Source organism: Methylobacterium sp. P3_A11 (assembly GCF_056403155.1).
Genome location: NZ_JBFUGA010000055.1, coordinates 1 through 43,961, shown reverse-complemented (window position 1 = coordinate 43,961; position 43,961 = coordinate 1). Strand labels below are relative to the sequence as shown.

Genomic DNA, 43,961 nt, shown 5'->3' with positions numbered 1-43,961 from the left:
GATGGGGGCGCGCCGGACAAGCCGGCCTGAGGCGCGCCTCCCGCCCCATCCTGCGCGATCGGCAGCGGCCGCGGGCCGCGATGCCGACGCCGTCCGGCACGCCTTCCAGCAGCGGGTCGGCACGACCGCGGCGGAACAGCTTCGCCGGCCTGCGGGGGGCCGAGGCAGACGTCGCCCGCATACCGGCGGCCGCGGCCCTGCCCTTGATTCGCCCGGATCACCGCTTACCTCGGCCCCATCGGCTGCGGGCCCCTCTGGCGGGCGCTGCTCAGCGCCCGTGATGTCGGAGCCGATGCTTTCCATTCGGAATCAGCATCAGGTCCCGCACATGATGGACGTTCTCACCATCGCATGGCTCGGCAAGCCATTGTGGATGTGGCTCGGCTTCCACCTCCTGATCGCCTGCCTGCTCGCCTTCGACCTCGGTCTGCTCCACCGCGACAAGGAGCATGAGATCGGCGTCCGGGAGAGCTTGGCGCTCACCGGCTTCTACCTCGCCCTCGGCCTCGCCTTCGGCGGCTGGATCTGGTGGTATCTCGGGCCTCAATCCGGCGAGGAATACGTCACCGGCCTCGTGGTCGAGAAGTCGCTGTCGATGGACAACGTCTTCGTCATCGCCATGATCCTCACGGCGCTGGGCATCCCCCGGGCCGCCCAGCACCGGGTCCTGCTCTGGGGCATCCTGGCGGCCGTCCTGCTGCGGGGCCTGATGATCGGCCTCGGCGCGGCCCTGGTGCACGAGGTGCACTGGGTCCTGTCGCTGTTCGCCGCCTTCCTGATCTATGCCGGCCTGAAGATCCTGCTGTCGGGCGACGAGGAGGAGGGCGACTTCCAGAACAGCGCCGTCGTGCGCTGGTTCAAGACGACCTTCCGGGTCACCCCCGAGTTGCACGGCCAGCGCTTCGCGGTGCGCAAGGCCGATCCGAAGACCGGCCGGGCCGCGCTGTACTTCACCCCACTGGCGCTCGCCCTGGTGCTGGTCAACGGCGCCGACGTGATCTTCGCGGTCGACAGCGTGCCGGCGATCTTCGCGATCACCACCGACACCTTCGTGGTCTACACCTCCAACATCTTCGCGATCCTGGGCCTGCGCGCCCTCTACTTCGCGCTGGCCGCGATGGTCGACCGGTTCGCCTATCTCAAGACCGCGCTCGCCTTCATCCTGATCTTTATCGGCGCCAAGATCGTGGTGGCCGACACGTTCGGCCTCGTGACGGTCCAGCCGTGGGTGTCGCTGGTGGTCACCCTGACGCTCCTGGCGGCGGGCGTCGCCTACAGCCTGTGGCGGACCCGGACCGACGCGCCCGCCCTGGCGGAGCCGGACCCGCACCCGCACGAGGCGCGCGCCCACCGCGCCTGAGGCGGAACCGGCGGCCCGTCAGGCCGCCGGCAGCGCCGCGATCAGGTCGCGCAGGGTGGTGATGGTCGAGGCGTCGGCCACGCCGTCCACCCGCGCCTGGCGGAAATGGCGCTGGAACGCGGCGACCACCGCGTGGGTGCGCGCGTCGAACGAACCGGTCACCGGCAGGTCGTAGCCATACAGCGCGAACATCGCCTGCAGCGCCTCGACGGGCTGGCCCGCATCACCCCGCGCGAAGAAGCGGCCGTCCTGCAGGCGGGCGGGGGGCACGTGGTGGCCGAGTCCCGCCGCCGCGAGGCGGTCCCAGGGGAAGACCTCGCCGGGATCCTCCTTGCGCTCCGGGGCCACGTCGGAATGGGCGAGAACCCGCTCCGGCGGGATCGGCCAGCGGCCGAGGATGTCCCGGGTGAGTGCGATCACCGCGTCGACCTGCGCCTCCGGGTAGGGCGGCAGACCGCCGGCATGACCCGGATGGACGATCTCGATCCCGATCGAACGGGAATTGACGTCCCGCTCCCCCTTCCAGGCGCCGGCACCGGCGTGCCAGGACCTGCGGGTCTCCGGCACCAACTGGACGATGCCGCCATCCTCGAACACGAGGTAGTGCGCCGAGACCTCGCTCAGCGGGTCGCGCAGGCGCGCCAGGGCGGCGGCCCCGCTCTCCATGCCGGTGTAATGGAGGATCAGCATGTCGACAGGCCCCGCGCGGCGGGCGCCGTGGTTCGGCGAGGGCGCGACGCGGCGGGCGAGGGGGCTGTCGGGATCGAGGCTCATCGCAGCCCGCGCTCCTGCGCGATCCGGTCGTAGGCGGCGTTGATCGCGGCGAGCCGCCGCGTGGCGATGGCCACCGCCTCCGTCGGGAGGCCGCGGGCGAGCGCGCGATCCGGATGGTGCTCGGCCACCAGCGCGCGGTGGCGGGCCTTCACGGCGGCGTCGTTCGCCTCCCGGTCGAGCCCGAGGACGCGGTAGGGGTCGTCCGGCAGACGAACGTGCCGGGCGGCGATGCGCTGGAACGCGGCCTCGTCGAAGCCGAAGATGCCCGAGACCGCGCGCAGGTAGCGCTCCTCGGCCTCGTGGAGCGCCCCGTCGGCGCCGGCGATCTGGAACAGGCCGTCGAGCACGTCCTCCAGCAGGGCCGGCTCGTCGCCGAAGGTGGTCGCCAGCTGACGCGCGTAGGCCTCGAAACCGTTCGTGGTCTTCTTGGCGAGGTCGAACAGGCGCTCGACGCCCGGGCGCGCCGCCGGCTCCACCTGCACCACCCGGCCGAAGGCCTCGACCTCGGAGGGCAGCACGACGCCGTCGGACTTGGCCATCTTGGCGGCGAGCGCCACGAGCCCGGTGGTGAACACGACGTCGCGCGGCGTCCGGGCGAAGGGCGCGCCGACCCGGTCCATCAGGAAATGGCCCGCGACACCGCCGATCAGGGCACCGAGGGGACCACCGATCGCCAGGCCCAGGCCGGCGCCGCCGAGCTTGCCCCACACGCCCTGGGATCTGGTCGCCTGATTCATGGGCGGCCCGGTCCCGGTGCGGATCCTCGGCTCGGTGCGGTCATCGGGGACGGCGTCATTCCGGCGCCGGGAGAGCCCCGGCCGAGCGACGAAATAGCCGCTCCGCACGCCGCGAGGAAGGGCCGGGCTGTGCCCGGCCCCTCTCGGCTTTGCTCAGCGGCAGTAGATGTTGCCGTAGGCGTCGCGGTAGGTGCCGTAGGGGCAGCGCGGCGCGGTCGAGGCACCCACGATGGCGCCGCCGGCGCCGCCGATCGCGGCACCCGCCAGGGCGCCCCCCGCACGGCCTGTGGCGGCCGCACCGATCGCGGCACCGGTCAGCGCGCCCAGGCCCGCACCGCCCAGCGCCCGATCCTCCGGGGTGTTGCAGGCGCCGAGCGAGAGGGCGGCGATGGTGGCGAGGGCGGCTGCCGTCAGCTTCTTCATGGTCCCCAGAACTCCCTTGTGCATCCGGTCCGGCCGGTGGCCGTGAACGTGGCGGATCGCGCCGAGCTTAGCAGGAAAGGAATGTCGGCCCTACGGCTAAGGTTCCATCCGCCGCGTCCGGAGTTGCGCCGGGTTCCCGTCTCGCCCTATGCCACCTGGCAGGCGGCGCTCCGGCCGGGGTGCCGCGGCGCCACATCCGAGGGTCCCATGCCGACAGCCACCACGATCGTCCGCCGGGCGGCGGTGCGCGCCGACCGCGTCGCCGACACGGTGATCCTGGACCGCGCGGCCCGGGACGCCGTCTCGGGATCCCTGGTGGCCGAGGGCGGCCTCGGCTTCGACGTGGCGCTCACGAAGGCCGCAGCCCTGGAGGACGGCGACGCCCTGCGCCTCGACGACGGCCGGCTCGTCGCCGTGCGGGCGGCCGCCGAGGCACTCCTGGAGGTGCGCGCCGAGAACCCGGCCCGGCTGCTGCGCCTCGCTTGGCAGCTCGGCGGCAGCCACGTGCCCGCCGAGATCGCCGCGGACACGCTCTACGTCCCGGCGACGCCCGCGGCAGCCGAGCTGGTGCGCGGGCAGGGCTGCGTCGCGACCTCGGTCTCCCGCGCCTTCCGGCCCGAGCGCGCCGCCCACGATCACAGCACCTGCGGCCACGATCACAGCCATGATCACCACGACCACGCGCACCACGACCATGGGCACGGACACGACCACAGCCATCACGACCACGCGCACGGCCATGAGCATCGCCATGGTCACGATCATGACCACGATCATGGTCACGTGCACGGCGCCGGCTGCAGCCACGATCATTAGAGAGGGCGCCAGCCGGCGCGCCCGATCGAAGACCGATCGGGCGCCGCTCCCGTTTCCGGCGGGGTCAGTCCGGACGGCGCCGCCCCGCGACCACCGCACAACTACGTAATCACTTAATATGGAACATGTATAACTCCGTCCTATCGGCCGTAAACCATTCAATTCATCGCAATATAACGATCAATTAAATTATATTCCAATCAAAAACACTCGAATAAATCGCAAGTACGCTTGATAATTTCTGTTGCATCGCGATCACAGACCGAAACGTCAGATCCGGATACCTCGGTTCCGCCATCGAATTCTCGGAACCAACCGACATGAAGAACATCGTGACGTCCGCGGCTGTCCTCGCCGCACTGAGCACTGCCGCCGCGGCCGCGGATCTACCCCGCCGCGCGCTCCCGCCGGCACCGATCGCGCTGCCGGTCTTCACCTGGACGGGCGCCTATTTCGGTATCAACGCCGGCTATATCGGGTCGACCAAGGACGACGTGAACACGGCGGGCGTGATCCGGACGAGAAGCGGACTTCCCCTCGCTGACTATTCGGCCCCCGCGCACCTGCAACGGGACGGTTTCACAGGCGGCGGCCAGGTCGGCTACAATTATCAGTTCACGCCCGGCGCGGGCTTCGTCGTCGGCGTCGAGGCCGATCTGGGCTATACGGGCCTGCGCGGGCGCGAGAACTACAAGAGCATCGTTCTCGGGACCAACAGCTTCCGGCAGTCCAGCGACTACCTCGGGACCGTGCGCGGCCGTGTCGGTTATGCGGTGGACCGCACCCTGTTCTACGCGACGGGCGGTTTTGCCTATGCGGGCGAGACTTACCGCACCAGCCTGTTCCAGACCGGCAACGTGCCGAACTATTACGGCAGCCGTTCGCGCATCGAAACCGGCTACGCGGTCGGTGGCGGCGTGGAGTATGCCCTGCCCACCGATTCCTTCCTGAACGTCCTGCACGCCAACGCGGTGACGGTGAAGGGCGAGGCGCTGTATTACGACCTCGGCAGCCGCACGATCCCGGTCCTGCCGACATTCCGGAACGTCAACGCCTTCGCGTCCCGCTATCCGAACGAGGGCGTCCTCGGCCGCCTGGGCCTGAACTACAAGTTCGGGAGCTACTGAGCGGCACCCCATCGATCCTTCGGCTGAGCATCCCCAGCCCGATCAGACTGGTCGCCCCGTCGAAGGTCGCCCCAGGACTCGCGCCTGGGGCGTTCTGCGTCCGGAGGGAGGCCCCGCTGCAACCGGACGTTCAGGGGCGCTTCGGCACCGGCCGCCGGCAATAGGATCGGGCGTCCTCTGGTGCGAGACCGTCCTGCGTGGCGACGCATTGGTCGAGGGTCAGCCCGATGCTGGTGGCGTAGGGCTCGTTGGGCGACAGGGCTCCGCGCGCGAGACCGGCCAGATAGAGCAGGAACGCGACGGCCGCGAGGATCAGCGTCGCGACCACGGCGCGGTTCAGCAGCATCGCCGACGCCCGCTCATGGGATTCCGACCAGCAGCAGCGCGAGGGCGAGCACGGCGAGCCCCGCGCCGATCAAAGCCAGGGCGGTGTGATCACGTCCGGACCGGCGCATGGGAGAACGACCCGGCCGGGTCATGATCCGCGGCCCGGGGCGAGGCCTTCGGTTCGGCTCACGGCAGCAGGCCACAGAGGCCCGTGGCCAACCCGAAGGTGAGCGAGAGCATCGCCGCACAGAGCAGGGCGCGATCGATCACGCGGGTGGCCCGATCCTCCGGCTGAATGTCGATCATCGCGCGATCTCCCCGGCGCAGAATGGGGGACGCCTGTTGCTGACCTGTGTCGGCTGATCTCGACCGGAAGGCCGTTCGTGCCCGGGTCGGCGATCCAGGCCGGATTTCGACGGGCCGGGCGCGACGTCGGAGCGCCGGAACACCCCCGATGCCCCGCGGTTGGACCGTCATCCCCACCGGAGATGTCGCGTGACCACGGACCCGCTGCACAAGTATCCCCGTCCGCCCTTCCCGGCACAGCCCCAGAGCTTTCCCGGGAAGACCGGCCGCATGGAGCCGGAGCCCGACCACGGCGAGGCCAGCTACAAGGGCTCGGGCAAGCTCACGGGGTTGGCGGCGCTGATCACCGGCGGCGACAGCGGGATCGGCCGCGCCGTCGCCATCGCGTTCGCCCGGGAGGGTGCGGATGTCGCCATCTCCTACCTGCCGGAGGAGCAGGCCGACGCGGAGGCGGTCGGCCAGTGGGTCGAGAAGGCGGGACGCCGCGCGCTGCTCCTGCCGGGCGACCTCAAGGATGCCGCCTACGGGCGCCAGATCGTCGCCCGCACGGTGGAGACGTTCGGGCGCCTCGACGTGCTGGTCAACAACGGCGCGTTCCAGCAGCCGAACCAGGACCTCACGGCGATCGACGACACCGTGTTCGAGGACCATTTCCGCACCAACGTGTTCGGCGCGTTCTACGTGACCAAGGCGGCCCTCGCCCATCTGAAGCCCGGCGCCTCGGTGATCTTCACCTCGTCGGTGAATTCCAAGCACCCGATGCCGTCGCTCATGGCCTACAGCGCCACGAAGGGTGCGCTGAGCAACATGGTGCTGAGCCTCGCCCAGCTGCTCGCCGAGAAGGGCATCCGGGTGAACGGGGTACTGCCGGGGCCGATCTGGACCCCGTTCATCCCCGCGGGGATGCGCGAGGATGCGGTGAAATCCTTCGGCAGCCAGGTGCCGTTCGGCCGCCCGGGCCAGCCCGCGGAACTCGCCTCGGCCTACGTGATGCTGGCCTCGGACGAGAGCAGCTACACATCCGGCGCGCTCGTCACGGTGGCCGGGGCCATGCCGATCCTCTGAACGATCCGGCCGGATGGGGGCGCACCGAGATGCGCGCCCCCGCCGGCCCTGCCACCCCGACCGCGCTCAGGCGGCGCGCATCTCGGCGAGGAAGCGCGTCACCGCGCCCCGCAAGGTCTCGGCGCTGTCACAGATGTCGCCGGCCGCCGCGCCGACCTCGCCGGCCGTGCGGCGCGTATCCTCCGCGGCCGCCGAGGCCGAGACCACGTTCTGGCTCACCGAATCGGTTCCCCGGGACGCCTCGTCGATGTTCTCCGAGATGTGACCCGTGGCAAACCGCTGCTGCTCCACCGCCGCGGCGATCGCGCCGGCGATGGCGTTCATCGTGTCGATCGTCCTGCCGATCGCGTGGACGGCATCGACCGCCTCGGTCGTCTCCCCCTGGATCGCCGCGATCTGCGCCGTGATCTCCTCGGTGGCCCTTGCGGTCTGCCCGGCCAGGCTCTTCACCTCGGCGGCCACCACCGCGAAGCCACGCCCCGACTCGCCGGCCCGCGCCGCCTCGATGGTGGCGTTGAGCGCCAGCAGGTTCGTCTGCTCGGCGATCGCCGAGATGATCCGCACGACCTCCCCGATCTTCTCCGCCGCCCCGGCCAGGCCGCGGATCTGCCGGTCGGTGCGCTCCGCCTCGGTGACCGCCTGTCCGGCGATCTCGGCCGACTTGGCGACCTGGATGCCGATCTCCCCGATCGAGGCCGACAGTTCCTCGGTGGCCGCCGCCACGGTCTGGACGTTGGCCGCCGCCTGCTGCGCGGCGCCGGCCGCCGAGCCGGCCTGCTGCGCCGCCACCGCGGCGGTGTCCGACATGGCCCGGCAGGCCTCGCGCATCCCTGCGGCCGCGCTGTCGACCCGGGTCAGGAGCCGGCTTGCCCCGTCGTCGAAGTCGCGGGTCGCCTCCTCCATCCGGCGGGCGCGCTCCTGTCGGTGCTGCTGCTCGGCGCGCTGCCCGGCCGACAGGGTCTGGGCCTGGATCATGCTGTCCCGGAACACGCCGGCGGCCTCGGCCATCTGGCCGATCTCGTCGCGCCGCCCCCGCCCCGGGATCACGACATCCATCTCGCCGGCCGCGAGCCGGCGCTGGGCCGCCGTGAAGGCGCTCAGGGGCCGGGTGATGCTGCGCGCCAGCAGGACGCCGACAACCCCGATCCCGATCGCGAGCGGGATCAGCCAGAGCAGGATGGTGAGCATCCGCGTCCGGCCCAGGGCCTCGATGTCGTCCACGTACAGCGCGGAGCTGATGACCCACTGCCACGGCTCGTAGGCGAGGGAATAGGCGACCTTCGGAGCGGGCTCGGTCTCGCCGAGGCGTGCCCACCGGTACTCGGTGAAGCCGCCGCCGGCCCGGGCGCGCTGGATCATCGTCCAGACGAAGGTCTTCTTCATGGCCTCGTCGTCGCGGGACCGGGTGCCCTCGATCCTGGGATCGGGATGAACGACGTTGCGGCCGATGTCGCCCGGGGTCGCGCTGTAGACGAAGACATAGTCGCCGCCGTTGTAGCGCATCGCCCGCAGGGCATCGCCGGCGCGCCGCCGCGCCTCTTCGACCGTGAACGCGCCGGCCTCGGCCTGCTGGGCCAGGGTCGTCACGATGTTGTGGGCCGACTGCACCTGGGCGCGGACAGCCTCCTTGCGGCCCTCCATCATCCCGTCGCCGATCAAGGACATCTCCGCGCCCACGATCTCTATAAATGCCAGGAGCATCCCTCCGATCAGCAGAAATACCTTTTTACCGATAGTCATTTCGCCAATTCTCCAAATAACATTATTTGCACTAAAATTATTTATTGGAAAGAATCAGATTTATGCTTCAGATTCTTCGAAAAAATATTTTATCATCGCGGGAGAACATTCCCATGCCATCCGGACATGCGAGACATGCTTCGCCGAGCGCTTCCAGGGCCGGGTGCCTGCGCCGGGGCACCGGCGTTCCGTATCCTCCGGCTGGAAACGTTGCCCTGCGAACACGTCCGACCTTCCGCTCGCCCCTGCATCCTGGAGCGATCAGAGCGTGCGGCTTAACCGTGCCGCGCGAATTCCGCCCGCGAACCAAAGCCTCATGTAAGGGTCACACGAACGCGAAAGTGCTTTGAAACCGCGCGCGTCATGCGGTCCTGCGAATTCTCGGGGAGGGCGATGCGAGGCGAACGGCTCGGCTATATCGATACAATCCGCGGCCTTGCTGCTCTGGCGGTGATCTATTTCCACTTCGCGGAGCATCTGCTGAGAACCGATCAAGTGTCGGGCGCAGTCGAGCGGGGAATATTTATCGTACTAACCCAGTATATGGATCTGGGTAAAGTCGCAGTCATCATATTTTTTTCCGTTTCCGGCTTCGTGATTCCTTATTCGTTCGACGCGCAAAGCCGAACGCCGGTCAGGGATTTTGCGATCAGTCGGTTCTTCCGCCTTTATCCAGCCTACTGGCTTTCGATTCCCTTGGGGATATGCGCCTTCTATGTCCTGCCGGGACGCGCTATTTCGACGACAACGGTGATCGCGAATGTGACGATGCTGCAGCAGTTTTTCGGCATCGATAACATTATCCTGCTGTACTGGACTTTACAGATCGAGCTGGTCTTCTACGCCCTGTGTGTGCTCCTGTTCCGCGCGGGCTCTCTTCAGCGGACGGCCGGCGTCGCGATCTCGGCAGGGGCGATGCTTTTGGCTGCCGTGGCGATGGCCGTGGCGCGCTACCACCTCGGCAAAGCCTTACCGGTCGCACTCCCGTTATCCCTTGCGATCATGTTCTGGGGCGCTGTCTGGCGCGGCTGGCTGATCGAGCAACGGGCCGATGCACGACGTGCCGCCCTGTACCTCCTCGCCCTGATCGCCCTTTCGGTACCGCTCATCTCGGTGCTCGCCTATGGGCGCGATCTCGGTTTTGGTCAGACTTGGTATCGCTACACGGCAACCTATTGGGCCGCTCTGCTCGTCTTCGTCCTGATGACCACGCGATGCAGGATCCATGGGCCTGTCTTCGCTTGGCTCGGTGCGATCAGCTACGGGCTCTACCTGTTCGGTCCCGTCGCGCAGGAGGTGGTGATCGCCGTCACGCGGTCGATGGGGATCGCGTCGCATGGCCATCTCATGATTGCAGCCGCGATGATCGTCGCCATCGCCCTTGCCGCTCCGGTACACCGCTACGTCGAGCGGCCCTGCATGCGCCTCGGTCGCCGCCTGGTGAGAGCCCTCGCGCAGCACAGGGCGAACGCGGAAGCCCTTTCCCTGGATCATCCGCAGCCCGCCTCGGCGCGTTGAGCGAAGAACAGCGAGACCGCGCGCACCTTCGACCCGTTCGGCCCCGCGTCTCACCAGCGCCATTGGGCGGCGGTTCCCGCGAATCGGCCGCCGAGCCCAAGCCGCGATGCGCCTGCCGGAGCACAGGTCGGATACGATGGCGCCGATCAGGGCGGCGCGGCAACAGGGTGGCGAGGGCCTGGCGCGCGGCCGTGGCGCGATTCCAAGGCCGGCCTCGTGACGAGCGACCGCGTGCAGTTGTCGCACAGCCCGCGGGCGCCGATCGGTGCGCTGGACCGGTCCGGCCCGCCGACGGCGGCGATGGACGCCTGCAACGCCCACTGAGGCCGCGGCGTGGGCGGGGCTGGTGGGCCGGGGCGAATGGAGCACGAAGTTCGAGATGCGCACGCCGCGCACCACGACTCAGATCAGCGTATTGCCGGCTACGCACGCACAGGCCGCGCGCCTTCCGGTTTCACGACGGCTTTGCGCAATTTGGTGAGGTCCCGTTTGTTCGGCCGGGCATGGCTCTAACCAAGCGCTGCCGTTCGACGCAGCGCTTTACCGGCATTTGAAAACCTGACCCGTTTTTCGACGGAAAGGACGCCATTGCAGGCATCTGCCGACTCGCGCAGAAGCCTTGTCGGGACTAGGATCGCGGCGCAGCCACAGACACAGACACCAGACTTGGATCATCCGACGATCGATGATGTTTCGATTTTACGCGTTTTTCGATCCAAGAAATTGCATTTTGTCTTTAAATTCATCGCGCGAAATAGGCTTTCTGATCGTTGCGATCGCGATCTCGCGATGCTGATCGGCAATTTGCTCCTGTCCCGTAACAAAGATCGTCGGAATGCCGCGCCCGAGCAGCCAAGCGGCTGCAGAAGGACCCGTACGCCCATCGGCAAGATCGATGTCCACCAGCGCAGCGTCAAATTCCAGACCCGAAAATTCTTCCTTCAGATCGGAAAAACTTTCAAAACCTGCTACGAAAACATATCCCAGATCCTCAAGGAGCTGTTCTATATAAAATATTACAAGAGGATTGTCCTCTAAGCATACTATCCGCATCTGTTTATCCGGATATTTTTCAACGGATGGTCCGCAGTGAACGCTCGATCGGACTACGAGTCGCTGGAGACCCGGGACAAGAGCCCGCGAGCATCACACGCGAGGCCCTCGGGGTTGAAACCGATCGTCGGCTTCTGGCCGAACATTCCCGTCAAAGCCGCTCGCAAGTAGCGGGTTCCATAGCCGACGCGCACGGGGGCCTCGACCGGCGGTCCATCACGCTCGCGCCAACGGATCGAGAATGCGCGCGGTTCTTCATCCGAAACCTGCCATTCGAAACGCACACGGCCTTCGGGGGTGGACAGCGCGCCATACTTGATCGCGTTGGTCGTCAGTTCGTGGAGACAGAGCGCGAGCGTCGTCCCGGCCTCGCGGTGTAGCATGACCGCGGGGCCGGCCGACGAGATGCGATCCTCGCCCGTCAGTCGATAGGGGCCGAAGGTGAGGTCGACGATCTCTTGAACCGCCACGTTTTCCCCGACGGCATGGAAGACGGCGGAATGCACGTTGGCCAGTGCGCCGAGCCGTCCTCTGAAATCCTCTGCAAATCCCTCGAGCGAGGTTGCGCCGCGATGGGTCATCTCGAAGATCGAGACGACGCTGGCGAGGATGTTCTTGACGCGGTGGTTCAACTCGCGACGCAACTCGATTTCGCGCGCGATGTGATCCCTGACGTCGCGTTGCCGAAGTCGGGCCAGCAAGGCGGACTGAACGCCACTGACCAACTCCACGGGACTTACGGGCCGTTGGTAGAAGAGGTGGCGTGCCCGCGGCCAGATCCGGCTCAGTTCGGCGCGCACGCGCATGTGGGGCGAAGCCCGATCGAGCAGCACGATGATCGGTATTTCGGACCAGGCCGGCTGCGAGGCGACATGGCTCGCGACCGCTTCCAGAACGGGTGGCGTCAGTGCCTCATGGGTCGCGACCAAGACTCCCGGCAACGTCGCGAGCCGGCCGGCGAGGTCGTCGATGCCGGTGGAGATCGCGACGCGGATATCGTTCTCCTCCAGTAGACGACCGAGGAAAGACGCGTCCTTGCGGTAGGGTGCCAGGACCAGCACGTGATCCAGCGTGGACAGATCGTCCAAATCCGAAGCGCTCACGCTTCCGGTAGCGGATTGTAGGGCACGACCGTCACCCCGGAACTCTTGATGAAGAGCTCATGGACATCGAGGTCGTGCGGGCCATGCCGCTTCTTAACCACCGTGATGTTGCGCCGCAGCCGGCCGTCATGCTCGGTGATGCGGAGCAGCAGGACGGTATCGCCGAGGAAGCTGACGTCGACATCGATCCCGACGTTCTGGCCCAGGAGGCCATGCTGGGCCACGATCAACATCGTGAGAACACCGGCCCGTGCGAGATATTTCAGAAGCGCCTGGATGTCGCGGACGGCTTTTTCCCGGTGAGGCAGAGAATTGAGATAGCCGGTGAAGCTGTCGATCACCACGACCCGGCTGTTGTCCTCGGTGACGATGCCCTGGACGATCTGTGCGAATTCGCCCGGCGAGATTTCGTTGGGATTGAAATCGCGGATGATCAGCTGACCAGATTCGTAGAACTGGCGCAGATTCATGCCGAGTCCTTCGGAGCGGCGGAAGAAGGTTTCCAAGCGCTCCTCGAACAGGAACAAGGCCACGCTCTCGCCGCGCTTCAACGCGGCTGTCGCGTACAGCGAAGCCATCGTGGACTTGCCGGTCCCGGACTGTCCGATCACGAGGGTTGTCGTTCCCGATTCCTGCCCCCCGCCGAACATCTCGTCGAGCGTGTCGACGCCCGATTTGATCAGTTCCGGGGCGCAGGCTTCGGTGGCCGCTCCCGGTACGATTCGGGGGAACACGACAACCCCCTGACCCTCGCGGATTGCCATGTCATGGTACCCGTCCGCGATCGGCACGCCGCGCATCTTGCTGACTTCGATCCGCCGACGCACGGCGCCGTACTCCTCGAGCGACTTGTCGAACCGGATCACGCCATGCGCGATGCCTTCGACCTCCTCGCCGTTCATCCCCTCACCGTTCTGCGTGTCGAGGAGCAGGGCGACCACGTTGCGCTTGGCCAGAAAAGCCTTGAAGCCGATCAGCTCCCTGCGGAACCGCGGCGTGTCGCCAGTGAGCAGCCTGATCTCCAGCAGCGAGTCGTAGACGAGGCGGCTGGGTTTGTACGCCTCGATCGCTTCTTCGATGGCCTGTCGCGTTTCGTCCAGGCGCAGTTCCGCAGTTTGAAAGATCGTTTGGTCTGAGGCACCACTGACCGCGTCCGAAGCGGACAGTTCCTCGACTCGTATGCCGTCGAGGTCCCAACCGTGCGACACGGCGATCGATCTGAGCTCCGCCGCTGTCTGCGAGAGGCTGACATAGATGCAACGCTCGCCCGCAGCGACGCCGGTCAGCAGAAATTGAAGAGCGGCCGTTGTCTTGCCGGCGCCGGGTGACCCTTGCAGCATGTACAAATTGGACGGCGGCAGTCCGCCGCGCAGAATTTCGTCCAGTCCCTCGATCCCCGTAGGGACGGGCTCTGGTGTTTTGGATTTTACCACTGAGGTCTCCTCGCCGCTGCTCACGAACGGCGCCGGGCCGAATATGGCTGATGTTTCGCTGGCTCGGTCTGAAAACGCAAGTAAACGTGCGAGGGCACCATCAGGAGCGGGCTTCGGAGTCAATCTGGACGGCTGACGCCGTCCGAGAGGGCCAGCACACAGGTCCGTCAAGCCGAAATGCCCGCATGTGCGTCCCGGGTCGTTCCGGCCTCGTTTGCTCTATGGTCCGGCTGTCTGGATCGTTGACCTCCGTGGCGGGTCCGACGCCGAGAGGGCTCGTCTGATCCGATCGGCGCTCGGCGGTCCGTGCCTCGAATCGGCCGGCGCGGGATACGCTTCGAGGCGTAGGCGCAGCATCATCTCGGGCAAGCGGGAGTGCCCCGTCCCTATGACCTGCAAAATGCCCCGCGTCGCGGGCGACGTCCGAAGGTCCGGAACGACGGAGCGTCCGAGCGCCCTTGAATGCCAGGGATGTGTGTACGGCTGCCGGAATGCCGGCGATTCGGACCTGGGTCTTCACCTGAGCGCGGGTACCGGACGCGTCGAAGTCCTTCCCCCGCCTCCGGATCCGGGCCGCGGCCGCCCGCGCGGCGGTCGAAGGTCCGGGCCTCGCGATGGACCGTGCCGTCTCTTTTGACGACGATCCGGGCATGATACCCCGTCGTCCCGTTCTTCCGCGCGCTCGACGATGGTCCCCATCGCGTCCCCCGCGGTGGTTCAGCACGGGGGCGAGCACGTACAGCACAGCTGTGCTGCGCGCAGTCCGAGGCCCGATCGGGCACGCCGGGTCCCGGCGAGGGACAGCACGAGAGCGACAGCAAGTGATTGCCGGACCGGAAAAACTTCAAAATCTCAGTGGATGGCGCTTTTCCGTCGCCCCGATGATGGACTGGACGGATCGTCACTGCCGGGCGTTCCACCGGACCCTCTCGACGCGCGCCCGGCTCTACACCGAGATGGTGACCACCGGCGCGGTCCTGCACGGATCGCGGGAGCGCCTGCTCGGCTTCGCGGAGGTCGAGCACCCGGTGGCGGTCCAGCTCGGCGGCTCGGACCCGGCGGCGCTGGCGCAGGCCGCGCGGATCGCCGCGGATTTCGGCTACGACGAAGTCAATCTCAATGTCGGCTGCCCGTCGGATCGGGTGCAGGAGGGCCGCTTCGGCGCCTGCCTGATGCGCGAGCCGGCCCTGGTCGGCGACTGCGTCGCCGCCATGAAGTCGGCAGTCTCCGTGCCGGTGACGGTGAAGTGCCGGATCGGCGTCGACGACCAAGACCCCGAGGCGGCCCTGGACGCCCTCGCCGATGCCGTGGCGGCGGCGGGCGTCGACGGCCTGATCGTCCACGCCCGCAAGGCCTGGCTCCAGGGTCTCTCACCCAAGGAGAACCGGGACGTGCCGCCCCTCGATTACGGCCGGGCGGCGCGGCTGAAGCAGCGGCTGCCCGGCCTGCCGATCGCGGTCAACGGCGGCCTGCGCGACCTAGACGCCGCGCGGGCGCGGCTCGCCGAGGTCGACGGCGTCATGGTCGGCCGCGCCGCCTACACCGAACCGGCGCTGCTGCTCGGCGTCGATCCCGGGTTGTTCGGCGTGCCGGCGCCGGCGCCCGACGCCTTCGCGGCGGTGGAGGCGTTCGAGCCCTACGTCGCCGCGCTCCTGGCCCGGGGCGAGCGCCTGCACGCGGTCACCCGGCACATGCTCGGGCTGTTCAACGGCCGGCCGGGGGCGCGGGCCTTCCGGCGCCACCTCTCCACCCACGGCATGCGCCCGGAGGCCGACCTCGCGACCCTGCGGGCGGCGGTGGCGCTGGTCTCCCGCGCAGCGCCCGAGGCCCGCGCGGCCTGAGCGCGTCCCACCGCCCCGTCAGGGCCGGCGCAGGATCAGGCGGTCGCCCCGGACCTCGTAGCCCGAGAGCCGCGTCAGGAAGCTCTGGCCGAGGAGGTTCGCGGAGAGCGCCCCGGGCTTGGCCACCATGGCGTTCACCCGCCGCTCGGTGATCGTACCGACGCTGAGCGAGTCGAGCTGGGTCGGCGCCGCGTAGGTGATGCCGTTGGCGGTGGAGACGCGGGCGGTGAAGTCGGCGGGGGCGGGCGTGAGGCCGAGGGCGGCGGCGTTCTCGGCGGTCAGCACGACGCTGCTCGCCCCGGTATCGAACAGGAAGAGCTGCACCCGGCCGTTCACCTCGGCATCGACCCGGAAGTCGCCGTCCGCCCGCCGGGTGATGGTGACGGACCCGTCGCCGCTCGACGTCGCGCTTCCCGGCCGGAGATCGCCGAGCACCCGGGCACCGACCTCCTGGATCCGGTCGCGGTAGCTGTAGCCGATCACCAGGGCGAGGCCGATCAGCGCCCAGGCCAGGAGCGCCTGCAGGTTCGCGCCGAGCCGGGCGGTGAAGGACCGCCAGAACCCGGCCACCACCAGGAGCAGGATCGTGCCGGTCCAGGCCAGGGTGGCCAGCTGGTCGGGTCCGATCACGCCGCCGACGCTGTCGCTGCCGTCGCTGAGGACCAGGGCGAGGACCACCAGTGCGAGGGCGGCGAGGCCGAGATAGATCATGACGGCACGGGTGCTTCCAGGGGCGTGAGGCCGGCCTCCCGCATCCGGGCCTCGAGCCCGGCCATGACCGCGCGGCGCTGCAACTCCGAAAGCGTGCCCCAGGCGGCGATCTCGTCGCGGGTCCGCCCGCAGCCGCAGCACAGGCCGCTCGCGGCGTCGAGCACGCAGACCTTGGTGCAGGGCGAGGAGGGCTTCGGCGCGGGCGGCATCCAAAACCCTTGGCCGGGCGATCGTGGCCGGGTCAAGACGCGGCGCGCATCCTCAATCCGCACCTCCCGCCATCGCCGCCACCAGGGCCAGCAGGGCGGCGATCTCCGAGACCTGCTGGCAGGCGCCGATCACGTCCCCGGTCTGCCCCCCGATCTTGGCGCGCGCCAACCGGGTCACGCCCAAAGCCGCGAGGGCGGCGCACAGGATCATCAGCGCGACGCCGCCGAACGGCAGGCCGAGCGGCACGGCAGCGAGCGCCAGGGCCGCGCCGAGGCCGGACGCGGTGGCGAGGCTCGCCCGATCCGGACGGCCCACCGCGGCGGAGAGGCCGCCCGGCCGCGCCGGCGCCAGCAGCACCATCGGGGCGAGGGCGGCGACCCGCGACAGGGCGGACGCCAGGATCAGGCCGGTCGCGGCCGCGTATCCGGTCCGGTCGAGGAGCGTCGCCAGGGCGCCGATCCGCAGGGCCAGCGCCAGGACCAGGGCCGCGCCCCCGTAGGCGCCGATCCGGCTGTCGCGCATGATCTCCAGGCGGCGCTCCCGGGTGGTGCCGCCGCCGAACCCGTCGGCGACGTCGGCGAGCCCGTCCTCGTGCAGGGCGCCCGTGGCCACCACCAGCACCGCGATGGCGAGCGTCGCGGCCAGGAACGGCCCGAGACCGATCCGCCAGCCGCCGGCCAGGACCAGCGCCGCGGGCAAGGCCAGGATCAGGCCGGCCAGCGGCAGCATTCGGGGCAGGGTGGTGAAGTCGGGGCTGCGGTGCGGGTCCGGCTCGCCGGGCAGTTGCGGCACCGGCAGGCGGGAGTAGAAGCGCAGGCACCCGGCGAGGTCGTAGAGGGCGCCGCGCCCGGGCCAGTCGGCCTCCCCGCCGGTCTGCCTGTCCATCGCGGCCTCTCGCATCCGCCCGCCACCGCGCGCCGGTGGAGCGAGCCCGACCAGTATAGTCGCTCCGATCCGGCCCCGTCTCCCTGTCCGGGAGTGCCCACAGGAAATCATCGCCGCCATGACAGACCCGGTGACAGACCCGATGACCGCTCCCGAACCCGGTCCCTTCGACGACATCCGCAACCTGCTGAAGGCGATGCCCGGCCCTGACGCGGAGGCGAAGGCCGCCGTCGCCGCCCGGGACGCGACCCTGACGAAGCCTGAGGGCTCCCTCGGACGGCTGGAGAGCCTCGTCTCCTGGCTGGCGGCGTGGCAGGGCAAGGCGCCGCCGAGCTTCGACCGGCCGCTGGTCTGCGTCTTCGCCGGCAGCCACGGGGTCACGCGCCGGGGCGTCTCGGCCTTCCCGGACGCGGTCAACCGGCAGATGCTCGACAACTTCGCCGCCGGGGGCGGGGCGATCAACCAGATCTGCGCGGCCTACGGTCTCGGCTTCAAGGTGTTCGACCTCGCCCTCGACATGCCAACCGGCGACATCACGGAAGCGCCGGCCCTCGACGAGCGCGCCACGGTCGCCACCATGGCGTTCGGCATGGAGGCGGTGGCCGCCGGCACCGACTGCCTCGGCATCGGCGAGATGGGGATCGGCAACACCACGGTGGCGGCCGCCCTCTACGCCGCCCTGTTCGGCGGCGAGGCCGCTCACTGGGTCGGGCGCGGAACCGGAATCGACCGGGACGGCCTGTCCCGGAAGGTCGCGGCCGTGGAGGCGGCGCTCGCGCACCATTCCGGGCATCTCGACGATCCGCTCCAAGTGCTGGCGCGCCTCGGCGGCCGGGAGATCGCCGCCATGGCGGGGGCGATCCTGGCCGCCCGGCTGCAGCGCATCCCGGTGGTGATCGACGGCTACGTGGCCACCGCCGCCGCGGCCGTGCTGCACGCCGCCGACCCGGGCGCCCTCGACCATTGCCTGGCCGGCCACGTCTCGGCGGAGGGCGTCCACGCCGAGGTGCTGGAGAGGCTCGGCCTGGTGCCGCTGCTGGCGCTCGGCATGCGCCTCGGCGAGGCCTCCGGCGCCGGCATGGCGATGGGCCTGCTCAAGGGCGCGCTCGCCTGCCACACGGGCATGGCGACCTTCGCGCAGGCTGGGGTTTCCGAGAAGGGCGAAGGCTGAGGCCGCAGGGGCATCCGAGCCCGCTCGTCTTTGCGAGCGGAGCGAAGCAACCCAGGGCAGCGGGACGTCGGCAAGCGTAGCGTCGCTGGATTGCTTCGCTCCGCTCGCAAAGACGGCGAGCCTTCAGGCCGGCCCGGATTCAGCCGGTCTTCTCGATGTTCCAGAAGAACTGCACGGGCGCCATGACCATGCCCTTGAGCTTCGTGCTGACGGCCATCGGCTGCTGCACGAGGCCCGCCGGGGCGTAGGGCACGACCTCGAAAGCGCGCTCCTCGATGCGGGCGGCCAGCGCCTTCTGCTGGGCCTCGTCGCCCGTGGCGATCCACGCGCTGCGCAGGGTCTCCAGGGTCGGGTCGTCCGGCCAGCCGAACCACGCGGCCTGACCGTTGGCCCGGATCAGCGGGTGCAGGGCCGGATTGAGCACGTCCGCCCCGGACCATAGCGTGTGGAACAGCGACCAGCCGCCGGCATCGACCGGTCCGCGGTTGCCGCGGCGGGCGATGAAGCTGCCCCAGTCGGTGGAGACCAGATCGACGTTCATCCCGAGCTGCTTGAGCAGATCCTGGGTCACCAGGGACTGGTTGTAGGCGATCGGCTGGTCGGCCGGGGCCAGCAGCACCACGCGCTCGCCCTTGTAGCCGGCCTTGGCCAGCATCGCCTTGGCCTTGGCGAGGTCCCCCTGCATGGCGGCGGCCCCGCCGGCGCCGGTCGACATCGGCGAGCCCGGCGTGAAGAAGGTCTTGGCCTCCCGGTAGTATTCGGGGCTGCCGACCACCGCCTGCATGTAGTCGTCCTGCTTCATGGCCATCATCACGGCCCGGCGGATCTCGGGATTGTTGAACGGCGGCTGCGTGTGGTTGAACCGCATCAGCAGGATCAGCCCGAGGGGCACGTTGCGGATCTCGATCCCCGGCTTGCCCTTGAGGACCGGGATCAGGTCGATCGCCGGCTGCTCGTACCAGTCGACCGCCCCCTGGATCATCGCGCCCACCGCCGCGGAGGCCTCGGTGATGGCCAGCCACTCGATCCGGTCGACCTTGGCGACCTTGCCGCCCGCCGCCCAGGAGGGCGCCTCCTCGCGGGGGCGGTAGCCGGTGTGGCGGGTGTAGATCGCGTTCTGGCCGGGGATCCATTCCCGCGCCTCGAAGCGCCAGGGGCCGGAGCCCATGGGATCGGCGATGGGCTTGGAGGCATCCTGCAGGGCGATCCGCTCCGGCATGATGAACGGCACGTTGGAGGACAGCTTGCCCAAGGCCGCCGGGAGCAGGGGGAACGGCTGCTTCAGGCTGATGGTGAAGGTCCGGGCGTCCTCCTGGCCGTACCCCTCCACGAAGCCCGCCAGGGTCTGGCCGAAGGCGTCCCGCTTGGACCAGCGCGCCACCGAGGCGATGCAGTCCTTGGCCTCGACGGGGGCGCCGTCGTGGAAGCTGAGGCCATCGCGGAGATGGAAGGTCCAGCGCAGCCCATCGGGCGCGGTCTGCCAGTCGCTGACCATCTGCGGCTGGATCCGGAAATTCTCGTCGGTGGCGAACAACGTGTCGTAGACGAGATAGCCGTGGTTGCGGATGACGTAGCTCGTGGCGACGATCGGATCGAGGGACGGCAGGGGCGTGGACGGGATGAAGCGCAGCACGCTGCCGCCGCCGGGCTGCGCCCGGGCGAGATACGGGCGGCCGATGGTGGCGGCGGCCGCGCAGGCGGTGCCGGCCAGGAGTTGGCGGCGATGGAGCGTCATGGCGGGCAAACCCTCTCCTGATCAGGCCCTGACGCCCGAGTTATTTTATACAATCTCAGCATCGGGGCGGCGCCGTCAAGGGCTCCGTCGCGCGCCCGGGCCTGACGGGGGGACGAGTCGATGATGAAGAACCGGACCCTCGCGGGTTCGATCGGATCCGAGATCCGGCAGCGCATCCTCGACGGGCGCTATCCGGCCGGATCGCAACTCCGTCAGGACGGCCTGGCGGCCGAGTTCGGCGCCAGCCGGATCCCGGTGCGGGAGGCCCTGTTCCAGCTCGAGGCCGAGGGCCTGGTGCGGATCCATCCGCATCGCGGGGCGACGGTGGCCCCGCTCTCGCCCGCCGATGCGGCCGAGGCCCTGGAGCTGAGGGCGGTCCTCGAACCGCGGCTCCTGGCGATGTCGGCTCCCCTGCTGACAGAGGCGGATTTCCGCCGCGCGGACCTTCTCCTCGACGAGTACGCCGCCGCCCTGAGCGCAGGCGCCACGGCGCGCTGGGGCGCCCTCAACACCGACCTGCACCTCCTGCTCTACAGCCGGGCCGACCGCCCGCGTGCCCTCGGCATCGTCGGCGCGCTGCTGGCAGAATGCGACCGCTACACGCGCCTGCAGCTCTCGACGGACGTGGCCGAACTGGAACGGGCCGACCGGGAGCACCGCGAGATCGTCCGGCTGTGCCGGAACGGTCACGTCTCGGCCGCCTGCGCCCTCTTGGTCGACCATGTCTGCCATGTCGCCGACGCCCTGATGGCCTTCCTGGGCGACGGTCGCGCGCTCCACATGCCCCGCGTGATTGTATAAAATCCTTGCCATCATGGACCGCCGCTGGCATGGACAGGCCCGCCCTCCGGTGCGGCTCCGTCGCCGGCCGGGATGACCGCCTCCAGACCGGACGACCCGCCGATGGCCTCAGACCAACAGATCTTCTCCGGCACGATCCCGGCCCTGATGACGCCCTGCCGGCCGGACCGCTCGCCCGATCTCGACGCCCTCGCGCGCAAGGGACGGCAGCTCGTCGATGCCGGGATGTCGGCGGTCGTCTATTGCGGCTCGATGGGCGACTGGCCGCTCCTGACCGACGCGGAGCGCATGGCGGGGGTCGAGCGGCTGCTGGCGGCCGGCGTCCCGGTCATCGTGGGGACCGGCGCCCAGAACCCGAAGCGGGCGGCCGCCCTCGCCGCCCACGCCAAGGCGGCCGGCGCCCACGGCCTGATGATCATCCCACGGGTCCTGTCGCGCGGCAGCGCGGCGGCGGCGCAGGAGGCCCATTTCTCCGGCATCCTCGATGCGGCGGTCGACCTGCCGTCCGTGATCTACAACAGCCCCTATTACGGCTTCGAGACCCGGGCCGACCTGTTCTTCCGCCTGCGCGACCGGTACCCGCACCTCGTCGGGTTCAAGGAGTTCGGCGGCGCGGCCTCACTCACCTACGCGGCCGAGCACATCACCGGCCAATCCCCCGAGATCACCCTAATGGTCGGGGTGGATACGCAGGTGGTGCACGGCTACGTCAATTGCGGCGCCCGGGGCGCGATCACGGGCATCGGCAACGTCCTGCCGCGGGAGGTCCTGCACCTCGTCGCCCTGTGCGAGAAGGCGGCGACCGGCGACGTCCAGGCCCGGCGGCGGGCGATGGAACTCGACTCGGCCCTCGCGATCCTGTCGAGCTTCGACGAGGGCACCGACCTCGTCCTGTACTACAAGTACCTGATGGTGCTGGAGGGGAACCCGGAATACGAACTCCACTTCAACGCCACCGACGCGCTGAGCGCCGGCCAGCGCCACTACGCGGAGAACCAGCTGCGCCTGTTCAAGGCGTGGTACGCGCGGTGGTCGGAGGAGGCCGCCGGGGCCTGATCCGCCGCCGCCGCGGCACGCAGGGCAGCCCGCCTTTGCGCGGGACGGCCCGTCGGCGCTATGGCGGGTGCGAGATCGGCCACAGCCCGCGAAGCCCGCCCATGAAGATCACCCAAGCCTTCACCTTCGAGGCCGCCCACCGGCTGCCGAACGTGCCCGAGACCCATCGCTGCCACCGGATGCACGGGCATTCCTACCGGGTCGAGCTGACGGTCGCCGGCCCGGTCGATCCCCATACCGGCTGGGTGATCGACTTCTACGACATCGAATCGATCTTCGGCCCGCTGCTGGCGCGCCTCGACCACCATTGCCTCAACGAGATCGCGGGGCTGGAGAACCCCACCGCCGAGAACATCGCAGCCTGGATCTGGCAGCGCCTGCAGCCGGATCTGCCGGGCCTCGCGCTGGTGCGGGTCGCCGAGACCCCGATGTCCTGGGCCGAGTACGATGGCGCGTGAGGCGGCGATCCCCGGCGACCGCGCGGCGCTGGTCCTGTTCTCCGGCGGCCAGGATTCGGCCACGTGCCTCGCCTGGGCGCTCGACCGGTTCGACCATGTCGAGACCCTGGGCTTCGATTACGGCCAGCGCCACCGGGTCGAGCTCGACCGGCGCGCGGCACTGCGGGCGGGCACGACGCGCCTCAACCCCGCCTGGGGGTCCCGCCTCGGGGACGACCACACGCTGTCCCTCGACGCCCTCGGGCAGGTCTCGGAGACGGCGCTCACCCGGGAATCCGCGATCGGCTACGAGGCGTCGGGCCTGCCCAACACCTTCGTGCCCGGCCGCAACATCGTGTTCCTGACTTTCGCGGCGGCGCTGGCCTACCGGCGGGGCCTCCGGCACGTGGTCGGCGGCATGTGCGAGACCGACTATTCCGGCTATCCCGACTGCCGGGACGACACGATCAAGGCCCTGCAGGTGGCGCTCAACCTCGGGATGGAGCGACGCTTCGTGCTGCATACGCCGCTGATGTGGCGCGACAAGGCGCAGACCTGGGGTCTCGCCGAGGCCCTGGGCGGGCGGGCGCTGGTCGAGCTGATCGTCGAGGAGAGCCACACCTGCTACCTCGGGGAGCGCGGACAGCGTCATCCCTGGGGCTACGGCTGCGGCACCTGCCCGGCCTGCCGGCTGCGGGCGGACGGCTACGCGCGGTTCATCGCGGCCTGAGCCCCTCCACCAGCACCGCCAGCGTCCCCCGGAAGGCGGCGGGGCTCGCGAACAGCCGCTCCATCAGCAGCGCCCCCTCCAGGGTGGCGACGACGTAGCGGGCGAGCGCCGCCGGATCCGCGCCGTCGCGGACGCTGCCGTCGGCCTGGCCCGCCCGCAGGATCGTCTCCAGCCACGCGAGGTGATCCGTGAAGAAGGCCGCGATGTCCTGGCGCAGTCGTTCGGGCAGGGCCTCGCCCTCGATGGCCAGCGCCGCGCAGAGGCAGCCGAGCCCCTGCTCGACACCGCCGAGGTAGAGCCGGCCATAGGCCTCCACCCGGCCCGGACCGTCGGGTACGTCGCGGCGGATCGCCTCGAGGGCGGCGGCGTAGCGGGCCGCGTAGGCCGCCACCAGGGCGGCCCCGAGATCCACCTTGGTGGGGAAGTGATGGTGGATGCTCGCCTTGCGGATGCCCACCGCCTCCGCGAGGTCGGCGTAGCTGAACCCGGCATAGCCCCGGCCCCGGACCAGAGTCTCGGCCTGCATCAGCAATTCGGCGCGGGTGTCCCTCATCGCGAACCTCGTCTCCCGGAGCGGGTCACGCGAACGTGCGACCCGCCCATGTCCCACCGCCTGTCTGTCACTTGACGGTCCCTGAATCTACCTACTTAATGGTAGACAACAAGATTGGGAGGGTTCGGCATGACGGCCTCCGCCGTCGATCCGTGGGAATCCGCCGTCGCGGGCCGCAGCACCGTGTCGCGGCGCGGCGCATTGTTCGGCGGCCTGTGCCTGTGCTGCCTGCCGACCCTGGGCCGCGCGGCCGAATCCTTCACGATGGAGGAGGTCGGCCCCGGCATCTTCGTGCGGAAAGGGCTCATCGCCGACGCGACGGCCGAGAATGCCGACGCCATCGCCAATGTCGGCTTCATCGTCGGCAAGAACGGCGTGCTGGTGACGGAATCCGGCGGCAGCCTCGCCGACGGCCAGTGGCTGCGCGCCGAGATCGGCAAGCGCACGCAGAAGCCGATCACCCACGTGGTGCTGACCCATGTCCATCCGGACCACGTGTTCGGGGCAGGGGCCTTCATGCAGGACAAGCCGGTCTTCGTCGGACACGCCAAGCTGACCGAGGCGCTGTCCGCCCGGGGCGAGTTCTACCGCAAGCGCCTGATCGACCTCCTCGGCGAGGACCGGACCGGGCCGGTGGTCTACCCGACGCTGTCCGTCGCCGACACGGCCGAGATCGATCTCGGCGACCGCCGCCTGRCCTTTACGGCGCACGGGGCCGCCCACACCACCTCGGACCTGTCGATGATCGACTCCGGCAGCGGCCTGCTGTTTCCGGCCGATCTGCTGTTCGTGAACCGGATCCCGTCCCTCGACGGCAGCCTCCGGGGCTGGCTCAAGGAGGCCGAGCGGCTCAAGGGCATGGGCGCGACCCGCGCGGTCCCGGGCCACGGCCCCGTCGCGGTGGACCTCGCCCCGGCGCTCGCCGACCTCACCGGCTACCTGACCGCGCTCCGCGACGGCACACGGGCGGCGATCGCCAAGGACGTCTCCATCGAGAAGGCGGTATCGAGCGTCGCCGCGGATCAGCGGGACAAGTGGGCCCTGTTCGAGACCTACAACGGCCGCAACGTCACCGTGGCCTATCAGGAACTCGAGTGGGAATAGAGTTTCGGATCCCCATATCTGATGACTACGGGAGGCACGCCATGACCCACCGGATCGGAAAGACACTCTCCAACCTCGCACTCGGCGTCGCCCTAGCGGCCACCGCCCTGGCGGGACCCCTCGTCCACGGTGCGCAGGCCGCCGGCGCCTCCGACACCGAGCAGGAGCGGGCGGCCCGGTGGCAGGAGATCGCCAAGTCGATCTTCGGCGACCGCCAGATCGCGCCCACCGACACCCTGGTGAAGATCGACGCGCCGGCCCGGGCGCTGGACGCCGCCCTCGTGCCGATCACCCTGACCATGCCCAAGGACGGGCAGATCAAGGCGGTCTCGCTGATCATCGACGACAACCCGGCGCCCTACGCGGCCAAGTTCGAGTTCGGCCCGGCCGCCGACACGTCGGAGCTGAAGCTGCGCGTGCGGGTGAACAACTACACCGACATGCACGCGGTGGTGGAGACCCAGGACGGCAAGCTCTACGAGGCCAAGCAGTTCGTGAAGGCCTCCGGCGGCTGCTCGGCCCCCATGGGCATGAGCGACGAGGAGGCGATGAAGGGCATGGGCGACATGCGGATGAAGTTCGCCGAGACCGCACCCGGCAAGCCCGTTGAGGCGACCCTGATGGTCCGCCACCCGAACTTCTCCGGCATGCAGATGAACCAGGTCACCCGCGACTTCACGCCGGCCCGCTACATCGACAAGCTCACCGTCTCGGCCGGCGACCAGACGGTGTTCACCATGACGGGCGACATCTCGATCTCCTCGAACCCGGTGATCAACTTCGCGTTCAAGCCGGACGGCAAGCCGATCCAGGTGGCGGCCTCGGACAACCAGGGCGGCCGCTGGCAGCACAGCTTCACCCCGCCGAGCCCGACGAACTGACCATGCGCCGCTTCATCCTGGCCGGCCGGGCCGCGGCGGCCTGTGTCGCACTCCTGTGCCTCGCGGCCGCGCCGGCCGATTCTCCGGTCAACGTGCCGGAGCCCGAGGGGCTCTATGCCGGGCCGCCGAAGGGCTACACGCCGCCGACCCTGAAGGGGGCCGCGGTGATCGACGCCGACGGCCTCGCCGCCCTGATGGCGGGGCCGGACAAGCCGGTGCTGATCGACGTGGCGGCGCCGGACCGCAAGCCGTCGAACTTCCCCGCAGGCCGACTCTGGCTGCCGGTGCATCCCTCGATCCCCGGGGCGGTCTGGATGCCGGAGGCCGGAGCGGAGCCCCTGGCGGCCGAGCGCGAGGCTCTGTTCTACGCGCGGGTCGCGGCGTTGACCGGCGGCGACACGGCCAAGCCCGTCGTGGTGTTCTGCCACGTGGAGTGCTGGGGCAGCTGGAACGCCGGCAAGCGGCTGGTGCTGAAGGGTTATACCGGCGTGCGCTGGTTTCCCGAGGGCGTCGAGGGCTGGCAGGAGACGCATGAGACCGCGAACCTGCGCGTCGATCCGGACTGGAAAGCGGCCACCGAGCCGCAGGCGGGGCGCTGACCGGGAGCGTCGGGCGGTGTAAGGACGGGTGCGGACCGAACGCTTCACACGGAGGCGCCCCCTCGCCCATGCGGGCGAGATCGGGTGAAGGATCGGGTCGATCCGGAGCGCCCATCTCCGTGACCTCGTCCCTCCGCCGCACGGAAGCGGGGATCCGCCCTCCACCGGGGCGCCGAAAGGGATCTGAACCATGTCGCAGGTCGTGCAGTCCCGCCGGCTCCGGGCGATCGATATCGGCAAGCGCAAGGCCGAGGGGCGCAAGATCACCGCGCTCACCGCCTACCATGCCCACACCGCCGGGATCGTCGATCCCTATTGCGACTTCATCCTGGTGGGCGATTCCCTCGGCATGGTCATGCACGGGATGGAATCGACCATTCCCGTGACCCTGGAGATGATGATCCTGCAGGCGCAGGCGGTGATCCGCGGCACCGAGAAGGCGCTGGTCGTCGTCGACATGCCGTTCGGCTCGTACGAGGCAAGCCGGGAGCAGGCCTTCCTCAACGCCTCCCGGGTGCTGAAGGAGACCGGGGCCGGCGCGATCAAGATGGAGGGGGGCGCTCATTTCGCCGAGACGGTGGCGTTCCTCGTCCAGCGCGGCGTGCCGGTGATGGGCCATATCGGCCTCACACCGCAGGCGGTGAACACGATGGGCGGCTTCAAGGTGCAGGGCCGGCTGCCCGACGACGAGCGCCGCCTCCTGGAGGACGCCCGCGCGATCTCCGAGGCGGGGGCCTTCGCGATCGTGCTGGAGGGCATCGTCGAGCCGGTGGCCCGCGCCATCGCGACCTCGCCGCGGGTGACGGCCGCCACGATCGGCATCGGCGCCTCGGCGGTGTGCGACGGGCAGATCCTGGTGCTGGAGGACATGCTCGGCCTCTCCGAGCGCACGCCGAAATTCGTCCGCCAGTTCGGGAGCCTGCGAGCCCATATCGAAGAGGCCGTGAAGGCCTACGCGGAGGAGGTCCGGGCCGGTCGGTTCCCGGCCGACGACCACACCTACGGGTAAGGCACGGCGATCCATGAACCGTCCGATCGTGCCGTCGGGTGCTCGCGCCGCGGGCCTTGTCATTGCGGTCGCGGTGTGCGCCGCCATCGCCCCACCCGGACCGGCATACGCGCTGCAAAACCCCGCCTCCGCGTTCTGCGCGACGATGGGCGGACAGTCGGTCCCCGCGACACTGGCGGATGGGAGCGCGATCGGGCTCTGCGCCCTTCCGGGCAGGAAGATCGTCGAGGAATGGACACTGTACCGGATGCTCCGCGGCATGAAGCCGAGGCCTGACACCAACCCGTTCCGCTAGCCCAGCTCCGGCCGGGCGCATCCGAGCCGCGGGCGCTCGGTCCCTGTCGAGGATGCCGGGACGGCAGACGGGGCGCAGTCCGGGCCGGGCGCGGGCCGGCGTGATTGATTTCGCCGGTCGGACAGTGCCACTCTCGTCGCCCGAGCCCTTCCGGACGGGACCGAAGACTCATGCAGCGGGCTCGATCGCGTCGGCTCCTCGCCCGCACATGCCTCGCCCTCGCCGTGCTCACATCCGGGTCCGGGGCCGGATCTGCCCAGACGGTCACGCGGGCGCAGGTCGAGGCGCGGCTGCCGGCGCTCGAAGCGATGGCGCAGCAGGCCGTCGAGGCGGGGGCCGTGCCGGGCCTCGCGATTGCCGTCGTCCACGGCGACGAGACGCTCTTTCTGAAAGGCTTCGGCCTCAGGCAGGCCGGGACGCCCGACACCGTCGACCCCGACACGGTCTTCCAGATCGCGTCCCTGTCCAAGCCCGTGACCGCGACGATCGTGGCGGCCCTGGTAGGCGAGGGGGTCGTCGACTGGGAGTCACGCGTCGCGGATCTCGATCCCGCCTTCCAGCTGCACGAGCCCTATCCGACCGCGCAGGTCACCGTGCGCGATTTCCTCAGCCATCGCAGCGGGCTGCCGGGCATCGCGGGCGACGATCTGGAGGGGATCGGCTTCGGCCGCGACGCGATCCTGCGGCGGCTGCGCCTCGTGCCGCCGGCCTCCAGCTTCCGCGCGGGCTACGCCTACAGCAATTTCGGCTTCACCGAGGGCGCGGACGCCGCCGCGAAGCCCACCGGCCAGCCCTGGGAGACCGTGGCCCGGGAGAAGCTCTTCGACCCTCTGGGGATGAAAGCCACCGGCACGACCCATGCGGCGTTCCTGAGCCGGACCAACCGCGCGGCGCTCCACGTCCGGGCCGACGGCGTCTGGACCGCCGCGGTCGCGCGGAATCCCGACGCGCAGGCGCCCGCCGGCGGCGTCAGCGCGAGCATCCGCGACCTCGCCCAGTGGCTGCGGCTGGTGATCGGCAACGGCCGCTTCGCGGGACGGCAGCAGATCGCGGCAGAGGCGCTGGCGCAGACGCACGCGCCGCTCATGGCCCGCGGCCGCAGTCCCGTCACCGGCGGCGCCACGTTCTACGGGCTTGGCTGGACCATCGCGTACGACCGCCACGGCCTCGTCTGGGGTCATGCGGGCGCCTTCAGCGCCGGCGCGCAGACCCTCGTGTCGATCCATCCGGAGGCCGGCTTCGGCATCCTCGTCCTGACGAACGGCTTCCCGTCCGGCGTGCCGGAGGGGCTCGCCGACAGCTTCGCCGACCTCGTCTTCGACGGCCGGGTCGGCCAGGACTGGGTGAAGGCCTGGGGCGCGGCCTACGAGAGCCTGTTCGCGCCGGGCATCGCGGCCGACACGGCGGCCTACGGCGCGCCGCCGGCCCGGGCCTCGGCGCCCCTTGCCCTCGCGGCCTATACCGGGCGCTATGCCAACGCCTATGTCGGCGACGCCGTGGTCACGGAGGCGGACGGCGTGCTGACGCTGACGCTCGGACCCGACGGCGCGCGCCGCTACCCGCTTCGGCATTTCGACCGCGATCTCTTCCTGAGCTTTCCCGACGCGGAGACGCCCGGCCGGCCCTCCGCCATCCGCTTCGCCATCGGACGCGACGGCCGGGCCGCCGCCATGACGGTGGACGCGCTCGACGCGAACGGCCTCGGGACCCTGGCGCGACGGGCGGATTGATCCCGGTCGTCAGCCCACCCGCCGCGACGGCAGCCGCAACCCCGGGGCGGGCCGCTCCAGGAGAACCTCCCGGCGGAAGCGCACGAGCCGCGCCGGACGGCCGGCGGCGCCGCTGGTGACGCTCTCGGTCTCCTCCACCAGCCCCTGCTGCGCCACGAGACGCCGGAAATTCTGCTTGTGCAGCTGCGTCCCCGACAGGGCTTCGACGGTGCGCTGGAGCTGGAGCAGAGTGAATTCCGGCGGCATCAGCTCGAACACCACCGGGCGGTACTTGATCTTGCCGCGCAGGCGCCCGATCGCGGTGGCGAGCACCCGCCGGTGGTCGAAGGCCATGGGCACGCCGGTGGGGTCGTTCGGCAGCGCCGGGCCGGCATTGCCCCGCGCCTCCGGGATCAGCCCGGCCTCGAACAGCAATTCGTAGCGCTCCAGCACGCGCTCCTCGTTCCAGGTGCCGCCATTCATGCCGAAGGTCAGGCCGAGGCGGTCCAGGCGCCGCGTCCGGGTGGCGCAGTCCTCGGGCTCCTGCGCCCAGGCGGCGAGGCGCGCCGCGATGGCATCGAGCTGGCGCGGGCGCCCCTGCCGGAAATCCTCGTAGGGCAGGTAGCGGTACCAGTTCTGCCACGCGGCCTCGGCGAGCCCGGCCGGCCGCTCCTCGCGGACGAGCGCCAGGTAGGCCACCGAGAGAGAGTGCACCCCCGACAGGGTCGCCGTGCCCGAACGGTCGCGGTCGCCGAAGGTGTAGAGCTGCTCCACGTAGCCGAGGCGCTGGTGCGTCTGCCGTTCCACCCAGGCGCGCAGGCCCCGCTCGAGGGTGGCGTGCTCGGGGACGAGGGGACCGGCCGGCAGGCCGTCGCCGCGACCCGGCGCCTGGTCCGGGACGCGGATCGTCAGGGCGCGCGGCTCCCCCCTGGTCGCGGCGACGATCACCGCGACGAGGCCTACCGAGGAGCGCTCCGGCGGGGCCTGCACCCCGCGGGCGCCCGTCTGCGCCGCGGCACCATCCATCGTCCCTCGACCGCCTCGCCCGGGGCTGCGCCATAACGGATCCTCTATAGGGGTACAGCATCGCGGCTCGTCAACGCCGCCGTATGACGCCCCAACGCCAAGTTGCTTGCCAAGGCCGCAGGCGCTGCCCAAACAGGGCGGGCCGGCGCGGGGCCGGCGGGGGCGGATCGAGCGACGACAGCGATGCCAGCGAGCGCGACTTTCCCCGCGACCCGGGACCGGGCCGTCGACCTCCGACTCTACGGCCTGCTCGACGTCGGCGTCTGTGGCGCCGACGGCGCCCGGCTGGCGCAGCTCGGTGCGGAGGCGGTGGCGGGGGGCTGCACCCTGCTCCAGTACCGCGAGAAGGACATCCCCGATGCCCGCGCCGCCCTGGCGCGGATCCGGGCGATCCTGGACGCCGTGGGCGGCCGGGTGCCGGTCCTCGTCAACGACCGCGTCGACCTCGCCCTCGCTGCCGGGGCGGATGGGGTGCATCTCGGCCAGAGCGACCTCCACCCGGCCGATGCCCGCCGCCTCCTCGGGGAGGGCGCGATCATCGGCCTCACCCTCAAGAAGCCCGCCCAGGCGGACGAGCTGTACCGGCTCCCCGTCGACTACGCCTGCATCGGCGGCGTGTTCGCCACCACCAGCAAGGACAATCCCGACCCGCCGGTGGGTCTCGACGGGTTCGCCAGCATCGCCTTCCGCGCCCGACTCGCCCGCGGGGCCGGCCTGCCCCTCGGCGCCATCGCGGGGATCGGCCTCGACAACGCCGCCTCCGTGATCGCCGCGGGGGCGGACGGCGTCGCGGTGATCACCGCGCTGTTCGGCGCGGAGCCGGTGCGCCAGCGCGCCCGCGACCTGCGGGCGCGGATCGATGCCGCCCTGGCGGAACGGGCGGGCGCGCGATGAGCGCCCCTCCGCCCATCGCGGTGACGATCGCGGGCTCGGATTCCGGCGGCGGCGCCGGCATCCAGGCAGACCTGAAGACCTTCTCGGCGCTGGGCGTCTACGGCGCCAGCGTGATCACGGCCCTGACGGCGCAGAACACGAAGGGCGTCCAGGGCATCCACGACGTGCCGGCGGATTTCGTCGCCCGGCAGATCGACAGCGTGTTCTCCGACCTCGCGGTCGCGGCCGTGAAGATCGGCATGCTGTCCCGGCCGGCGGTGATCGCCGCGGTGGCCGAGGGCCTCGCACGCCACGCCGGGGCGATCCCGATCGTCCTCGATCCCGTGATGGTCGCCACCAGCGGCGACCGGCTGATCACCGACGACGCCGTGGCGACGCTCCGCGAGCGGCTTCTGCCGCGGGCGGACCTGATCACCCCCAACCTGCCGGAGGCGGCGGTGCTGCTCGGCGAGGCCGTCGCCGAAGACGCCGCGACGGTGGTGGCCCAGGCGCGGCGGCTCTTGGCGCTCGGTGCCCGGGCGGTCCTGATCAAGGGCGGCCACGGCGCCGGGCGCGAGAGCATCGACCATCTCGTCACGGCGGACGGAACCCTGCGGACTCTGGCGGCGCCGCGGATCGCGACGGCCAACACCCACGGCACCGGCTGCACGCTCTCGGCCGCGGTGGCGGCGGGGCTCGCCCACGGCCTGAACCTTCCGGAAGCGGTGGCGGACGCCAAGGATTACCTCACGGCCGCCCTCGCCGCGGCGGACCGCCTGTCGATCGGGACCGGGCACGGGCCGGTGCACCACTTCCACGCCGTCTGGCCGTAGACCGACCCGAAGCCGCTGCTTTCCGGTGCGGGAGGCACCCGTCGCCTTGCACCCGGGCAGCGATTGCGTTTGAAGAAGCGTACGATCGTTCGGATAACGGAACGGCGCAGGCGGACCGGTGACGATGCAGGATCAGGCGGAACGGCCCGAAAAGGCGCGCGGGCGCGACCTGCTGACCGGCGCGCAGGTGCTGTCCGGCCAGCTCGGCAAAACCATCCAGCGGTTGCGCAAGGCCTACAATCTCTCGCTCTCAGAACTGGCCGAGCAGTCGGGCGTAGCGAAGTCGATCATCAGTCAGATCGAGCGCAACGAGACCAACCCGACCCTGGCGACGATCTGGCGGCTCTCCCAGGCGCTCGACGTCTCCATCGAGCGGGTGCTGGCGGCGGGCGACGAGGAACCGTTCATCGAGAAGACCTCCCGGGCGGACACGCCGATCCTCGTCTCCGAGGACGGGAAGGTGCGGCTCGCGATCATCGGCTGGCTCAAGACGATCGAGTGGCTGCAATGGTACGAGGTCACCGCGGATTTCGGCGGCGTCCTCGATTCCGACCCGCATCAGCGCGGCTCGGTGGAGTCGCTGTCGGTCACCGAGGGGGCGTTCGAGGTCGAGATCGGCGGTGTCGTGCAGCGGGCGCGGGTCGGCGAGACCCTGCGCTACCGCTGCGACCGGCCCCACCTCGTGCGCTGCACCGACGGGCCAGCCCGCGCCACCATGGTGGTCATTCTGAAGGCCGCCGTGATGGAGTGAGCGGCCTCACGGGCGCGCGGCGCCCGGCGCGGTCGCCAGGAGGGCGCGCTTCGCCAGGAGGGCGCGCTCGCGGTAGTCCCGCGGGCTCAGGCCGTAGCGTGCCTTGAAGCGCCGGGAAAAATGCGGCTGGCTCGCGAAGCCGCAGCCGAAGGCCAGGATGCCGAGCGGCATGTGGAGCAGGCCCGGATCGGCCAAGCGCGTGGCCGCCACCTGCAGCCTGCGGCTCCAGATCCAGTCGGAGACGTGCTGGCCGCGTTCGTGGACAAGGTCCTGAAGCCGCCGCAGCGACACGCCGGCCGCCGCCGCCAGTCGGGTCGGGTCCAGGGCCGGGTCGTGGAGGTTGGCCTCGAGATAGGCCTTCGCGCTCTGGAGCGCGACGCTGCCTTGAGCCGATTGCGGCGTGCCCTGCGCGAGCCGCTCCGCGAGGCTGGCGACGACGAGGTCGAGCCCGGCCGCGACCATGCGCTCGGCCGCCTGCGGCGTCAGCCGATCGGCCTCGCTGAGCAGGCTCCCCAGGAACGACCGGGTCAAGGTCGCGATCGGCAGGTCGCCGCCCACGGTCACGCCGGCGAACCGACTGGCGGAGCCCAACTCGTCCTCGAGCCGCTCCCGCGGGATCCCGACAGCCAGGACCTCGCTGTAGCCGGTGTGTTCGATGGTCCAGGGGGCGTTCGCGTCGCGGATCGAGAAGTCGCCGATCCTGTCCGTGCCCGACCGATCGTATTGGTCGGCCCGCACGGAACCCGTGAGCACCGTGCTCAGGAAGAGATGATCGGTCTTGTTGTTCTCGTGCCGGAGCGTCCGCGGCGTTGTCACCGCACGCAGGTTGCGCAACGCGAACTTCGTGAACAGCAATCCGCCGATACTTGCCCCTTCGATCGTCGCGTCGAACGGTTCGTCGTTCGGACAGTTTTGGGCCATCGGGACGAGACGATCTTCGCAGACTTCTCGCCAAAGGCGAAACCGATCTTTCTCCACTATGCTTTGGGTTGAAAATATCGTCTGCATCACTGCAGAATTATGGGCGCGCCGGATGAGATCTGCAACCGCGGGTGTTCGATAGACGCATGCCCAACCGACGCGGCGCGCGGATCGATTTGTCGAGTCCGTGATGGTCGGCCATCGCCGCGAGTGCCGCAGCGGCCACGACGGATCGTCAGGCGGTGCAACCGGCCGGCGGCCTCGGCGGACGGGGCGCCCGAGAGCTGCGCCCAGTCCTCACCGTCCCGTATTCACCCAGCGCACCACGTCGGCGAGGACGGTCACCAGCGCCTGGTCGAGGGCGCGGGCGCCGCTGCCGGCGTCGATCTTCGACACCGGCACCCGCGCCGTGAAGATCCGGGCCGCGGCCACCTTGCCGGTGCCGTCGGCCACGAGCTTCAACGACAGGTCGACCACCGCCTCGCCGGTCGCCGCCTGGACGTCGAAGGCGCGGATTTCGCTGATCAGCTGATAGTCGGCGGCGATCTTGTCGCCCGGCCGGCTCACCGAGCGCAGCCGCCCGGAATTCTCGAGGCTCTGGATGATGCGCGTCTGGATCAGGCGCGGCAGCCGATCGGCCCACTGGCCGCCGCCCAGGAAGGCGAGGGCACCCCCGGGCTCGCGCACGATGATCCGGTCGGCCTCGAAGGGCTGGATCCCCACCGGCTCCGAGACCACGATCGAGCGCCCGGCCGCGATGGGCCGGCTGCTTGGGGGCAGGGCCGCGAGGTCGAAGGTGAGGGGCACCGCACCGCCGCCGCAGCCGCCCAGGGGGGCGGAGAGCAGCGCGGCGGCGAGGATGTGGGACGACCGGACCATACACATGACCTGAAGGACCCCGCCGACGGACGGCGGAGCTGTAAAAGCTATGCGGTTAAAACTAATCCGCTGCGGCGTCGGTGCCGTGCGCCGGGACACATCGGCCCGGCACTGCACGCTTTCAGCGACCACCGTTGTATTCGGGCAACGACGGCTTGCCGCCGAAGATCACCTGGCTCGGGTCCCGCTCCAGGCTGCGCACCGTGCGGTTGAGGGTGCTAAGGGTCCGCTGCCCATCCCCCGACAGGGCCTCCACCTCCCGGCGGCCGCTGCCGCTGAGGCGGCCGAAATTGGTCGTGATGCTCGCGGTGCGCTTGTCGAGGTTCTCCGACATGGTCCGGAACGCCTTGCCGGCGTCGCGCACCGAGACCGCCGCCGCGCGGATCTCCGCGAAGGTGCTGGAGCCCTCCTGGCCAGAGGCCGAACCCAGGAAGCCCTGGGCGCCGTTGAGCACCGCGTCGATCTTGTCGGCCGAGGCGTTGAGCTTGGCGGCGAGGGTGCGGGCATCGTGCAGACCGGCCTCGATGTCGGGGCTGGCCTTGGACAGGGCCGCGGAGAAGCGGTCGGCGTTGTCGACCACGCGGCCGAGCTTGGCGCCGTCCACCGCCTTGACCAGGGCGGAGATGTTGGGGCCGGCATCGGCCAGCGTCTTCGAGAAGGTCTCGACATTGGTGAGCGAGCGATTGATCGCCCCCTCGTTGGCGGAGACGAGCCGGTCGAGGCGGGCCATCATGTCGTCGGCCCGCTGCGCCACTTGGCGCGCCAGCGCCATCATGTCCTGCATGTCGGAGGAATCGGCGAAGATGGTCGGCGGCTCGCCGTTGGCCATCGGGGTCAGCACCGGCGCGTCGGCGTTGCCGCCCGACAGGGAGATCACCGAGACGCCGGTGAGCATCGCCGAGTCGAGGCGGGCGCGGGTGTCGGCCCGGAGCGGGGTCGCGGGGTCGACCTTGATCGTGGCGAGCACCCGGCGGGGATCCTGCGGGGCGAGGCGGATATCGGTGACCTCGCCGACCTTGATGCCGTTGAAGTTCACGCTCGAGCCGCGCGACAGCCCCCCGACCGAGCCGGAGAAAACGATGCGGACGATCTGGCTGACCTGCCGCGACGAGCCGCCGGAGAGCCACAGCACGGTGCCGAAGCCCGCCAGGATGACAGCGATGGTGAAGGCCCCGATGAGGGCGTAGTTCGCGCGGGTTTCCATGCGCTCAACCTGCGGTTCTGGCCGGCGGAGATCCGGCCGGGCCTGGAGCCCCGGCTCCCGGAAGGGAGCGGGGCGGGATCTGGGTGGGGCGGCGATCGGGCATCGAGGCAGGCATCGGGTCAGGCATGAGCCGAGGCGCCGCCCGTGGCGATGGTCCGGGCGCGCTTGCCGTGGAAGTAGGAACGCAGCCAGGGATGGTTGCTCGCCAGCATCTCGTCGATCGTGCCGGCGGCGATGATCTGGCCGTCGCCGAGCGCCGCGATGCGGTCGCAGGCGGTGTAGAGGCTGTCGAGGTCGTGGGTGACCATGAAGACGGTCAGCCCCAGCGTCTCCTTGAGGGTCGAGACGAGGTCGTCGAACTCGCCCGCGCCGATCGGGTCGAGGCCCGAGGTCGGCTCGTCGAGGAACAGGATCTCGGGATCGAGGGCGAGCGAGCGGGCGAGCGCCGCGCGCTTGATCATGCCGCCCGACAGTTCCGAGGGGAGCTTGTCGGCGGCGTCGGGCTTGAGGCCGACCATCTCGATCTTGAGCCGGGCGAACTCGTCGAGCAGGCGCTCGGACAGGTTCAGGTGCTCGCGCATGGGCACCTGGATATTCTGCTTCACGGTGAGCGCCGAGAACAGGGCGCCCTGCTGGAACAGCACGCCCCAGCGCTGCTCCATCCGCCGCCGCTCCGCGTAGGAGAGTTCGTCGACGTCGCGGCCGAACACCTCGATGGTCCCCGCGCGCTTGGGGTTGAGGCCCAGGATCGTCCGGGTGAGCACCGACTTGCCCTGGCCCGAGGGCCCGACGAAGCCCAGGATCTCGCCGGGGCGGATGTCGAGGCTCAGGCCCTTCAGGATGTTGCGGTCGCGGAAGCCGACCACGAGGTCGCGCACGCGGATGATCGGGGCGGGGGCGGTCATCGGAGCGCCTCAGAAGTCGATCGCGGCGAAGAACACCGCGAACAGGCCATCGAGGACGATGACCATGAAGATGGATTTCACCACCGACGCGGTGACGTGGCGGCCGAGCGATTCCGCCGAGCCCTCGACGGCGAAGCCCTCGATCGTGGCGATCACCCCGATGGTCAGCGCCATGAACGGCGCCTTGATCAGGCCGACCATGACGTGGTGAACGCCCACCGCCGCCTGGAGCCGGACCAGGAACTGGTCGAGGGTCAGGCCGCCGTAGAGCATCGCGGTGAGGCCCCCGCCGGCCAAAGCCGCGATGTCGCCGATCAGCGTCAGCATCGGCAGGCCGATCATCAGGGCGAGGACCCGGGGCACGATCAGGATCTCGACGGGGTCGAGGCCCATGACCCGGAGCGCGTCGACCTCCTCGCGCATCCGCATGGAGCCGATCTCGGCGGTGATCGCCGAGCCCGAGCGGCCCGCGACCATGATCGAGGTGAGCAGCACGCCCATCTCGCGCAGGATCAGCAGGCCGATCAGGTTGACCACGAAGGTCTGGGCGCCGAAGCGCTGGAGCTGGAAGATGCCCTGCTGAGCCACGATGCCGCCCACCAGGAACGAGATCAGCACGATGATCGGCGTGCCGTTGAGCGCCACCTGCTGGATCTGGTTGATCAGGGCGTTGCCGCGAAACGTGCCGGGCCGCAGGGCGACGCGGCCGCAGGCGGCGATCAGCTCGCCCAGGAAGGCGAGGGCGGTGACGAATTCGTGGCCGCCCTGCACGGTCCGGCGCCCGGTGGCGTCGAGCAGGCCGACGACCGGTCCGTGGCGCCGGGGCGGCGGGGCGTCCGGATCGCGCAGGCGAACCTCGCCCAGCAGGGTGCGGTGTTCCGGCCGCGCGTTGAGATAGGTGAGGGTGCCGCCCGCCTGCTCGATCTCGGCGCGGGTCCGCTCCAGCACCCAGGCGCCGAGGGTGTCGAGGCGCTCGATGCCCGACAGGTCGACCGCCACCGGCCCGGCGCGGCCGGCCGCCGCGATGCCGGCGGCCGCAGCCTCGACGGTGGGGGCCTGGTCGGCGGTCCAGCGGCCGTCGAGCGCCAGACGGCCGTCGGCCGACCGCTCCCGCAGCGCGGCGCCGGCCAAGGCGCCGGGAACAGTGCCCTCGCTCAGCAACACCCATACTCCTCGATCGAGGCACCACCCTGCCCGGCGGTTATGACGACATTACGGTTGACGATCCGTGTCCGACGTCACCGACGGCGCGTGGCGGGAGGCCAGGGCGAGGCCCAGCCCCGCGGCGGCGAGCGGCGCCATCAGCAGGAAGGCGAGGGGTCCCCCGGCCCGGTAGGCGAGGCCGCTCCCCAGGGTCGCGACCACCGAGATCCCGGCATTGACGGCGCTGAGCGTGCCCTGAGCCCGGCCCCGGGCGCCGTCGGGGGCATAGGCCGAAACCGCCGCCATGGCACCGAGCTGCGTCGCCCCGAAGGTCAGGCCGTGGAGGCACTGGAGCGGCACCAGCGCCGCGAGGTGGTCGCCGAGGAGGAACAGGCCGATCGCCCGCAGGATCGCCGCGACGGCGCCGGCGCCGAGGAGCCGCACCGGGCTGCGCCAGGCGGCGGGCAGGGCCGGCAGGCCGGCGAACAGCGCGATCTCGGCCAGCACCCCGGTCGCCCAGAGTGCGCCGACCCAGGCCGCCGGGATCCCCTGGCTCGTCCAGTAGATGCTGCCGAACCCGTAGATCGCCCCGTGGCTCGCCTGGATCGCGGCCGCCGCGCCGATGCACAACCACAGCTTCGGCGGAAGCCGCTTCCGGACGGTGCCGTCCGCCGCCTGCGGCAGCGCCGCCACCGCGCGGCTGCGCCACGCCACGAGGGCCGCCCCCAGGGCGAGGCCGGTGAGCAGCAGCGGCACGGCCAGCCGCCCGCCGAGCGTCGAGAGAAGAGCCCCGCCCGCGAGGTTGGCGAGGAGGAAGGCGACCGAGCCCGCCATCCGGATCCGCGAATAGGCGAGGCGGGAATCGTGGCGGACGGCCGCGAGGGTGAGGTAGTCGATGCAGGGCACCAGCGGCGCGCCGGCGACGGCGTTGAGCACGATCAGCCCGGCGAGGATCGGCCACGCGATCCCCGCGGCGGCGGGCATCAGCGCGTAGGTCAGGCTGAGCGCGAGGCTGCCGAGCAGGATCAGCCGCCGGGGGCCGAGGCCGCGGTCGAGGAGGCCCATCAGCGGCGCCGTGGCGGCGATCCGGGTGGCGATCGGCAGGGCGAGGAGGACCCCGATCACCCCGGCATCGAGACCGAGGGCGTCGAGCCAGAGCGGCATGAACGGCATCGCGATGCCGATCTCGGTGAACACCACGGCGTAGAGCAGCGACAGGCGCGCCGGGCCGGACGGGCGGGGCAAGGCGGGTCTCGACGGGAGGGGCGGGGGCGGAGGCCGTCCGTAAGCACCTGTCGATAAGGGGGTGTCAAGGCCTTGAAAACATTCGCTCTCGTTCCCCCGCGTTCTCAAACTCGGTAGCGAATGTGAAGCCAAGCAGGTCAGACAACAAAAACCCTATGGCAGATCGTGCTGATCTGCTTCGTAGGTTTGCACAACCTAGAATAATCAATGGCGATGGCAAGCGGTGACAGACTTAGTGCACCGCGCGGTGCGGTTGCCTTCGATCAGGTGACCCAAATTTGGCGCATGGTACCCGCGGCGGAGCGTTGCTGCCGACCCTTCGCAGCCCCTCGGAATGTCCGCTTCCGGGCAACTCGGCTGACCGTCGCCTGCGACCGGGATGGGTGGAATATAGCCGGTCTGCTTCTGGGTAAGACAGGCGCTGAACCGGTCGTCCGGCGTGGATCAGATTTGGCGAAGGCAACCAAACTCGAAACTGCCGGATACGAAGTTCGACTATTTTGGGAGTAATCCCATTCGTTGGTAGCTTTCGATCAAATCGTCGAACAATTTCACGTTTGAACGGCTTCGCGCGATGATCTGAGCCCCGGCGACAGCAGCATAAATGGCGCGGGCCCTCAACTCACCCTCGGCTGGCGAGGCGAGTTTGGCGGCGATCAAGTGTTCGCATAGCCAAGCGGTGTTCACGTCGGCGAAAGTTTGCACCTCCTTCAACACTGGCTCGGGCAACTCGTCATGTTCCGTCGCCATGAAGCTGCTCAGACACATGCGATTGTCGCGCTCCAGGGATAGCCGGAAGATGCTCGGGTATCGCTGCAACGCTTCGGTTGGGCTTCGGGCATTCGTCGAGATGGCTTCGAGGTCGCGGGCGATGTCTTCCCAGTAGCGTCGTGCGACCGCCTCGCCGAGGATAGCTTTGGTGGCGAAGTGGTAGTTGATGCTGGCAGCCTTGATGCCGACGGTTTCCGCGAGGTCGCGGAAGTTGAGGCCGCCGTAGCCATAGGCCATCGCCGCCTCCTTGGCGGCCACAAGGATGGCCTCCCTCACATTCCCCTTTGACGTCGCTGCCATGTCCAACCTCTATCTGTCATATGGCAGGCAGGGGTTGACGGCGCAAGATCTTGGACATAGCTTACAGCCTGTCATCTGACAGACAGACTGATTGCTTCGAAAGCGAGAAGACGATGTCCGACAAGCTCAAGCTCTTTACCTCCCCCTCGGCCTTCCCCAACCCGCAGCGCCTGCGGATTTTCATGCACGAAAAGGGCATCGCTGATCGCTTCGACGAGACGATCTACGATATGTCGCCGGTTGGCGAGCAGCGGGGTTGGAAGCACCTGAAGATGAACGCCTGGGGCGAGACACCGACCCTTGCACTCACCGATGGTTCTTACCTCAGCGAGACCTCCGCCATCGCTCGCTATCTCGACGACACGTTCGAGGGCCGCAAGATTATGGGGGCGACGGCGCATGAGCGCGGTCTCGATCAGATGTGGGACAGCCGGGTGTGGGTGCACATCCTCTACCCGATCGTCACCGCCTTCCACGTTCTGCGCCAGGGATTGGGCCCGAAGCTCGAACTGACCAGCAACCCAGCCTGGGGCGAGCATTCACGTAAGGTGGCGCTGGCGCATGCCGGTCTCGTCGACCAGCATCTGGCGGATGGCCGCGATTGGCTGCTGGATGGCGATCAGCCGACGTTCTCCGACATAACGCTGGCGACGGCGATTGCGTTTTCCAAGTTTCCCGTCAACGCCACTCCGCTCGATGAGCGGTTCGAACATCTCGATGCCTTCTGGCGGCGCTGGCAGGCTCGACCGACCTTCATCGCCGCGTATGCTGACCGTAACAGCGGTGTGCCGGAGATCGACAATCGCACATGAGCGTTCGGCGGTCGGGCTGGCAACCGCCCGACCGCAATTCCGCTTTCACAGACCTTGAGCGGAGATCTGCGATGGCCGCTTTGGAGAAGCGCCGACGGCGGTCCAGTCGGCTGGGTTGGGTCGACAGCGGGACGTCTGCTTTGAGGCGAACGGCTAAGGTCTGCTTGCCACCCGCTGCAGACCCGCGAGTGGGTACCGAGCGTCAAATTCGGACCACCAGCTCAGGTCAAGCAATCCGCGCAGCTGCAGTATGCAGATAGGGGTCACTGACCGGTCGCCATACCTTATATGAACGCAGCGCGGCGACAATTTTCCGAACCCGTCGTCAACGATTTCAGGCCCGGCCCTTCGTTCGCGAGGATCGAATGGTAAATTGATCAATAATTTAGCGTTTAGCGCCCGTTAAAGGGACTCTGTCAAATTGTCGGGATCGGGCGCACCCGGGCGGGCCGCCGCGCCCGCCGCCAGCGTCCGGAGAGGCCCATGTTCGGTTCCGTCATCCCGAGCGCGAATGCGTCGGCCGAGTACGAGGCGATCGAGGCGACCATCGGCGCGAGCGAGCGCGGCCGCTGGTTCCTCGCCGAGTACGCCCGGCGCAACCGGGGCGCCGAGACCGAGGTGCTGCTCGGGGCGATCGCCCGGCTGGAGCGGAGCGTCACCGCGGACCGCGGGCAGGAGGCCTTCGGTCACCTGCGCGGCAACCTCCTCGACATGGCCGACGCGATCAGCCGGACCAAGGGCGAGATCGCGGCGATCAGCGCCGCGAACAGCGAGGAGACCCGCCTGACCCAGGCCTCCCTCGCCCTGGACGCCATCGTGCGCGAGACCGAGCAGGCGACCTCCGACATCCTCGGGGCCGCCGAAGCGATCCAGGAGGCGGCCTGGACCCTGCGCGAACGCGGGGCCGACGCACAGGCCTGCGACGCCCTCGATCGCCACGCCACCGCGATCTACACGGCCTGCTCCTTTCAGGACCTGACCGCGCAGCGCACGGCCCGGATCGTCTACACGCTCCGCTACCTGGAGGACCGGGTCTCGGCGATGATCGCGATCTGGGGCGAGGAGGCGGTGCGGGTGCCGCCGCATCGGGGCGCCCGGCCGGCCGGCGAGCCGTCCGACCTGAACCAGAGCGACATCGACCGCTACATCGCCATGGACGTGCCGGCCGTCACGGCGGCCGCCCTCGTGGCTCGCCCCGGCAGCCCGGCGCTCCACGAGGATCTGGTGTTCCTGCCGGTCTCGGACGCGGCGGACGCGGCCGCCGAGGCAGCGACCGGGGCGGAGCCGGCCGTGGGCATCCTCAAGGAGCCGGCCGTCGAACCGGTCCTGAAGACGGCCCCGGAGATCCCCTCGGAGACCGAGGGGGACGCCGACGGGGGTTCCGCCGGGACGCGGCCCGTCGCCGACGCCGCCTTCGGCGAGTCGGCGATCGACCTCGCCTGGGACGACGCCGTCGCGACGCCCCCCGAGCCCGCCCTGCCGCCGGAGGAGCCGGTCATGAGCTTCGCAGAGATCGACGCCCTGACGCCGGAGCAGCGGCTGGCGCTGTTCGCCTGACGGGTCGCCCGGCAGGCGCGTCCGGGTCCGGACCCTGCTATCAGGGGCGCCCCGACAATCCCGAGACTGCGCGACCGTGGCCCTGCACCTGATCAAGCTCTGCGTCGGCCCCGCCACCATCGCCGATCTCGAAGCGCGGCAGGCCCGGTTCCGGGACGAGGCGCAGCGGGAGGGCCGGCCGGCGGACCCGTTCCACGTCACCCGGACCCTGCCCAAGCGCCACCGGGAGATCACCGGACGCGGCTCGATCTACTGGGTGATCCGTGGGACCCTGTCCTGCCGGCAGGCGATCACCGCGATCGAGCCGTTGACCGGTGCGGACGGCATCCCGCGCTGCCGCCTGGTCTTCGATCCGCGCCTCGTCCCGGTGGCGCCCCGACCCTGCCGGCCGTTCCAGGGCTGGCGCTACCTCACGGCGCGTGACGCGCCGGCCGATCTCGGAGCCGAGGCCTCGGGGGACCTCGCGGAGATGCCCGAGGCCCTGCGGCGCGAGCTGGTCGGTCTCGGCCTGCTGTGACCTTCGGCCCGCCCTGACCGAGGCTCTCCGCTCTGCGCCTGGGATCCCGAGGTGCCAGAGCGTGGCGGGGACCTCGCAGGAGCCGCCCTGCGGCACACGCCGAAGAGCCGGCCCGTCAGGCCGAGGGGGAGGGCGGGGCGCGGTTCGTCGTCCGTCCGTGCCCTGCCGGAACCGGTCTCGGCCCCGGCGGGATCCGCCCTACGCCCCGTCGAAGCGTCCGCTGGCATGGGCCAGCATCGTGTAGACCTTGCCGGTCTCGGAGGTGAGATAGGCGTCGGTCCGCTTGGCGTCGCTGTCGTTCTTGATCACGTCGCCGAGCAGACGCTCGAACTCGCTGACGTAGCGGTCGACGCTGCGGCGGAACTCCGCATCCGACCGGTACCGGCGCTGGATCTCCGCGAAGGTCGCCCGACCCTGCGGCGTGTAGATCCGCGGGTCGAACAGGTTGGGCTCGCCGCGGCGGTACCGCTCCCAGAGGTCGACCGCGGTCCGATGCTCGATCATCTTGGCGATGTCGGTCGAGATCGTGTCGAGGGCGATCCGTCCGGTCTCGGCGGCCGCCACCGCGGGCCGCCGGGCCGGCTGTGCGGGCGCTGGCGCGTCGGTGGCCGGCACCTCCTCGTCGTCGTCCAGCGAGGCGCGGGTCAGCAGGTCGGACAGCCAGCCGCGCTTGTCGCCGGCCTGCGCCGGACGGGCGGTCGCGGAGGGACGCGGC

Annotated in this window: 45 protein-coding genes; 23 read left to right on the top strand and 22 right to left on the bottom strand. The window is 69.9% G+C overall.

What is annotated here, in order from left to right:
* Window positions 1-328: 328 nt before the first annotated feature.
* Complete coding sequence (locus tag AC1DXK_RS17985) at window positions 329-1,360, top strand: TerC family protein (protein WP_457107914.1); 1,032 nt, start codon at window positions 329-331, stop codon at window positions 1,358-1,360.
* Window positions 1,361-1,378: 18 nt separating this feature from the next.
* Here AC1DXK_RS17985 and AC1DXK_RS17980 read toward each other — a convergent pair whose 3' ends face one another.
* The 3 genes from AC1DXK_RS17980 to AC1DXK_RS17970 all read right to left on the bottom strand — a co-directional run bounded on the left by AC1DXK_RS17980 (window position 1,379) and on the right by AC1DXK_RS17970 (window position 3,294).
* The gene (locus AC1DXK_RS17980; protein WP_457107915.1) at window positions 1,379-2,134 is read right to left on the bottom strand and encodes an N-acetylmuramoyl-L-alanine amidase; all 756 of its coding nucleotides are present in this window, start codon (window positions 2,132-2,134) and stop codon (window positions 1,379-1,381) included.
* Entirely contained in the window at window positions 2,131-2,871 is a 741-nt protein-coding gene (locus tag AC1DXK_RS17975) for a TerB family tellurite resistance protein (protein ID WP_457107916.1), read from the bottom strand. The genes AC1DXK_RS17980 and AC1DXK_RS17975 overlap by 4 nt, the downstream gene beginning before the upstream one ends.
* A gap of 153 nt (window positions 2,872-3,024) precedes the next feature.
* A complete protein-coding gene (locus tag AC1DXK_RS17970) occupies window positions 3,025-3,294 on the bottom strand; it encodes a hypothetical protein (RefSeq protein ID WP_007560631.1) in 270 nt (89 codons plus the stop codon).
* Between the two features lie 207 nt (window positions 3,295-3,501).
* Between AC1DXK_RS17970 and AC1DXK_RS17965 the strand changes: the two genes are divergently transcribed.
* Together AC1DXK_RS17965 and AC1DXK_RS17960 are read left to right on the top strand one after the other, a co-directional pair.
* On the top strand, window positions 3,502-4,110 hold the full coding sequence (locus AC1DXK_RS17965) for an urease accessory protein UreE (protein ID WP_457107917.1): 609 nt from the start codon (window positions 3,502-3,504) through the stop codon (window positions 4,108-4,110).
* A 320-nt stretch (window positions 4,111-4,430) separates the two neighbouring features.
* Entirely contained in the window at window positions 4,431-5,237 is an 807-nt protein-coding gene (locus tag AC1DXK_RS17960) for an outer membrane protein (RefSeq protein ID WP_457107918.1), read from the top strand.
* Window positions 5,238-5,367: 130 nt separating this feature from the next.
* On the opposite strand, the gene AC1DXK_RS17955 is transcribed toward AC1DXK_RS17960, so the two are convergent.
* Window positions 5,368-5,583 carry a hypothetical protein gene (locus AC1DXK_RS17955; RefSeq protein WP_457107919.1) on the bottom strand — a complete coding sequence of 72 codons (216 nt, stop codon included), beginning with the start codon at window positions 5,581-5,583 and terminating at the stop codon, window positions 5,368-5,370.
* A gap of 476 nt (window positions 5,584-6,059) precedes the next feature.
* Here AC1DXK_RS17955 and AC1DXK_RS17950 point away from each other — a divergent pair, with 476 nt between their 5' ends.
* Window positions 6,060-6,935 (top strand): SDR family oxidoreductase, encoded by an 876-nt coding sequence (locus AC1DXK_RS17950; RefSeq protein ID WP_457107920.1) that lies wholly within the window; start codon window positions 6,060-6,062, stop codon window positions 6,933-6,935.
* A gap of 66 nt (window positions 6,936-7,001) precedes the next feature.
* Here AC1DXK_RS17950 and AC1DXK_RS17945 read toward each other — a convergent pair whose 3' ends face one another.
* Entirely contained in the window at window positions 7,002-8,675 is a 1,674-nt protein-coding gene (locus tag AC1DXK_RS17945; protein WP_477298536.1) for a methyl-accepting chemotaxis protein, read from the bottom strand.
* Between the two features lie 393 nt (window positions 8,676-9,068).
* Between AC1DXK_RS17945 and AC1DXK_RS17940 the strand changes: the two genes are divergently transcribed.
* Window positions 9,069-10,193 (top strand): acyltransferase family protein, encoded by a 1,125-nt coding sequence (locus tag AC1DXK_RS17940; protein WP_457107922.1) that lies wholly within the window; start codon window positions 9,069-9,071, stop codon window positions 10,191-10,193.
* 699 nt (window positions 10,194-10,892) lie between these two features.
* Here AC1DXK_RS17940 and AC1DXK_RS17935 read toward each other — a convergent pair.
* The 3 genes from AC1DXK_RS17935 to AC1DXK_RS17925 are packed head-to-tail and all read right to left on the bottom strand — an operon-like array spanning window position 10,893 to window position 13,782.
* A complete protein-coding gene (locus AC1DXK_RS17935) occupies window positions 10,893-11,246 on the bottom strand; it encodes a response regulator (RefSeq protein WP_477298534.1) in 354 nt (117 codons plus the stop codon).
* 53 nt (window positions 11,247-11,299) lie between these two features.
* Complete coding sequence (locus tag AC1DXK_RS17930; RefSeq protein WP_477298532.1) at window positions 11,300-12,334, bottom strand: HWE histidine kinase domain-containing protein; 1,035 nt, start codon at window positions 12,332-12,334, stop codon at window positions 11,300-11,302.
* A gap of 11 nt (window positions 12,335-12,345) precedes the next feature.
* On the bottom strand, window positions 12,346-13,782 hold the full coding sequence (locus AC1DXK_RS17925; protein ID WP_457107956.1) for a DUF7125 family protein: 1,437 nt from the start codon (window positions 13,780-13,782) through the stop codon (window positions 12,346-12,348).
* 821 nt (window positions 13,783-14,603) lie between these two features.
* On the opposite strand from AC1DXK_RS17925, the gene dusA reads away from it, so the two are divergent.
* Window positions 14,604-15,623, top strand: a complete 1,020-nt coding sequence (gene dusA, locus AC1DXK_RS17920; RefSeq protein ID WP_457107925.1) for a tRNA dihydrouridine(20/20a) synthase DusA — start codon at window positions 14,604-14,606, stop codon at window positions 15,621-15,623.
* Between the two features lie 18 nt (window positions 15,624-15,641).
* Here dusA and AC1DXK_RS17915 read toward each other — a convergent pair whose 3' ends face one another.
* From AC1DXK_RS17915 to cobS, 3 genes are read right to left on the bottom strand one after another with little or no spacing between them, the layout of a single operon-like run.
* Window positions 15,642-16,334, bottom strand: a complete 693-nt coding sequence (locus AC1DXK_RS17915) for a retropepsin-like aspartic protease family protein (RefSeq protein WP_457107926.1) — start codon at window positions 16,332-16,334, stop codon at window positions 15,642-15,644.
* Window positions 16,331-16,543, bottom strand: a complete 213-nt coding sequence (locus tag AC1DXK_RS17910; RefSeq protein ID WP_457107927.1) for a DUF1289 domain-containing protein — start codon at window positions 16,541-16,543, stop codon at window positions 16,331-16,333. The genes AC1DXK_RS17915 and AC1DXK_RS17910 overlap by 4 nt, the downstream gene beginning before the upstream one ends.
* Before the next feature lie 52 nt (window positions 16,544-16,595).
* Window positions 16,596-17,429, bottom strand: coding sequence for an adenosylcobinamide-GDP ribazoletransferase (cobS, locus tag AC1DXK_RS17905; RefSeq protein ID WP_457107928.1), 834 nt, complete (start codon window positions 17,427-17,429; stop codon window positions 16,596-16,598).
* Window positions 17,430-17,571: 142 nt separating this feature from the next.
* On the opposite strand from cobS, the gene cobT reads away from it, so the two are divergent.
* Complete coding sequence (gene cobT / locus AC1DXK_RS17900) at window positions 17,572-18,600, top strand: nicotinate-nucleotide--dimethylbenzimidazole phosphoribosyltransferase (protein ID WP_457107929.1); 1,029 nt, start codon at window positions 17,572-17,574, stop codon at window positions 18,598-18,600.
* Between the two features lie 139 nt (window positions 18,601-18,739).
* Here the strand turns inward: cobT and AC1DXK_RS17895 are convergent, their stop codons facing one another.
* Complete coding sequence (locus tag AC1DXK_RS17895; protein ID WP_457107930.1) at window positions 18,740-20,335, bottom strand: ABC transporter substrate-binding protein; 1,596 nt, start codon at window positions 20,333-20,335, stop codon at window positions 18,740-18,742.
* Between the two features lie 123 nt (window positions 20,336-20,458).
* Here AC1DXK_RS17895 and AC1DXK_RS17890 point away from each other — a divergent pair, with 123 nt between their 5' ends.
* The 4 genes from AC1DXK_RS17890 to queC all read left to right on the top strand — a co-directional run bounded on the left by AC1DXK_RS17890 (window position 20,459) and on the right by queC (window position 23,359).
* Window positions 20,459-21,136 (top strand): GntR family transcriptional regulator, encoded by a 678-nt coding sequence (locus AC1DXK_RS17890; RefSeq protein WP_457107957.1) that lies wholly within the window; start codon window positions 20,459-20,461, stop codon window positions 21,134-21,136.
* A gap of 102 nt (window positions 21,137-21,238) precedes the next feature.
* Window positions 21,239-22,192: a dihydrodipicolinate synthase family protein gene (locus tag AC1DXK_RS17885; protein ID WP_457107931.1), complete on the top strand. Its 954-nt coding sequence runs from the start codon at window positions 21,239-21,241 to the stop codon at window positions 22,190-22,192.
* 101 nt (window positions 22,193-22,293) lie between these two features.
* Complete coding sequence (gene queD / locus AC1DXK_RS17880; protein WP_457107932.1) at window positions 22,294-22,650, top strand: 6-carboxytetrahydropterin synthase QueD; 357 nt, start codon at window positions 22,294-22,296, stop codon at window positions 22,648-22,650.
* Window positions 22,640-23,359 carry a 7-cyano-7-deazaguanine synthase QueC gene (queC, locus tag AC1DXK_RS17875; protein ID WP_457107933.1) on the top strand — a complete coding sequence of 240 codons (720 nt, stop codon included), beginning with the start codon at window positions 22,640-22,642 and terminating at the stop codon, window positions 23,357-23,359. Before queD ends, queC begins: the two co-directional genes overlap by 11 nt.
* Here the strand turns inward: queC and AC1DXK_RS17870 are convergent.
* Complete coding sequence (locus AC1DXK_RS17870; RefSeq protein ID WP_457107934.1) at window positions 23,346-23,912, bottom strand: TetR/AcrR family transcriptional regulator; 567 nt, start codon at window positions 23,910-23,912, stop codon at window positions 23,346-23,348. The genes queC and AC1DXK_RS17870 overlap by 14 nt on opposite strands.
* A gap of 129 nt (window positions 23,913-24,041) precedes the next feature.
* On the opposite strand from AC1DXK_RS17870, the gene AC1DXK_RS17865 reads away from it, so the two are divergent.
* The 6 genes from AC1DXK_RS17865 to AC1DXK_RS17840 all read left to right on the top strand — a co-directional run bounded on the left by AC1DXK_RS17865 (window position 24,042) and on the right by AC1DXK_RS17840 (window position 29,530).
* Window positions 24,042-25,016 carry a quinoprotein relay system zinc metallohydrolase 2 gene (locus AC1DXK_RS17865; RefSeq protein WP_477298527.1) on the top strand — a complete coding sequence of 325 codons (975 nt, stop codon included), beginning with the start codon at window positions 24,042-24,044 and terminating at the stop codon, window positions 25,014-25,016.
* Between the two features lie 41 nt (window positions 25,017-25,057).
* Entirely contained in the window at window positions 25,058-25,897 is an 840-nt protein-coding gene (locus AC1DXK_RS17860; protein ID WP_457107936.1) for a quinoprotein dehydrogenase-associated SoxYZ-like carrier, read from the top strand.
* Between the two features lie 2 nt (window positions 25,898-25,899).
* Complete coding sequence (locus AC1DXK_RS17855) at window positions 25,900-26,496, top strand: rhodanese-like domain-containing protein (RefSeq protein ID WP_457107937.1); 597 nt, start codon at window positions 25,900-25,902, stop codon at window positions 26,494-26,496.
* A gap of 190 nt (window positions 26,497-26,686) precedes the next feature.
* Entirely contained in the window at window positions 26,687-27,505 is an 819-nt protein-coding gene (gene panB, locus AC1DXK_RS17850) for a 3-methyl-2-oxobutanoate hydroxymethyltransferase (protein WP_477298525.1), read from the top strand.
* A gap of 13 nt (window positions 27,506-27,518) precedes the next feature.
* Entirely contained in the window at window positions 27,519-27,800 is a 282-nt protein-coding gene (locus AC1DXK_RS17845) for a DUF333 domain-containing protein (RefSeq protein WP_457107939.1), read from the top strand.
* Between the two features lie 170 nt (window positions 27,801-27,970).
* Window positions 27,971-29,530: a serine hydrolase gene (locus tag AC1DXK_RS17840; RefSeq protein WP_457107940.1), complete on the top strand. Its 1,560-nt coding sequence runs from the start codon at window positions 27,971-27,973 to the stop codon at window positions 29,528-29,530.
* Between the two features lie 9 nt (window positions 29,531-29,539).
* Here AC1DXK_RS17840 and AC1DXK_RS17835 read toward each other — a convergent pair whose 3' ends face one another.
* The gene (locus AC1DXK_RS17835; protein ID WP_457107941.1) at window positions 29,540-30,535 is read right to left on the bottom strand and encodes an NUDIX hydrolase; all 996 of its coding nucleotides are present in this window, start codon (window positions 30,533-30,535) and stop codon (window positions 29,540-29,542) included.
* Window positions 30,536-30,718: 183 nt separating this feature from the next.
* On the opposite strand from AC1DXK_RS17835, the gene thiE reads away from it, so the two are divergent.
* From thiE to AC1DXK_RS17820, 3 genes are all read left to right on the top strand, one after another.
* The gene (thiE, locus tag AC1DXK_RS17830; protein ID WP_457107942.1) at window positions 30,719-31,429 is read left to right on the top strand and encodes a thiamine phosphate synthase; all 711 of its coding nucleotides are present in this window, start codon (window positions 30,719-30,721) and stop codon (window positions 31,427-31,429) included.
* Window positions 31,426-32,241 carry a bifunctional hydroxymethylpyrimidine kinase/phosphomethylpyrimidine kinase gene (thiD, locus tag AC1DXK_RS17825; RefSeq protein WP_457107943.1) on the top strand — a complete coding sequence of 272 codons (816 nt, stop codon included), beginning with the start codon at window positions 31,426-31,428 and terminating at the stop codon, window positions 32,239-32,241. Before thiE ends, thiD begins: the two co-directional genes overlap by 4 nt.
* Before the next feature lie 124 nt (window positions 32,242-32,365).
* Window positions 32,366-32,992, top strand: coding sequence for a helix-turn-helix domain-containing protein (locus AC1DXK_RS17820; RefSeq protein ID WP_457107944.1), 627 nt, complete (start codon window positions 32,366-32,368; stop codon window positions 32,990-32,992).
* 6 nt (window positions 32,993-32,998) lie between these two features.
* Here the strand turns inward: AC1DXK_RS17820 and AC1DXK_RS17815 are convergent, their stop codons facing one another.
* From AC1DXK_RS17815 to AC1DXK_RS17785, 7 genes are all read right to left on the bottom strand, one after another.
* Window positions 32,999-34,000, bottom strand: a complete 1,002-nt coding sequence (locus tag AC1DXK_RS17815) for a helix-turn-helix domain-containing protein (RefSeq protein WP_457107945.1) — start codon at window positions 33,998-34,000, stop codon at window positions 32,999-33,001.
* Window positions 34,001-34,210: 210 nt separating this feature from the next.
* The gene (locus AC1DXK_RS17810) at window positions 34,211-34,792 is read right to left on the bottom strand and encodes an ABC-type transport auxiliary lipoprotein family protein (protein WP_457107946.1); all 582 of its coding nucleotides are present in this window, start codon (window positions 34,790-34,792) and stop codon (window positions 34,211-34,213) included.
* A 121-nt stretch (window positions 34,793-34,913) separates the two neighbouring features.
* Entirely contained in the window at window positions 34,914-35,996 is a 1,083-nt protein-coding gene (locus AC1DXK_RS17805; RefSeq protein WP_457107947.1) for an MlaD family protein, read from the bottom strand.
* Between the two features lie 119 nt (window positions 35,997-36,115).
* On the bottom strand, window positions 36,116-36,901 hold the full coding sequence (locus AC1DXK_RS17800; protein ID WP_457107948.1) for an ABC transporter ATP-binding protein: 786 nt from the start codon (window positions 36,899-36,901) through the stop codon (window positions 36,116-36,118).
* A 9-nt stretch (window positions 36,902-36,910) separates the two neighbouring features.
* A complete protein-coding gene (locus tag AC1DXK_RS17795) occupies window positions 36,911-38,065 on the bottom strand; it encodes an ABC transporter permease (RefSeq protein ID WP_457107949.1) in 1,155 nt (384 codons plus the stop codon).
* 48 nt (window positions 38,066-38,113) lie between these two features.
* Complete coding sequence (locus AC1DXK_RS17790) at window positions 38,114-39,289, bottom strand: MFS transporter (protein WP_457107950.1); 1,176 nt, start codon at window positions 39,287-39,289, stop codon at window positions 38,114-38,116.
* 495 nt (window positions 39,290-39,784) lie between these two features.
* Entirely contained in the window at window positions 39,785-40,360 is a 576-nt protein-coding gene (locus AC1DXK_RS17785; RefSeq protein ID WP_457107951.1) for a TetR/AcrR family transcriptional regulator, read from the bottom strand.
* A 113-nt stretch (window positions 40,361-40,473) separates the two neighbouring features.
* Between AC1DXK_RS17785 and AC1DXK_RS17780 the strand changes: the two genes are divergently transcribed.
* From AC1DXK_RS17780 to AC1DXK_RS17770, 3 genes are all read left to right on the top strand, one after another.
* Window positions 40,474-41,172: a glutathione S-transferase family protein gene (locus tag AC1DXK_RS17780; RefSeq protein ID WP_457107952.1), complete on the top strand. Its 699-nt coding sequence runs from the start codon at window positions 40,474-40,476 to the stop codon at window positions 41,170-41,172.
* A gap of 483 nt (window positions 41,173-41,655) precedes the next feature.
* Entirely contained in the window at window positions 41,656-42,729 is a 1,074-nt protein-coding gene (locus AC1DXK_RS17775) for a hypothetical protein (protein WP_457107953.1), read from the top strand.
* A gap of 76 nt (window positions 42,730-42,805) precedes the next feature.
* Window positions 42,806-43,246, top strand: coding sequence for a DUF1489 family protein (locus AC1DXK_RS17770; protein WP_457107954.1), 441 nt, complete (start codon window positions 42,806-42,808; stop codon window positions 43,244-43,246).
* 198 nt (window positions 43,247-43,444) lie between these two features.
* Here AC1DXK_RS17770 and AC1DXK_RS17765 read toward each other — a convergent pair.
* The coding region (locus AC1DXK_RS17765) for a hypothetical protein (RefSeq protein WP_477298517.1) at window positions 43,445-43,961 on the bottom strand (517 nt) is incomplete at its 5' end.

Excerpts from the sequence above, each read along its gene's own strand:
- AC1DXK_RS17985 (WP_457107914.1), top strand. The coding sequence starts at position 329 with ATGATGGACGTTCTCACCATCGCATGGCTCGGCAAGCCATTGTGGATG.
- AC1DXK_RS17980 (WP_457107915.1), bottom strand. The coding sequence starts at position 2,134 with ATGAGCCTCGATCCCGACAGCCCCCTCGCCCGCCGCGTCGCGCCCTCG.
- AC1DXK_RS17975 (WP_457107916.1), bottom strand. The coding sequence starts at position 2,871 with ATGAATCAGGCGACCAGATCCCAGGGCGTGTGGGGCAAGCTCGGCGGC.
- AC1DXK_RS17970 (WP_007560631.1), bottom strand. The coding sequence starts at position 3,294 with ATGAAGAAGCTGACGGCAGCCGCCCTCGCCACCATCGCCGCCCTCTCG.
- AC1DXK_RS17965 (WP_457107917.1), top strand. The coding sequence starts at position 3,502 with ATGCCGACAGCCACCACGATCGTCCGCCGGGCGGCGGTGCGCGCCGAC.
- AC1DXK_RS17960 (WP_457107918.1), top strand. The coding sequence starts at position 4,431 with ATGAAGAACATCGTGACGTCCGCGGCTGTCCTCGCCGCACTGAGCACT.
- AC1DXK_RS17955 (WP_457107919.1), bottom strand. The coding sequence starts at position 5,583 with ATGCTGCTGAACCGCGCCGTGGTCGCGACGCTGATCCTCGCGGCCGTC.
- AC1DXK_RS17945 (WP_477298536.1), bottom strand. The coding sequence starts at position 8,675 with ATGACTATCGGTAAAAAGGTATTTCTGCTGATCGGAGGGATGCTCCTG.
- AC1DXK_RS17940 (WP_457107922.1), top strand. The coding sequence starts at position 9,069 with ATGCGAGGCGAACGGCTCGGCTATATCGATACAATCCGCGGCCTTGCT.
- AC1DXK_RS17935 (WP_477298534.1), bottom strand. The coding sequence starts at position 11,246 with ATGCGGATAGTATGCTTAGAGGACAATCCTCTTGTAATATTTTATATA.
- AC1DXK_RS17915 (WP_457107926.1), bottom strand. The coding sequence starts at position 16,334 with ATGATCTATCTCGGCCTCGCCGCCCTCGCACTGGTGGTCCTCGCCCTG.
- AC1DXK_RS17910 (WP_457107927.1), bottom strand. The coding sequence starts at position 16,543 with ATGCCGCCCGCGCCGAAGCCCTCCTCGCCCTGCACCAAGGTCTGCGTG.
- cobS (WP_457107928.1), bottom strand. The coding sequence starts at position 17,429 with ATGGACAGGCAGACCGGCGGGGAGGCCGACTGGCCCGGGCGCGGCGCC.
- cobT (WP_457107929.1), top strand. The coding sequence starts at position 17,572 with ATGACCGCTCCCGAACCCGGTCCCTTCGACGACATCCGCAACCTGCTG.
- AC1DXK_RS17895 (WP_457107930.1), bottom strand. The coding sequence starts at position 20,335 with ATGACGCTCCATCGCCGCCAACTCCTGGCCGGCACCGCCTGCGCGGCC.
- AC1DXK_RS17890 (WP_457107957.1), top strand. The coding sequence starts at position 20,459 with ATGAAGAACCGGACCCTCGCGGGTTCGATCGGATCCGAGATCCGGCAG.
- AC1DXK_RS17885 (WP_457107931.1), top strand. The coding sequence starts at position 21,239 with ATGGCCTCAGACCAACAGATCTTCTCCGGCACGATCCCGGCCCTGATG.
- queD (WP_457107932.1), top strand. The coding sequence starts at position 22,294 with ATGAAGATCACCCAAGCCTTCACCTTCGAGGCCGCCCACCGGCTGCCG.
- queC (WP_457107933.1), top strand. The coding sequence starts at position 22,640 with ATGGCGCGTGAGGCGGCGATCCCCGGCGACCGCGCGGCGCTGGTCCTG.
- AC1DXK_RS17870 (WP_457107934.1), bottom strand. The coding sequence starts at position 23,912 with ATGAGGGACACCCGCGCCGAATTGCTGATGCAGGCCGAGACTCTGGTC.
- AC1DXK_RS17860 (WP_457107936.1), top strand. The coding sequence starts at position 25,058 with ATGACCCACCGGATCGGAAAGACACTCTCCAACCTCGCACTCGGCGTC.
- AC1DXK_RS17855 (WP_457107937.1), top strand. The coding sequence starts at position 25,900 with ATGCGCCGCTTCATCCTGGCCGGCCGGGCCGCGGCGGCCTGTGTCGCA.
- panB (WP_477298525.1), top strand. The coding sequence starts at position 26,687 with ATGTCGCAGGTCGTGCAGTCCCGCCGGCTCCGGGCGATCGATATCGGC.
- AC1DXK_RS17845 (WP_457107939.1), top strand. The coding sequence starts at position 27,519 with ATGAACCGTCCGATCGTGCCGTCGGGTGCTCGCGCCGCGGGCCTTGTC.
- AC1DXK_RS17840 (WP_457107940.1), top strand. The coding sequence starts at position 27,971 with ATGCAGCGGGCTCGATCGCGTCGGCTCCTCGCCCGCACATGCCTCGCC.
- AC1DXK_RS17835 (WP_457107941.1), bottom strand. The coding sequence starts at position 30,535 with ATGGATGGTGCCGCGGCGCAGACGGGCGCCCGCGGGGTGCAGGCCCCG.
- thiE (WP_457107942.1), top strand. The coding sequence starts at position 30,719 with ATGCCAGCGAGCGCGACTTTCCCCGCGACCCGGGACCGGGCCGTCGAC.
- thiD (WP_457107943.1), top strand. The coding sequence starts at position 31,426 with ATGAGCGCCCCTCCGCCCATCGCGGTGACGATCGCGGGCTCGGATTCC.
- AC1DXK_RS17820 (WP_457107944.1), top strand. The coding sequence starts at position 32,366 with ATGCAGGATCAGGCGGAACGGCCCGAAAAGGCGCGCGGGCGCGACCTG.
- AC1DXK_RS17815 (WP_457107945.1), bottom strand. The coding sequence starts at position 34,000 with ATGCAGACGATATTTTCAACCCAAAGCATAGTGGAGAAAGATCGGTTT.
- AC1DXK_RS17810 (WP_457107946.1), bottom strand. The coding sequence starts at position 34,792 with ATGGTCCGGTCGTCCCACATCCTCGCCGCCGCGCTGCTCTCCGCCCCC.
- AC1DXK_RS17805 (WP_457107947.1), bottom strand. The coding sequence starts at position 35,996 with ATGGAAACCCGCGCGAACTACGCCCTCATCGGGGCCTTCACCATCGCT.
- AC1DXK_RS17800 (WP_457107948.1), bottom strand. The coding sequence starts at position 36,901 with ATGACCGCCCCCGCCCCGATCATCCGCGTGCGCGACCTCGTGGTCGGC.
- AC1DXK_RS17785 (WP_457107951.1), bottom strand. The coding sequence starts at position 40,360 with ATGGCAGCGACGTCAAAGGGGAATGTGAGGGAGGCCATCCTTGTGGCC.
- AC1DXK_RS17780 (WP_457107952.1), top strand. The coding sequence starts at position 40,474 with ATGTCCGACAAGCTCAAGCTCTTTACCTCCCCCTCGGCCTTCCCCAAC.
- AC1DXK_RS17775 (WP_457107953.1), top strand. The coding sequence starts at position 41,656 with ATGTTCGGTTCCGTCATCCCGAGCGCGAATGCGTCGGCCGAGTACGAG.